General features: G+C 64.7%; 50 protein-coding genes (1 of these 50 running past the window's edge). 35 read left to right on the top strand and 15 right to left on the bottom strand.

Annotated elements, in window-relative coordinates:
• The 3 genes in view from KF886_07005 to KF886_06995 are tightly spaced (each overlapping or abutting the next) and all read right to left on the bottom strand, a layout consistent with a single transcriptional unit that may run on beyond the window.
• On the bottom strand, positions 1-389 hold the start of the coding sequence (locus KF886_07005) for a hypothetical protein (GenBank protein ID MBX3177088.1). 2914 nt of this gene lie to the left of the window's left edge; the window shows 389 of its 3303 coding nt (coding positions 1-389); the start codon lies at positions 387-389; its stop codon lies off the left edge, out of view.
• Positions 386-1312, bottom strand: a complete 927-nt coding sequence (locus KF886_07000) for an ABC transporter ATP-binding protein (protein MBX3177087.1) — start codon at positions 1310-1312, stop codon at positions 386-388. The genes KF886_07005 and KF886_07000 overlap by 4 nt, the downstream gene beginning before the upstream one ends.
• On the bottom strand, positions 1309-1707 hold the full coding sequence (locus KF886_06995; GenBank protein ID MBX3177086.1) for a GntR family transcriptional regulator: 399 nt from the start codon (positions 1705-1707) through the stop codon (positions 1309-1311). The genes KF886_07000 and KF886_06995 overlap by 4 nt, the downstream gene beginning before the upstream one ends.
• Before the next feature lie 1417 nt (positions 1708-3124).
• Between KF886_06995 and KF886_06990 the strand changes: the two genes are divergently transcribed.
• The 6 genes from KF886_06990 to KF886_06965 all read left to right on the top strand — a co-directional run bounded on the left by KF886_06990 (position 3125) and on the right by KF886_06965 (position 8100).
• Positions 3125-3946, top strand: a complete 822-nt coding sequence (locus tag KF886_06990) for an RHS repeat-associated core domain-containing protein (GenBank protein MBX3177085.1) — start codon at positions 3125-3127, stop codon at positions 3944-3946.
• A gap of 533 nt (positions 3947-4479) precedes the next feature.
• Entirely contained in the window at positions 4480-5178 is a 699-nt protein-coding gene (locus tag KF886_06985; protein ID MBX3177084.1) for a pirin family protein, read from the top strand.
• 163 nt (positions 5179-5341) lie between these two features.
• Entirely contained in the window at positions 5342-6904 is a 1563-nt protein-coding gene (locus KF886_06980) for a sodium/solute symporter (protein ID MBX3177083.1), read from the top strand.
• Entirely contained in the window at positions 6904-7245 is a 342-nt protein-coding gene (locus KF886_06975) for a hypothetical protein (protein MBX3177082.1), read from the top strand. The genes KF886_06980 and KF886_06975 overlap by 1 nt, the downstream gene beginning before the upstream one ends.
• A gap of 10 nt (positions 7246-7255) precedes the next feature.
• Entirely contained in the window at positions 7256-7519 is a 264-nt protein-coding gene (locus KF886_06970; protein MBX3177081.1) for a hypothetical protein, read from the top strand.
• On the top strand, positions 7516-8100 hold the full coding sequence (locus tag KF886_06965; GenBank protein ID MBX3177080.1) for a hypothetical protein: 585 nt from the start codon (positions 7516-7518) through the stop codon (positions 8098-8100). Before KF886_06970 ends, KF886_06965 begins: the two co-directional genes overlap by 4 nt.
• Before the next feature lie 14 nt (positions 8101-8114).
• Here KF886_06965 and KF886_06960 read toward each other — a convergent pair whose 3' ends face one another.
• Positions 8115-8618 (bottom strand): DinB family protein, encoded by a 504-nt coding sequence (locus KF886_06960; GenBank protein MBX3177079.1) that lies wholly within the window; start codon positions 8616-8618, stop codon positions 8115-8117.
• Positions 8619-9015: 397 nt separating this feature from the next.
• Between KF886_06960 and KF886_06955 the strand changes: the two genes are divergently transcribed.
• The gene (locus tag KF886_06955; protein MBX3177078.1) at positions 9016-10434 is read left to right on the top strand and encodes a hypothetical protein; all 1419 of its coding nucleotides are present in this window, start codon (positions 9016-9018) and stop codon (positions 10432-10434) included.
• A 579-nt stretch (positions 10435-11013) separates the two neighbouring features.
• Here the strand turns inward: KF886_06955 and KF886_06950 are convergent.
• Together KF886_06950 and KF886_06945 are read right to left on the bottom strand one after the other, a co-directional pair.
• Positions 11014-12306 (bottom strand): PQQ-binding-like beta-propeller repeat protein, encoded by a 1293-nt coding sequence (locus KF886_06950; protein ID MBX3177077.1) that lies wholly within the window; start codon positions 12304-12306, stop codon positions 11014-11016.
• 102 nt (positions 12307-12408) lie between these two features.
• Positions 12409-12738: a hypothetical protein gene (locus KF886_06945; GenBank protein MBX3177076.1), complete on the bottom strand. Its 330-nt coding sequence runs from the start codon at positions 12736-12738 to the stop codon at positions 12409-12411.
• Positions 12739-13203: 465 nt separating this feature from the next.
• Here KF886_06945 and KF886_06940 point away from each other — a divergent pair, with 465 nt between their 5' ends.
• Positions 13204-15048, top strand: a complete 1845-nt coding sequence (locus KF886_06940) for an ABC transporter ATP-binding protein (GenBank protein ID MBX3177075.1) — start codon at positions 13204-13206, stop codon at positions 15046-15048.
• Here KF886_06940 and KF886_06935 read toward each other — a convergent pair.
• Positions 15045-15452, bottom strand: a complete 408-nt coding sequence (locus KF886_06935) for a hypothetical protein (protein ID MBX3177074.1) — start codon at positions 15450-15452, stop codon at positions 15045-15047. The genes KF886_06940 and KF886_06935 overlap by 4 nt on opposite strands.
• Before the next feature lie 271 nt (positions 15453-15723).
• On the opposite strand from KF886_06935, the gene KF886_06930 reads away from it, so the two are divergent.
• Positions 15724-16521, top strand: coding sequence for an enoyl-ACP reductase (locus KF886_06930; protein ID MBX3177073.1), 798 nt, complete (start codon positions 15724-15726; stop codon positions 16519-16521).
• Here KF886_06930 and KF886_06925 read toward each other — a convergent pair.
• Entirely contained in the window at positions 16473-16769 is a 297-nt protein-coding gene (locus tag KF886_06925) for a hypothetical protein (protein MBX3177072.1), read from the bottom strand. The two genes, KF886_06930 and KF886_06925, sit on opposite strands and share 49 nt — an antisense overlap.
• 62 nt (positions 16770-16831) lie before the next feature.
• Here KF886_06925 and KF886_06920 point away from each other — a divergent pair, with 62 nt between their 5' ends.
• The 3 genes from KF886_06920 (at position 16832) to KF886_06910 (ending at position 19792) form a co-directional block, all read left to right on the top strand.
• Complete coding sequence (locus KF886_06920; protein ID MBX3177071.1) at positions 16832-17947, top strand: exo-alpha-sialidase; 1116 nt, start codon at positions 16832-16834, stop codon at positions 17945-17947.
• Positions 17948-18031: 84 nt separating this feature from the next.
• On the top strand, positions 18032-19336 hold the full coding sequence (locus tag KF886_06915; protein MBX3177070.1) for an AAA family ATPase: 1305 nt from the start codon (positions 18032-18034) through the stop codon (positions 19334-19336).
• Entirely contained in the window at positions 19337-19792 is a 456-nt protein-coding gene (locus KF886_06910) for a hypothetical protein (GenBank protein ID MBX3177069.1), read from the top strand. It begins immediately after the preceding gene.
• Here the strand turns inward: KF886_06910 and KF886_06905 are convergent.
• Positions 19751-20068 carry a DUF2442 domain-containing protein gene (locus KF886_06905; protein MBX3177068.1) on the bottom strand — a complete coding sequence of 106 codons (318 nt, stop codon included), beginning with the start codon at positions 20066-20068 and terminating at the stop codon, positions 19751-19753. The two genes, KF886_06910 and KF886_06905, sit on opposite strands and share 42 nt — an antisense overlap.
• A 227-nt stretch (positions 20069-20295) precedes the next feature.
• Between KF886_06905 and KF886_06900 the strand changes: the two genes are divergently transcribed.
• The 12 genes from KF886_06900 to KF886_06845 all read left to right on the top strand — a co-directional run bounded on the left by KF886_06900 (position 20296) and on the right by KF886_06845 (position 31940).
• Positions 20296-20772, top strand: a complete 477-nt coding sequence (locus KF886_06900; GenBank protein MBX3177067.1) for a helix-turn-helix transcriptional regulator — start codon at positions 20296-20298, stop codon at positions 20770-20772.
• Positions 20769-22601 carry a hypothetical protein gene (locus tag KF886_06895; protein MBX3177066.1) on the top strand — a complete coding sequence of 611 codons (1833 nt, stop codon included), beginning with the start codon at positions 20769-20771 and terminating at the stop codon, positions 22599-22601. The genes KF886_06900 and KF886_06895 overlap by 4 nt, the downstream gene beginning before the upstream one ends.
• A 653-nt stretch (positions 22602-23254) precedes the next feature.
• Entirely contained in the window at positions 23255-23665 is a 411-nt protein-coding gene (locus tag KF886_06890; GenBank protein ID MBX3177065.1) for a type II toxin-antitoxin system VapC family toxin, read from the top strand.
• A gap of 81 nt (positions 23666-23746) precedes the next feature.
• Positions 23747-24235 (top strand): GNAT family N-acetyltransferase, encoded by a 489-nt coding sequence (locus KF886_06885; protein MBX3177064.1) that lies wholly within the window; start codon positions 23747-23749, stop codon positions 24233-24235.
• Positions 24236-24415: 180 nt separating this feature from the next.
• A complete protein-coding gene (locus KF886_06880) occupies positions 24416-24907 on the top strand; it encodes a hypothetical protein (GenBank protein MBX3177063.1) in 492 nt (163 codons plus the stop codon).
• Position 24908: 1 nt separating this feature from the next.
• Complete coding sequence (locus KF886_06875; protein MBX3177062.1) at positions 24909-25304, top strand: response regulator; 396 nt, start codon at positions 24909-24911, stop codon at positions 25302-25304.
• 80 nt (positions 25305-25384) lie between these two features.
• Positions 25385-25945: a CDP-alcohol phosphatidyltransferase family protein gene (locus KF886_06870; protein MBX3177061.1), complete on the top strand. Its 561-nt coding sequence runs from the start codon at positions 25385-25387 to the stop codon at positions 25943-25945.
• Positions 25938-27341, top strand: a complete 1404-nt coding sequence (gene der, locus KF886_06865) for a ribosome biogenesis GTPase Der (GenBank protein ID MBX3177060.1) — start codon at positions 25938-25940, stop codon at positions 27339-27341. Before KF886_06870 ends, der begins: the two co-directional genes overlap by 8 nt.
• On the top strand, positions 27338-27931 hold the full coding sequence (gene plsY / locus KF886_06860) for a glycerol-3-phosphate 1-O-acyltransferase PlsY (protein MBX3177059.1): 594 nt from the start codon (positions 27338-27340) through the stop codon (positions 27929-27931). The genes der and plsY overlap by 4 nt, the downstream gene beginning before the upstream one ends.
• A 9-nt stretch (positions 27932-27940) precedes the next feature.
• Positions 27941-29851: a DUF2723 domain-containing protein gene (locus KF886_06855; protein ID MBX3177058.1), complete on the top strand. Its 1911-nt coding sequence runs from the start codon at positions 27941-27943 to the stop codon at positions 29849-29851.
• A gap of 127 nt (positions 29852-29978) precedes the next feature.
• Positions 29979-30521, top strand: coding sequence for a hypothetical protein (locus tag KF886_06850; protein ID MBX3177057.1), 543 nt, complete (start codon positions 29979-29981; stop codon positions 30519-30521).
• Between the two features lie 12 nt (positions 30522-30533).
• Positions 30534-31940 carry a hypothetical protein gene (locus tag KF886_06845; protein MBX3177056.1) on the top strand — a complete coding sequence of 469 codons (1407 nt, stop codon included), beginning with the start codon at positions 30534-30536 and terminating at the stop codon, positions 31938-31940.
• Between the two features lie 309 nt (positions 31941-32249).
• Here the strand turns inward: KF886_06845 and KF886_06840 are convergent, their stop codons facing one another.
• Positions 32250-33056, bottom strand: coding sequence for a DUF1080 domain-containing protein (locus tag KF886_06840; protein MBX3177055.1), 807 nt, complete (start codon positions 33054-33056; stop codon positions 32250-32252).
• 279 nt (positions 33057-33335) lie between these two features.
• Between KF886_06840 and KF886_06835 the strand changes: the two genes are divergently transcribed.
• The 4 genes from KF886_06835 to KF886_06820 are packed head-to-tail and all read left to right on the top strand — an operon-like array spanning position 33336 to position 39316.
• Positions 33336-34382 (top strand): Gfo/Idh/MocA family oxidoreductase, encoded by a 1047-nt coding sequence (locus KF886_06835; protein MBX3177054.1) that lies wholly within the window; start codon positions 33336-33338, stop codon positions 34380-34382.
• Positions 34383-34436: 54 nt separating this feature from the next.
• The gene (locus tag KF886_06830; protein MBX3177053.1) at positions 34437-35447 is read left to right on the top strand and encodes a SurA N-terminal domain-containing protein; all 1011 of its coding nucleotides are present in this window, start codon (positions 34437-34439) and stop codon (positions 35445-35447) included.
• A 36-nt stretch (positions 35448-35483) separates the two neighbouring features.
• Positions 35484-36749: a Gfo/Idh/MocA family oxidoreductase gene (locus KF886_06825; GenBank protein ID MBX3177052.1), complete on the top strand. Its 1266-nt coding sequence runs from the start codon at positions 35484-35486 to the stop codon at positions 36747-36749.
• Positions 36746-39316: a hypothetical protein gene (locus KF886_06820; GenBank protein ID MBX3177051.1), complete on the top strand. Its 2571-nt coding sequence runs from the start codon at positions 36746-36748 to the stop codon at positions 39314-39316. Before KF886_06825 ends, KF886_06820 begins: the two co-directional genes overlap by 4 nt.
• Before the next feature lie 777 nt (positions 39317-40093).
• On the opposite strand, the gene KF886_06815 is transcribed toward KF886_06820, so the two are convergent.
• A complete protein-coding gene (locus KF886_06815) occupies positions 40094-42298 on the bottom strand; it encodes a hypothetical protein (GenBank protein ID MBX3177050.1) in 2205 nt (734 codons plus the stop codon).
• A 164-nt stretch (positions 42299-42462) separates the two neighbouring features.
• On the opposite strand from KF886_06815, the gene KF886_06810 reads away from it, so the two are divergent.
• From KF886_06810 to KF886_06785, 6 genes are all read left to right on the top strand, one after another.
• Complete coding sequence (locus KF886_06810; protein ID MBX3177049.1) at positions 42463-43413, top strand: alcohol dehydrogenase catalytic domain-containing protein; 951 nt, start codon at positions 42463-42465, stop codon at positions 43411-43413.
• Between the two features lie 312 nt (positions 43414-43725).
• Positions 43726-44532: a flagellin FliC gene (locus KF886_06805; protein ID MBX3177048.1), complete on the top strand. Its 807-nt coding sequence runs from the start codon at positions 43726-43728 to the stop codon at positions 44530-44532.
• A 198-nt stretch (positions 44533-44730) separates the two neighbouring features.
• The gene (locus KF886_06800) at positions 44731-47274 is read left to right on the top strand and encodes a penicillin acylase family protein (GenBank protein MBX3177047.1); all 2544 of its coding nucleotides are present in this window, start codon (positions 44731-44733) and stop codon (positions 47272-47274) included.
• 206 nt (positions 47275-47480) lie between these two features.
• A complete protein-coding gene (locus KF886_06795; protein ID MBX3177046.1) occupies positions 47481-48263 on the top strand; it encodes an SDR family oxidoreductase in 783 nt (260 codons plus the stop codon).
• Between the two features lie 216 nt (positions 48264-48479).
• The gene (locus KF886_06790) at positions 48480-51104 is read left to right on the top strand and encodes a DUF1592 domain-containing protein (protein ID MBX3177045.1); all 2625 of its coding nucleotides are present in this window, start codon (positions 48480-48482) and stop codon (positions 51102-51104) included.
• Positions 51101-52519 carry a DUF1552 domain-containing protein gene (locus KF886_06785; protein MBX3177044.1) on the top strand — a complete coding sequence of 473 codons (1419 nt, stop codon included), beginning with the start codon at positions 51101-51103 and terminating at the stop codon, positions 52517-52519. Before KF886_06790 ends, KF886_06785 begins: the two co-directional genes overlap by 4 nt.
• A gap of 1212 nt (positions 52520-53731) precedes the next feature.
• Here KF886_06785 and KF886_06780 read toward each other — a convergent pair.
• Genes KF886_06780 through KF886_06770 form a run of 3 tightly spaced genes read right to left on the bottom strand, consistent with a single transcriptional unit; the run spans position 53732 to position 55923 of the window.
• Positions 53732-54721 carry an iron-containing alcohol dehydrogenase gene (locus KF886_06780; protein MBX3177043.1) on the bottom strand — a complete coding sequence of 330 codons (990 nt, stop codon included), beginning with the start codon at positions 54719-54721 and terminating at the stop codon, positions 53732-53734.
• Between the two features lie 60 nt (positions 54722-54781).
• Positions 54782-55417: a GGDEF domain-containing protein gene (locus KF886_06775; protein ID MBX3177042.1), complete on the bottom strand. Its 636-nt coding sequence runs from the start codon at positions 55415-55417 to the stop codon at positions 54782-54784.
• Positions 55411-55923 carry a carbohydrate porin gene (locus KF886_06770; protein ID MBX3177041.1) on the bottom strand — a complete coding sequence of 171 codons (513 nt, stop codon included), beginning with the start codon at positions 55921-55923 and terminating at the stop codon, positions 55411-55413. Before KF886_06770 ends, KF886_06775 begins: the two co-directional genes overlap by 7 nt.
• A gap of 190 nt (positions 55924-56113) precedes the next feature.
• On the opposite strand from KF886_06770, the gene KF886_06765 reads away from it, so the two are divergent.
• On the top strand, positions 56114-57436 hold the full coding sequence (locus KF886_06765) for a hypothetical protein (GenBank protein MBX3177040.1): 1323 nt from the start codon (positions 56114-56116) through the stop codon (positions 57434-57436).
• A gap of 7 nt (positions 57437-57443) precedes the next feature.
• Here KF886_06765 and KF886_06760 read toward each other — a convergent pair.
• Positions 57444-57671: hypothetical protein (locus KF886_06760; GenBank protein MBX3177039.1), on the bottom strand; the 228-nt coding region annotated here is incomplete at its 5' end.

Genomic DNA, 57671 nt, shown 5'->3' with positions numbered 1-57671 from the left:
ACCCACGCGGGACCGTTGCCCTCGTACAGTGCCCGGCACGCGACCGTCATGGCGAAGGTCGCCGCCAGCAGCAACAGCGCGCGCAGGCTCAGCGTCACCGCCACAATCTCCCGCACCTCCAGCGGCAGCAGCAACACGCGCCCCGACATCCCCCCGGAGAGCGCCCCGCTGTTGCCCGTTCGGAACAGCAGCAGAAGCCCCAGCAACGCCAGCGGCAGCACGCTCAGCGCCAGCGCCACCGGCGCGCTGTAGCGCCAGTCCAGTACCGTCGGCGCGTCCATAATCCGCGCCGCAACCAGGCAAAGCACGCCCACCAGCACGCTCCACCCCGCAATTGCGCCGCCCGTCCGCATTTCTTCCCAGATTAATGCCCGATACTTCGTGTTCATGGCTCGTCCCCGGTCGCGCCCGCCGCCGGACGCCCCGTAACGCGACCCACAAAGATCGCGTCCAGCGTCGGCACGCTCCATTCCAGCACCTGCGCGCCCGCCGCCCGCAGCGCGCCTTCAAGCGGCTCGCGCGCGCCTTCCAGCAGCAAACTCCAGTCCCGCTCGGCCCCTTCCGCGTGCAGCAAACCGCCGACAGGCGGAAAATCCGACCGCCCCTCGGCAAGCCGCACCACCGCCCGGTGATGTGTCTCCTTCAACGTATCCATCGGCAGGTCCAGCGCCACCACGCCCTCGTGAATCATCGCCACGTGGTCGGAAACCCGCTCCACCTCGTCCAGCAGGTGCGACGAGAAAATCACCGTGCGCCCTTCTTCGGCCACCGAACGGATCACCTCGCCCAGGATGTCCCGCCGCGCCACCGCGTCCAGCCCGGAGGAGGGCTCGTCGAGCAGCAGCAGGTCGGGCCGGTGCGCCAGCGCCGCCAGCAGCCCCGCCTTCGCCTTTTCGCCGCGCGATAGCTGCTTCAGCTTCGCCTCCGGCGGCAAATCAAAGCGCCGGCGGAGTTCCTCCGCGTAGCCCGCGTCCCAATCGGGATAAAAAGCCGCCGTATACGCCATATACTCCCGCACCCGCATCCAAAGCGGCAAATCCCGATCCTCGGAGAGGTACCCGATCCGCCCCAGCACCGCCACCGGATGACGCACCGGATCCAGGCCAAACACCCGCACCGCGCCGGATTCCGCCTCGAAGGCCCCCAGCAGGTGCCGGATTAACGTCGTCTTCCCGGCCCCGTTTTCGCCCACCAGGCCAAAAACCTGCCCCGGTCGCACGCGCAGGGACACGTTCTGCAGGGCCACCTTCGCGCCAAAGGCCCGGGTGAGCCCGCTGACGTCGACAATCGCTTCGTGGTTCATGCTGCTCATTGGGCGCCCTCCTTCAGGCGATCCAGCGCCGCGCTGCACGCGCGTACCAGATCAAGCGTTGTTTCCAGATCAAACCCCAGACTCCGCGCCTCCACCAGCAATGACCGCGCGCGATCCGAAAGAATCCGGCGGCATTCCTCATCGGTATACGGCGTTCCACGTGCGGATACGTACGTTCCCGCGCCCCGCCGCTTGTAGATCAAGCCCTGCGTCTCCAGCTCACGATACGCACGCACCACCGTCTGCGGATTCACCAGCAGTTGCTGCGCCAGCACCCGAACCGGCGGAAGCTCATCCTCCGCCGTCAGGCGACCCGTCGCGATGAAGTGCTTGATCTGTTGCACCAACTGGAGATAGAGGGGCACCCCCTCGCCCTGGCTGAGATTAAAGTGCAGCACCGTCCAGCCTCCCAGGTTGTATCGATGTTCCATATACGCAATACAATTCGCGCGGACCAACCCGGCCCTTTAAATTGTATTGTTGTATCCATACAATACCACGAGCCCCAACGCCTGTCAAGACCAAACTTCCACCCACGCTCGGCGAAACCACCTCACAACAGCGGTTCCAAACGCTCCACACCCCAATCCCCCTCCGGCGTGCCACGGACAAGCCCACAAGGGCTTGCCCGTGCCAATCCCACCGCCACCCGTCAACCTACGTGCCACGCGATCGCGCCCCAGCGCGTTCGTGTGCCAGGAGCAACACCAGCCCACCACCACCAACACCACCCCACACGAGCGGCTCCACACACCCACACACCCCACGCTCCAGCCCACGTCTCCCTCCCGGCGCGCCACGGACAAGCCCGCAAGGGCTTGCCCGTGCCAGTCCCGTCGCCACCCACCCCAGCCCCGCCCGTCAACCCGTGCCACGCGATCGCGCCCCAGCGCGTTCGTGTGCCAGGAGCAACGCACACCCACCACCGCCAACACCACCCCACACGAGCGGCTCCACACACCCACACACCCCACGCTCCAGCCCACGTCTCCCTCCCGGCGCGCCACGGACAAGCCCGCCCGTCAACCCGTGCCACGCGATCGCGCCCCAGCGCGTTCGTGTGCCAGGAGCAACACCAGCCCACCACCACCAACACCACCCCACACGAGCGGCTCCATACACCCCACACCCCACACTCCAGCCTTCCACCCTCCCGGCGTGCCACGGACAAGCCCGCAAGGGCTTGCCCGTGCCAGTCCCGTCGCCACCCATCCCAGCCCCGCCCGTCAACCCGTGCCACGCGATCGCGCCCCAGCGCGTTCGTGTGCCAGGAGCAACACCAGCCCAACACCACCAACACCACCCCACACGAGCGGCGAAACCACCCCACACGAGCGGCTCCACACACCCCACACACCCCACACACCCCACACACCAGCCCTCCACCCTCCCGGCGTGCCACGGTCAAGCCCGCAAGGGCTTGCCCGTGCCACGCGATCGCGCCCCAACGCGTTCGTGTGCCAGGAGCAACACCAGCCCACCACCACCAACACCACCCCACACGAGCGGCTCCACACACCCACACACCCCACACACCAAGCGCCCCTCCCGGCGCGCCACGGACAAGCCCGCAAGGGCTTGCCCGTGCCAGTCCCGTCGCCACCCATCCCGGCCCCGGGCGTCAACCCGTGCCACGCGATCGCGCCCCAGCGCGTTCGTGTGCCAGGAGCAACACCAGCCCAACACCACCAACACCACCCCACACGAGCGGCAAAACCACCCCCTTGCCAAAACACCCATACCGGGCTATACTGACCCCGCAGTCGGGGTCGGCCCCGGCGCATCCCTCTGGGCAGGAGGACATCGGAAACAATGGCGGCGGCAGCACACCAAATCAGGCACACCCGCGCCACCGGGGACACCCGCGCGCCGCGCGCCGCCAACCTCGAAGCGCGGCCGGGGGGACTGCCGCGCACCCGCAACCCCAATCCCCGCACGCGCGCCCGCCTCCAACCACATACCGCGCCCCGGCCCCATCCAGGCAACGTGCGAGGCTGTACCCCAAAAAAGCCGACCTACACCTACGGCCAGTTCGGGCGCATGACCCGCAAGACCGGCGGCGACACGACGAAATACCCCGGCAAGCAAATCGGCGCCGTCCTGGCCACCTCCGAAGGGACCAGCGCGGCCACGGGGACTTGGAACTATCCGCCTACGGCGGACCTGCGGCACATCCCGTCGAAGATCCGCCGCAGGCGGACCTGTGGGACCAGGATGGCGACCGCATCGGTAAATACGAATACACCCCTTTCGGCGGCAAATACGCCGACCACGGCGAAGACATCACCGGTCGAAGATCCGCCGCAGGAGGAAAAATCCACCGGCCACGCCTGGGACAGCGAGGCCCGGCTGTACTATACTGCCTACCGGTACTACAGCCCCGACGCCAACCGCTGGCTCACCCGAGACCCCCTCGGCATGGTCGACGGCCCGAATATGTATGCGTATGTGGTGAATAATCCGGTGAGTTTGATTGACGTAGATGGCCGGGCAGTCTGGGCTGTGCCACTGATTCTACTTATTGGAGGCACAGCCCTAAGCCTTGTGCTAGACCTCCTCTGGCTACTTTTCTGCTCTCGATCATCGGTATCTCTATCGCTCTATATCTATCTTCTTGAGGTTGGCGACAAATAGATTTTGACCGCAGAACGCAAAGTTTGCAAAGGAAGCCCTTTTGCGTTCTTTGCGCTCTTTGCGGTTGATAATCCTCTCCCCAATTCTCCGCCGTGCGCGTCTTCTCCCCGACCGGCCTCCCCGAACGCGGTGACGCACGATTTTTCACTTGCCAGATGCGCCCCTTCGGGCTATACTACGTCAGGCAAGCCAAACACAGGCGGGAGCAGCAACCCCTGGTCATGGCGGCAGACAAACCCCCGGCACGCGATGATGACGGAGTCGGTGCTTCCTGACAGAGTGGTTTACTTGCCAACGGACAGCGCATGCGCGCGGGGTACGTCCCCTGGCGGCGCGCGCACGGGTAGCCGGCGACGCGCTGCCCGGACGAGCGTTGTCGGCCAGTGCAGGACGGGCAGTTACTTGACATATCAAGTATTCTGTGGTACACTTGGGGAGTTCGGGCAGCCCGTTAGTACACACAGCAGACGGTTGCGCGCCCAATTGCGCGACATATCAACTATATACACAAAAACAATGACAGGAGGTTCGCCATGATCACCATCCGCCGCGCCCATGAACGTGGCCACGCCAACCACGGCTGGCTTGACTCGCACCATACCTTCTCCTTTGCCGACTACCACGATCCGGCGCACATGGGCTTTCGCTCGTTGCGCGTGCTGAACGACGACGTTATCCAGGGCGGGGGCGGGTTTCCGTTCCATCCCCACGAAAACATGGAGATCTTCTCCTACGTCACCGAGGGCGCGCTGGAGCACCGCGACAGCATGGGGAACGGCTCGGTGCTGCGCCGGGGCGACGTCCAGTTGATGTCCGCCGGGACCGGGGTGTTGCATTCGGAGTTCAACCCGCAGGCCGACGCGCCGACGCACCTCTTCCAGATCTGGATTCGCCCGTCGGAACGGGGGCAGACGCCGAACTATCAGGAACGCCGCTTCGAGGACGCCGATCTGGCCGATCGACTGCGGGTGGTGGTATCGGCGGACGGCCGCGACGGCTCGCTCGTCATCCGGCAGGACGCCACGATTTACGCGGGCCGCCTGGCGGCGGGCGTGGGGGAGACGCACGAGCTCGCGCCCGGGCGGCATGCCTGGCTGCAGGTGCTCTCGGGCGCCGTGGCGCTGAATGGAGCGCGCCTTTCCACTGGAGACGGGGCCTCTACAAACGATCCCGGCCCGCTGTCGCTTTCGGCAACGGAAGACGCCGAGGTGCTGTTGTTCGACCTCGCGTAATGCATAGCACACTCCGCCGCCGGTCTCCCGAGGCCGGCGGTTCTCTTTCCGCGCGTCCCCCGGGTTGAAGCCTCCGTCCCGGTATGCCATAATCCCCACGGCCATCGGGTCACGAGTATTTTTTTGTCCCGGGACGGCCCGTCCTTATCGCGGAAAGGGAATCATGGAAAGTGTAATCGGACTCCACCCTATAGACCTCGTGATTATCGCGGTCTATATGGCTGGCACGCTGTTGCTCGGCTTCTTCACGACCAAGTACATCGGAAACGCCGAGGATTTCTTTGTTTCGGGCAAATCGCTGCCCTTCTGGGCGATCGGTTTCTCGATTGTTGTGAGCGATATCGGCGCGACGGATTTCGTGGCGGTGGCGGGGGCGACCTTCCAGCACGGCGTTTCGGCGGCGAATTTCGACTGGATGGGGTCGATGCCCGCCATGGTCATCGCGGCCTTTGTGTTTGTGCCGTATTTCTGGCGCACAGGCGTCTTCACGATTCCGGAGTTCCTCGGCCGGCGCTACAACACGGCCGTGCAGTTCATCAACGCCCTGATTTGGGCCGTCGTGCTGTTCCTGGGCCTGGCCATCATGCTCTGGGTCACGGCGGACAAGCTGATGTACACCATCCTGGGCTGGGATCCGTGGTTCTGCGTCATCCTGATGGCCACGGTCACCGGCATGTACGTGTTTTCCGGCGGCATGACCGCGGTGGTATTCACCGACGTGGTCCAGCTTATCGTGATGTACGTCGGCGGCCTGGGCCTGCTCGCCCTGGCGCTCTGGGAAGTGGGCGGCTGGGGCTCCCTGCAAGAGCAGATCCTGGCGAAGGGCCCCGAATTCCAGAACCACTTCACCATCCTCTTGCCGCACGACACCACCGGGCCCTTCCCGTGGACGGGTATCATATTCGGGCTGGGCATCGTGCTCGCCGTGGCCTATATGAGCGGCAACCAGGTCATCGTGCAGCGCACGCTCGGCGCCCGCACCGAGTGGGACGCGAAGGCGGGCATGCTCACGGGCGGCTTTCTCAAGGCCTTCATCCCGCTCATGGTCGCCGTGCCCGGGCTTTGCGCGCTGATTCTCGTGCCCAGCCTCGAAATGAAGGACGCGGACCGCGCCGTTCCCGAAATGATCCGGCTGCTGCTGCCGGCGGGCCTGCGCGGGCTGATGTTCGCCGCGCTCTTCGCCGCGCTGATGTCCAGCATATCCGGCACGCTGAACTCGGCCACGACCATCTTCATCACCGATATCTGGGGCCAGATCCGCAAGTGGCTCGGCCAGCCCAACTACACCGAACGCCAGGCCCTGAACATGGGCCGCGCCTTCACCGCCGTCCTGATCATCATCTCCGCAACCTTCTGTAAGGCCATCGCGGACCGCGAAAGTATATACGTCTTCACGCAGACCATCCTGAGCATGTTCCAGGGGCCGACCCTGGCCATTCTGCTGCTCGGCATCGTGTGGCCGCGCGCCACGCAGTGGGGCGGGCTGGCGGGCCTCGGCCTGGGCGTACCCTTCTGCTTCGTGCTCAACTACACCCCCGGCCTATTCACCTCGGAGAACCCGTTCCTGTTCGTCGCCTGGTGGTCCTTCGTGTTCTCGATGGTGGTGACGGTCGTGGTCAGCCTGCTGACCCCGCCCGAATCCGAGGAGAAGCTGCGTGGCGTCACCTGGAGCTACGTGGTCAAGAGTGACGCGGCGCAGGCGGCGCTGGAAGAAAGGAATTCCTGATGCAAGCACTCAGCAATTTTTTCACGGCCATTAACGACGGGTTCGTCGCGATGTTCGCCAGCCTGGGCGGCGCCTTCATCAGCCTCTGCGAAACCGTCTTCCGGCCGGTGCTAGTCCTTTTCTTCGGCCCGATTAACAGGATTCTGGCGCCCATTTACCAGCCCTGGGCCACGATCATGGCCATCGCCTTCTTCATCGGCGCCATGATCTGGGTGGGCGCGATCCTGAAGGAGTCCTACGTCAATCTGGGCCGGCCGAACCAGGCCTGGTATTCCGACCTGCGCATCTGGACCGTGGGCTCGATGCTGCCCCACCTGTTCGTGTACCTGTACTTCTATTGAGGATTTCATCATGAGCAAGACGATTGATAAAGTAGAAGAGCGGCACACGAAAAACGAGCTGCTCAAGCGCGACGGTGAAACGAGCATGGCCGTCGGCCTGTTCGTGTTCGCGCTGGGCGTCCCGGTCCTGATCGGCACCCTGTGGAGCCTCGACAACCCCCGGGCGGCCTTCGTGAACGTCGTGTGCGGCGCGGTGCTCATTCTGATTGGCGGAGCCGCCACGTATTACGGCTGGACCATGTTCTCCCGCGCGCGGAAGAACGACGAGGCGTGACCGGCCAGGTACTTCCCGTACGCATAGACGCGGCGCACGCCCTCCGGCGCTTCCGGCGGCGGCGCTTCGTCAACCTGTTCGGCTTCTGGCCGCATCCGCCCGCGAAGGTGGACGCCGCGGGCAATCCGGCGTCGCTTGAAATCGTCTGGATGCCGGCCTACGCCTACCGCTTCGCCATGTTCCACAAGGGGAAGCAGGTGTACTCCCTGGTCTCGGTGGACGCGAGTTTTGGCGGTTTTTCGCTCTTCGGGCGAAGGGGTGAACTCGAGGACGCCCCGGCGGACGCCGAAGGGCTCCCGCCGACCATCGGCGAGGCGCGCGCGGAGGAACTTGCGCGCGAGGGGATCGTCCGTTACATCCTGCGGACGCGCGGAGCCAAGCCAAATCCCGAGGACATCGTCGAGCGTTTCACCTACCACGCGCCGGTGTGGGTCTACTACTTCCGGCGCCTGGGCGGCAAACTGGATCTCGCCGTCCTCGACGCCTACAGCGGCGACGCCATGGGCGGGCTGGTGCGGCGGTCCATCGTGGAGGCCTTCATCGCCCAGCGCGCGGCCCGCACCCCGGCAACGCCGTCCTGAACGCGCCCCCGGAGTTAATGCAGCTTGGAGAGCAGCCCAATCTGGCCGCGGTGGTACGCATCGTGGCTGATCATGATCCCGAGCGTAACCCCGACGCTGCTGAAAAAAGACCGCAGCTCGTCGCGCATCTTCCCCGGGAGCGGCTGATCCAGCATGCTGTCGTCCAGCGACCGCAAACCCGCAATCGCGGCGTCAAAGGCTTTGTTGTACAGGCCGATCACCTCGTCCCACGCGGGGTACTCCTCGGGGTTCGAGGTCGGCGGCGCGCCACCCACAAAATCGGGCGCAAAGAGCCTCGCCTGCTCGCGCTTGAGCAGGGAATCCTGCTGGAGCGTGTACACCAGCAGAACGGTGTTTACCGTATTCGCCAGATGGCCCGCCAGCCAGAGCGGCGTGGCTTTACCCTCCTGCAGTTGCTTGAAGCGGTGCGTTTCGGGAACGCCGGACAGGGTCTGAAGCGTCTGCTTGCGCGCACTCTCGAGCAAGTCCAGGTAGACGCTCATGCGGGTGTTATTCATCGGAAAAACTCCTCGGGGGTTGGCGCCGCGCCTCCGGCGCTCCCATACATTCGCGCAACCCTCCCGGGGAAGTCAAACCGGATCGAGATGCATGCGCGTGACGTCCGCGCGCCGGTAGGTCCCCACGCCCGAGAAGGGACGGGTGCGCGCTGAAGAAGGTGATTTCGCGGAGTGACCCGCCGTCCAACAAGTGAGGCGCGAGCCCTCCCGGGTGGCGGCAATGCGCGCGCCTGTCCCGGTCGAGGTCGAACACGAAAGCCGGATGGCGCGGCGCAATGAAACCAGGTCGGTCGGGATGCCCCCCCGCTTCATGCCTGGAGGAATATGCCTGACGCGGGGAGCGGCATGCAATCCTCAACCTTTTTCCACCACCCCGCTATGGGATATGCTGCGCGGCATGAAACCCATCGCCAGACATCGACCCCTGATTCCTTGTTTCCTGCTTCTTTCCGCCGTACTGGCGCTGGCGTCGTGGAGCTTCGCCGAATCCCCGGAATGGCGCGCCGGCGCCGCCACCATCGACATCACACCCGACATTCCGGTGCCCCTGGTTGGCTACGGCGGGCGCGACAAACCCTTCGAAGCGGTCGATACCCCGATCCACCTGAAGGCGCTGGCCCTGGAAGATCACGCCGGCAAGCGCGCCGTGTTGATCACGGGCGACCTGGTGGGCTTTCAGGCGGTGTTCTTCGAGGAATCGTGCCGGCGCATCATGCAGCAAACCGGCCTGACGCGCGGGCAGATCATGCTCAACGCCTCGCACAACCACACCGGCCCGCTGATGAGCCTGAACCCCGATCCGGACGGCAACCTGGCGTACGCCGCGTTTCCTGACGATATGCCCGCCGAGAACGTGGTGCGCTATACGAAGCGCCTGCAGGATGAGGTCGTTTCCGTGGCGCTGGACGCGCTGTCAAAGCTCGCCCCGGCTACGTTGGCGTGGGGGAGCGACGCGGTGGATTTCCCGATGAACCGCCGCGTTATCTCGCCCGAGGGCCACGTCTGGATGCAGCCCAACCCCGATGGCCCGGCCGACCGGCGTGTCCCGGTGCTGCGCGTGCTGGATGCCGGCGGCAAGCTCCTCGCGATTGCGCTGGGCTGCGCTTGCCACAACACCGGCCTCACGGCGGATCACAACGTCATCAGCGGCGATTACGCGGGCTATGCGCGCGAGTTCCTGGAAGCCGAGACGGGCGCGACCGTGCTTTTCCTGAGCGGGTGCGGCGCGGATGCGAACCCCGAGCCGCGCGCGGATATCCCGGGCGTGCGTAAACACGGGAGGGCCCTGGCCGATGCGGCCCTGCGCGTGCTGGGCGGAGAAATGCGGCCGATCCAGGGCCCCCTGCGGCTGGCGTATGAAACGACCGATCTCCCCCTGATGCCGCTGGACGCTGAAACCCTGGCGGTCTATGCGAACCGCAAGACTACGGAGCGCCTCATGGCCGAGCACATGATCGGGCTTTTGGCGGCGGGAAAGTCGCTCCCGGCGCACTACAGCGCGCCAATCGCCGCCTGGGGATTCGGGGACGACCTCATCCTGGTCGGCCTGCCGAGCGAAGTCGTCGCGGACTACGCGCTGATGCTGTACCGCGACCTGCCCGACTTGCCGTTGTGGGTCTCGGCCTACGCCAATGACTTCTTCGGCTACGTCCCCACCGCGCAAATTGTCCGGGAGGGCGGGCACGAGACCATCGGCGTGACCACCTACCTCTGGGGCCGCGATCTCGACACGCGGGCGGGCTTCTTCTCCGAAGACGTCGAGCGCGTCATGCTGGAGACCACCAAACGCCTGATTTCCGAAGTCCGCGCCCGCTAATGCGCCGTAACTCAATCGCTCAACCTGCCGGATTCCCGTTCCGGCTGTCCAACGCGCCGAAAGGCGCAAATGTAGGATAGCCGTCCCGGCTGTCCAGGCGCCGAAGGCGCAAATGTAGGATAGCCGTCCCGGCTGTCCAACGCGCCGAAAGGCGCAAATGTAGGATAGCCGTCCCGGCTGTCCAGGCGCCGAAGGCGCAAATGTAGGATAGCCGTCCCGGCTGTCCGGGCGCCAAAGGCGCAAATGTAGGATAGCCGTCCCGGCTGTCCGGGCGCCGAAGGCGCAAATGTAGGATAGCCGTCCCGGCTGTCCAGGCGCCGAAAGGCGCAAATGTAGGATAGCCGTCCCGGCTGTCCAACGCGCCGAAAGGCGCGACAGGATCCCGGCCAATTCCGCCACGGCGGACCTTCAGCAAGTCCGCGGCAAATCGAGCCCACCCCTACGAGATCCCCCGACCCCACCAAAATCACCTCGAAAAGAAAGTGGCACAGCCGTCCCGGCTGTGTTCAGCGCCGAAAGGCGCGATCCTTCGATTCACGCCCGACTTGACCGAAACACGCTTTCACACCGGTGCGTGAATCATTCCGCTAAAGTGTTTCCTATCCGGTAGAGATAGCCCGGCGTCCGCAGATACAGCGCCCCGCTGGCCATGGCGGGAGACGCCATCGGGCCCTCGTCGAGCGTGTTGGTCCCCACGACTTCCGGCGTACGCCCGGGGCGCATCAGGGTAGTGACGCCCTGTGTGCTGGTGAAGCAAAGCAGGCCGCCCGCATACACGGGCGACGCGATATGATTGCCGCCAATACGCTCCGTCCAGAGGAGTTCACCCGTTTCCGGCTCGCGGCAGGACACTTCGCCCCGGTTGCTGACGGTATACAGCAGGCCATCCACGAGAATCGGCGAGGGCGTCTCCGGCACGTCGCGCCCCGCGTGCGTCCAGGCGACATGCGTGGCGGTGGCGTCGCCCGCGCCATCGGTGCGGATCGCCCACAGCTCCGAAGCGCCGTAGCCCGTCGCCGTGAAAAGCCGCGCCCCATCCCACACCGGGCGCGTGGAGGGGGTAAAGCCCGCCATTTCGACTTTCCACAATTCCTCACCCGAACGCGGGTCGTACCCATACGCCGCCGACGATCCGACGCTGAGCAGGAGCGGCTTCCCATCCTGCTCGACGACCACCGGCGTGCTGTAGGCCTTGCGCATGTCGCCGCCGCGCTTCGGAAGGCCATTCTCGTCGTAATCGTCCCAGGTACGCGTGCGATCCGTGCGCCAGCGGGTCTCGCCGGTGCGCTTGTCCAGCGCCGTCACATACTGCTGGTCGATGCCGTCGAACGTGAGGATAAGCAGGTCTTCATAGAGGATCGGCGAGGAGCCCGGACCCCGGTAATGGCGGCAGGGCAGGTCCGTCCGCTGCCAGATCACTTCCGCCGTCTCCGTATCGAGACAGGCCGTCCCATACACGCCAAAGTGCACATACACCCGGCCCGGCTCGATAACCGGCGACGGCGAAGCGTAGCAATTCACATTGTTCCCGAGCGGCTCCGGATCGTCGGCGTGAAACAGGTGCTTGTTATGAAGAATTTTACCAGTCGCCGCGTCGAGGCTGATCGCGTAGTAGTCCGTGCCGTCTTCCGTCGCCGTCGTCAGCCACACCTGGCCGCTCATGATCACCGGCGTGGACCAGCCCTTCAGCGGGATCGGCGTCTTCCAGGCGACGTTTTCCGTCTCGCTCCAGCGCGTGGGGATCGCGGCGGCGTGGGGGGCGTGGCCGTTGGCTTCCGGGCCGCGAAACTCCGGCCAGGAATCGGCGGCTCCAACCGGGCTGAGACAGAAAACAAGCAGGCCCAGCAGAAAAAGTATCAAACACAACCTCATAACCGACGACTCCCGGAATTATGCGCGTGCGCAATACCAACGCGCGGCTACCCAATCATTCCCGATTGTACGGGATCGGCGGGGTGCGGGACCATCCCCGACTTACGCGTCGCCGCCGGGCTTTGCGCGATTCCGGGGGGAGCGTGGCGAAAGGTAGATGGCGTACAGCCCGAAGCCGGCGAATATCGCGCTGGTGGCCAGCATGACCGCGACGCCCCAGTAGGCCGCGCGTTTGTTGGTCATGCGCGGAAGCTCCTCCACGGGTTGCGAGGCGCTTTCGGCGGCGCCCTCTTCCGCCGGGGCGGTGTCGGCCTGGGCGAGCTGAAAGCTGCCGGTGGGCGGCGCGGCATGCGCATACCGGGGAGGGCACATGGCGGCGGCGAGCGCCAGAAACACAAGGCACGCCGCCAGGAGGTGGGGGATGTTTTTCATCGGAGAACTCCTTCAAGGGGGGGATTCCGGGACGTTCCAGGGCAATCGCATGTAAACCCGACCACGGAATATGGGTATAAAATTGAGTCGATTCGTAACCTTGAATCAATGAAAGTGAGCGTGTGGGAGCGCCGGCATCTCTGCCGGCAAGGTCAGGGATTCGCCGTGGGCGAAATGCCAGCGCTCCAACACGCGCCCTTCTTAACATTGCAGGTGGTTCGAATGGCGCTCGGCCCGTAAAGGAAGTCTAAATGCGATTGCCCTGCGGGCCGTTCCGGACCGCCTTATTGTACCGCCGTGGCGGGGTCGAAAGGAATTGCATGCCTCGCGCGCCGCAAGCTTCCGCTTCGGCGTTTTCCGAATTGGCGCGTCCATCCCGTATACTAGGGCCCGTGCAGCGGCGCGGGCATTGCCGGGCGACTTCCCGCGCGATCCCCAACATCATCCCATTGAAAGGACGTTCCCATGGCCAGGCGCGGCATCCTAACCACCAGTTCCTGGGCGGAGGCCCGGGGCATTATCTGGTCGCACCGCAGGCGGATCGCGATCGGCCTGGCGCTGGTCGTAGTCAATCGCCTGAGCGGTCTGGTGGCGCCGGGCAGCACCAAGTTCCTGGTCGATAACATCCTGGCCCCGGGCGCCCATACGGAGCCGCTGTTCGGCATTTCGGAGCCGGGTTCCCTCCTGCTCCTGCTGGGCGCCGCCGTGGCCGCCGCCTGCCTGATTCAGGCCGCCACGACGTTCGCCCTGTCCCAGGTGCTCGGGGTGGCGGCGCAGAAGGCGATCACCGACATGCGCAAGCGGGTCCAGCAGCACGTGATCCGGCTGCCCGTCCATTACTTTGACTCCACCAAAACCGGCGTGCTCATTTCGCGCATCATGACCGACGCCGAAGGCATCCGGAACCTGATCGGGACCGGGCTGGTGCAGGTGAGCGGCGGCGTTTTTGGCGCCGCTATTGCCCTCGCGGTCCTGCTCTGGCTGAACTGGATCCTGACGCTGGTAATCGTGGTGGTGCTGGGGGCGTTCGCGTTCAGCATGGCCTACGCTTTCGCCCGCCTGCGGCCTTTGTTCCGGGAGCGCGGCGAACTCAACGCGCAGGTGACCGGACGCCTGACCGAATCGCTGGGCGGTGTGCGCGTCGTAAAGGGCTACACGGCGGAACGGCGGGAAGACCTGATCTTCGCCCGCGGCGTCCACCGCCTGTTCCGGAATGTCGCCGGCGCGGTGACCGGCGTTTCCGCCATCTCCTCGGTATCCACCGCGCTCATCGGCATTATCGCCACGGTCATGATCATGCTCGGCGGACGTTTTGTCCTTTCCGGCGCCATGACCCCCGGCGACCTGTTCATGTTCCTGGCCTTCGTCGCCATGGTGGTCATGCCGCTGGTGCAAATCGCGAATATCTCCACGCAGTTCAGCGAAGCCTTCGCCGGCCTCGATCGTATCCGCGAGATCCGGAGCATGGCCACCGAAGACGATGAGGATGCCTCCCGCGAGCCCGCCGGCGACCTCCGGGGCGATATCGGCTTCGACAACGTGGCCTTCGAATATACAGCGGACGTCCCCGTACTCAAGGGCGTCTCCTTCGAGGCGTCCGCCGGCAGCACCACCGCGCTCGTCGGATCCAGCGGATCGGGCAAAAGCACGCTCATCGGCCTGGTGATGGCCTTTCACCGGCCCAAGGCGGGCCGCGTCACCGTAGACGGCCGCGATCTGGCCTCCATCAAACTGCGGGATTACCGGGAGCACCTGGGGTTGGTTCTTCAGGAAAACTTCCTTTTTGACGGGACCATCGCCGAGAACATCGCCTTCTCCAGGCCCAACGCGCCTCTGGAAGAGATCAAGCGGGTGAGCAAACTGGCCCACTGCGACGAATTCATCATGGGGTTTGAGAAGGGCTACGACACGATCGTGGGCGAGCGTGGCGTCAAGCTGTCCGGCGGCCAGCGCCAGCGCATCGCAATCGCGCGGGCTATCCTGGCGGACCCGCGCATTCTGATTCTGGACGAGGCCACCTCCAGCCTGGACAGCGAGAGTGAAGCCTACATCCAGGACGGCCTCCGATCCCTGCGCGCTGGCCGGACGAGCTTCGTGATCGCGCACCGGCTCTCCACCATCCGCAGCGCGGACCAGATCCTGGTGCTGGAGCATGGCGAGATTGTGGAGCGGGGGAGCCACGCGGAACTCATGGCGCTCAACGGGCGCTACCGCGATCTACACGACCGGCAGTACCAGTTCGAGAGCAACCAGTTCATTAATCCGGGCGAGGATTTCACCCCGGACGCGCTGGCGGAAGGCGCCCGTTAGTAGTTCAATTCCTGCGACACGCCAAGCCCCGTGAACGCGTCCGTGGAGGCGGGCACGCCCGAACCGCCGCCGCGCGCCCGCACGTTCTGCCCGGAGCCGCCGTCCGCCTCCGACGGCGCGGGGTTGCTTACCTGCCCGGTCCGCGGGTTGTAGTTGAAGGGCTTCCGCGCGGTCGTGTTTGGCACCTGCGCCATGAACTCCGGTGAAAGATCCGCCAGGCTGGCGGGGTAATGCCCCTTCAGTGTTGCATAATTCCGGACGGCGTCCTGAATCCGTTGCAGGTTCTGGGCGTCGGTCGCGGCGTGCTTCGCCGTGTTGTCCACCAGCATGGGGTAGACCACCGGAAATGCCGCCACCACGATCACAATCAGGATGATCGCGAGAATAAGCTTGTCGTTTTCCATAGTGCGCTGCCTCCAGAGGAAATCAAACCGGTCACGCGCCGATCCTGAATTCAGTATCGCACGTTTTTCGTGGCGGCACAAGCGCCGCGCGTTCCGTAGTGGATCATCCTCCCGCGCATGGCGCCGGGCCGGTTGGGATCCGAATTCGCCGGAATGCTATGATTCCGGCATTCCCGCGCGCCCCGGCCCTCCGGTGGTCGCGCCTTTGCCCGAAAAATCGCGGCCCCGCGTCCAATCCCGGGGGCGCATGACCGAAATACAAGGAGGAATCATGGCGGAAGGACTGCTGGCCGGCAAGCGCGGCCTGGTGTTTGGCGTGGCCAACGACAAATCAATCGCCTGGGCCTGCGCCCAGGAGTGCGCCGCGCACGGCGCGGAACTGGTCTTCAATTACCTCGGCCCGCTGGAGAAGCGCGTGCGCGCCCTGGCGGAGACCATCCCCGGCGCCGATGTGCTCGAATGCGATGTCACAAAAGACGAGGAAATCGCGTCGTTTTTCGCGCAAATCAAGGAAAAGTGGGGCGCGATCGACTTCCTAATCCACTCCGTCGCTTTCGCCGAGCGCGACGACCTGAAGAACCCCTTTGTCCAGACGCCGCGAAAGAACTTCGCGCTGGCGCTGGACGTTTCGGCCTATTCCCTGGTCGCCCTCGCCCGCGAAGCCGCCCCGCTCATGCCCAACGGCGGCAGCATCGTCGGCATGACCTACTACGGCGCGGAAAAAGTGCTCCCGAACTACAACGTCATGGGCGTCGCCAAGGCCGCCCTGGAAGCAAGCTGCCGCTACCTCGCCCACGACCTGGGACCCCAGGGCATCCGGGTCAACGTGGTCAGCGCCGGCCCTATCCGCACGCTTTCCGCCAGCGCCATCGCCGGCATGCGCAAGATGCTCAAGGCCAATGCCGACACCGCACCGCTTCGCCGCAACACGACCCAGGAAGACGTCGCCAAGAGCACGGTGTACCTGCTCTCGGACATGGCCTCCGGCGTCACCGGCGAGACCCACCACGTCGACTGCGGCTACAACATCATGGGCTTGACGCTCAGCGGAGAAGAAGACGCCGAGTAGGCGGCAGAGGCCCTGGAACAAACTACCCCCACGCCCGGCAGCAAGCCGGGCGTGTGCCTTTTGTGGACGAAGTGGACAGGTTGCACGAGGTGGAAACCGTCCACTATGTACACTATGTACACTATGTACACTATGTACACTATGTCTACTATGTCTACTATGTCCACTTTGTCCACTCTGTCCACTTTGTCCACTCTGTCCACTCTGTCCACTCTGTCCACTCTGTCCACTGCGTCCACCACGTCCACTACAGCCTACAGCCTAAAGCCTAAAGCCTAAAGCCAACTGTCAACTGCCACGGAGCCTCGCCATGCCGTCCATCACCCTGCAAGACACCAGCCTAATCTACCGCAACCCCCGGCCCCACGTCCGCAGTGCCCACGCTTATTTCCCGTCCCTCGCCGCCCTGGACAACGGCGATCTCCTCTGCACGGGGGTGCTCGGCGAGGCCTTCGAGGCGCACAACTGCCGCACGCACGTCTTCCGCTCCACGGATCGCGGCGCAACGTGGACCCACGAAGGCCCCATCTACCCCGGGCCGCCGCACCCGCTGATGTCGGACTTCTCGCGTATCACCGCCCTGGGCGGCGGCAAGGTCGTGGCCATGATGGTGCGCCAGGATCGGCGCCACCTGCCCAATGATGGCTTGGCCAATCCGGAGACCATGGGTTTCGCGCCGGGCGAGGTGCTGCTGCTGCGCTCGGCGGACTACGGCAAGACCTGGAGCGCGCCCGTGCGCCAGACGCCGCCGCTGGAGGGGCCGGAATTTGAGCTGTGCGCGCCCATCAACGTCCTGCCAGATGGCCGCTGGGTGTGGAGCACCTCGACGTGGTTTGATTGGGCCGGGAATTGCCCCAACGGCCTGCGCCTCGTGGGCTGGGTCTCGGAAGACGAGGGCCAGACCTGGTCCAGCTACATGGACGTGATGCGCGAGGACGGCAACCGTACCTTCTTCTGGGAATCCAAGATCATCGCGCTGCCCGACGGTCGCCTCCTCGCCAATGCCTGGGTATACGACGACATCGCGAAGGCGGACCGACCCAACCAGTACGCCCTCAGCAGCGACGGCGGCGCCACCTGGACCCCGCCCCTATCCACCGGCCTCCAGGGCCAGACCATGACCCCCATCGCCCTCGACGACGGCCGCGTCCTCAGCGTCTACCGCCGCACCGACGAACCCGGCCTCTGGGCCAACCTCAGCCGCTTCGACGGCGACGAATGGGTCAACGAGACGGCAACGCCTATCTGGGGACAGCGCGCCGCCGGACTCACCGCAAACACGGGCAACATGGCCGACAACTTCGCCGTACTCCGCTTCGGCGCCCCCTGCCTGGTGAAGCTGGACGATCGCGTGGTCTACGGCGCGTTCTGGTGCTACGAAGACTGCGTGTCCGTGCTGCGGTGGTTTACGCTGAAGGTGGGGTAGGCATTAGAATGAACGCATGCAATCCCAATGGTGCTATAATTTGGAGTAAATCAGAGTTCATTTCGGCAACTTCGGGAGTTGATTGTGATCAGCGAAATCAGACTGGAGGACTTCAAGAGCTACGGCAGTGCCACCCTGTCCTTTTCGCCGTTGACGCTATTTATCGGCGCGAACGCTTCGGGTAAGAGCAATGCTCTCGAAGCGATTCGCCTTCTCTCGTCCCTCGCCAAGGGAAGCCGATTGGATGATATTGAGCGTGATATCAATGGGGCGGGTTCCGTGTTTCGCGGCAAAGCCGAAGGCATTTTTCGTCATGGAACCGCGAAAATGGCTTTGGAATGCATAATCTATGATCGGAACAACAATTGGACCCTTCTGTCACTGGGAATAGGCATTGTCAGCCAGCATTTGACGCTTGTATCGGAGCGATTGTACAACGTCGATGCGAATCTGCCGTTGTATGAGTTGAAGCAAACGGCAAATGACTACACGGATGAAGTGTCTGTTGCCTACAATAATTTCAAGACCGGCGGCAACAAACCACGCATTCCGTGCACGGACAAGCAGGCTATATTTTATCAGCTTCAAACGCCGGCCCGCTTTGGGTATTCGGACAAGAAATCGCGGGAATTGATCCCCGAAGTGACCAACGATTTGCGTGAGGCGCTTCAAAAGATTGTCTTTCTCGATCCAAACCCTGCCCGTATGCGGGGTTATGCCGAAATCTCGGCGAACGTGATGGAGGAGGATGCCAGGAATCTTTCCGCAGTTCTTTTCCAGATCTGCAACATCGACACGGCTCAGGAAAAAGAAGATCTACTGGGATTCGTCCGCTCCCTGCCCGAGCAGGACATTGCCCGCATCGACTTCATCAAGACTGAACGAAACGACGTTATGGTGAAGCTCGTGGAGACTTTCGGGGGTAAGGAACTCGCGCACGATGCGGCATCGCTCTCCGACGGGACACTCCGCGTGTTGGCGGTGGCGGCGACGTTGCTGACCGCGGAACGGGGCTCCTTGGTGGTCATCGAGGAACTCGATAACGGCGTGCATCCCAGCCGCGCGTCAATGTTGATCGATCAGATTCGAGGCGTGTCCCAGAAGAGGGGGCTGAAGGTGCTGTTGACGACGCACAATCCTGCTCTGCTCGATGCCCTTCCGGACGATGCGCTGGGAGACGTGCTTTTCTGTTATCGCGACCCGGAGACGGGATTCAGCAGCATCAAGAAGCTCCACGATCTCCAGCGATTTCCCGAGCTCGTGGCAAGGGGGCCGATCGGCCGGCTCATGACAGACCGGATCCTGGAGAGTTTTGTTAAAGATCCTACGACGGCGAAGGAGCGCAAGGAAAAAGCACTCGAATGGGTGGAGGCCCTGGGAGGGGGTTGATTGAGCATATGCCTGATAGACACCTCGATATTTGTGGAAATCCTGAAAGTTCCAGGAAAATGCTCGCGCCACGGGGAGATTGTCGCCGCACTCAAGGGGAAGATCGAGGCCAGCGAAAAACTATTCTTGCCCGTCGCGACGATAGTTGAAACGGGCAATCATATCGCACAGAGCAGCGACGGGCGACAGCGGAGAACGTGCGCGGAGCGTTTTGTGAAGCAGGTCGGCCTCGCAATTTCCGGCGAATCGCCCTTCAACCCCATCAGTTACGATTCGTATGCGGCCATGGGCGACTGGTTGGCGAATTTTCCCGACTTTGCGATGCAGGGCGTTGCTTTCGCCGATCTCTCGATCATCCAGGACTTTGAACGAATGTGCCGCCGTCATCCTCGCAGGCCTGTTTACATTTGGTCTTTAGACCAGCATCTGACGGGCTACCGGCATCCCAATACGTAGGTCCGCATGAAATTGGGCTGCGGGAAAGACATCTTCCGGACGCTTCCCAGTGGCTTCCAGATAGAGCGCATCGGGACATAAGTCGATCTCATCGGCCCACGCGAGTTCGCCCAAGGGGCCGATCTGGACCGCGCGGAATACCTCGGGATCGTTCCAGGCGGCGAAAACGCCCTTTCCCGCCAGGGGTGCGAGATCGACGGTGCCGCTATCGCCATTATCAAAGGCCAACAAGAGTTTGTATCCATCCTGCGGCATGACTTCTATCACTTTGTACATGTTGATTCTCGCCTCGTGTTGATAACGTTGCGTATAAAGCCCAATAAATAATAGCAGATGCGCGGCGTGACGGAAATGCCCAACTTCCTTTGAACGCCGGTCAAGCCTCGACGGCATGCGGAGTCCCTTGGAATGTTTCCGGTTGACAAGCCGCGCGCGATCCTGTAGCCTGTACTAAGAACTGCAAGGTATCGTGCTTTTTCCGAACCCATCGAGGTGCGCGCCCCATGAAAAATACGTTTGAAAGCGACATGACGGAGATGTTGATTCTCCACGCCATCAGCCCGGGCGATGCCACGGGCTACGACGTCTCACAGCAGGTGATCGAGCGGTCTCGCGGTCAATTCGAACTGCTGGAAGGCGCGCTGTACCCCGTGCTCCACCGCATGGAGCGGGAGGGACTGCTCGCGTCGTATTGGGTGCTGCACCGGCCGGGTTGCCGCCGGAAGTTCTACCGCATCACGCCCGAGGGCCAGATGCTGCTGGAGTCGCGGCGCGAACAATGGCGTGAATTCTCCGTGGGCGTCAACGGTGTCCTGGGCGCGCCGCTGGCCGGCGGACTCATGAGCGCCCACGGCGCTCTTTTGTCCACCCTGTCCACCCTGTCCACCCTGTCCACCCTGTCCACCCTGTCCACCCTGTCCACCCCGTCCACCCCGTCCACCCCGTCCACCCCGTCCACAGCGACAGGTACGCGGCTATGAACTGGAACAAGGACCCCGACAAAGCCTTCCCCGCGCGCCATCCGCGCGAGCCGGGCGGGCTGCGGCAGGACATTCTGGACGAGATCGCGGACCACCTCGCGTGCGCGGCGGAACGGGAGTTGGAGCGGGGCAACGACGATGAGGAATCGGTGCGACGCCGCGTCCTGGAACAATTCGGCGATCCCGATGCCATAGCGCGGAAGCTGTGGTGGGATCATATGAGGGAGATTATCATGCGCGAGTGGATACAAACGGGGGTCATGGTTGTGCTGGCGGTGGCGGGGATCGCGGGGGTGGCGTTCATGGGGCTCATGCTCCGGCAATTCGGCGCGACGAACGAGGCGGTGCTGGTGGCATTGTCGCAGCAGAACGCGGGCGAAGCGCGCTTGGCCACGCTGGAACTGGAGTTCCGGCGCGGCAGCGAGGACGGGCCGTTGGCGAGCGGGGTCGAGGTGACGTGTTACGGTCAGATGTTTGGCGACGAACGAGGCGGCCGGGTTGACCGCCGGGCAGACGATTCCGGGATCCTACGCTTTGGCCCCATGCAGCCCGGGGTGTACAAGGTCGAATGTAAAGACCCTCAGTCTGGCTTGACCCTGTATAGAGAAGCCACGATATTCGCGGGTGTGGCGCCAGTAAAAACGTTGATTGTCACCCCCGATGTTGTCCCCGAAGAAGTACAGATCGAATTCGAGTCGCCTGTGAGCCGCGACGCCGAGAAGCAAGTGCTCGGTGTGCGGCTTGAGTCCGAATGGCAACATGGCGACGATGTTTGGCAAGGCGCCCAGGAGTCCTTTTGGGGTCCAGATTCCGGTAAAGCTCTCCAGGAATACCTGGTGTCGCCCCGAAGCCATTCGGCATTGCCCCCGCGGAGAGAGGTGCCGTTGGTGGTCAGCGACTACGTGTCCCTGGCGAAGTATCCGGTGCGCATCTCCGGCGCGCCCGCCAATAGCCACACGGCCGTGCTCATTCGCAATACCGGCGGCCGCTGGAGCGCGGACGAACGCTACAAGATCTCGTTCGAGCTGCTCGGCAACGGCGCGGGGCGGCGTTACCGCGCTATGTTGGCCGCCGAGCTTAAGGACGAGTTGCAGGACTGGGCACTCCTCGACCAGATGACCGCGCAGGGGTTGAGTGTCACGAAGGAACTCGCTTCGGCGATCCGGCGAGCGTTTCCGGAGCGCCGAGTTACCTCGACCACGCCCGTGCCCGAATCGACGACGGGCCATATCGACCCGCGCGGATATTTTACATCGGACGTGGACCGGTCACAGGTTTTTGAGGAACTCTCTGCCAGTAACGATCAACTCCGCTACATTGAAATTCAAGGTGAACAGACAGCGATCAATTTCGTCTGGAGTCCCCTGTTTGCTCTTCCCGCGCCCGTACCTACCGTTGCGGACGGGGCCAAGCGTGTTGTGTTGGCATTTTACGTGAGCGGTGGGCGTCTGAGTGAGTTCAACAATCCACTGGAAGCGTGGCCTGTTCAGAACGATGTATTCGACATGATATGGCCGCGATTCGACGAACTGTCGAAAGTCTACGGCGAGGGGGGCGAGAACCTCTTACTCCAGGATGAGCCCATCGATGTACTTGGGCGTGAAATCTTACAGGAAGGAGGGAGGTGGCAGTTCATTGACATTACGGAATCACTGCGGAATACAAACGCCCTTCCAAAGGCGATACTGCTGAAGTGGAAGTACGCTGGCAAGGACTACAAAAACACTATTGGTGTCGTGTCCGCCGAAGCGAAGACGATCGAAAATGAACATCGGCGTCCCCTCTGGCTCGTGTTGGGGCCGAAGGAGGAGGCGGGCGCGGCGAACTGACTGCCCGGTCGGATGAAGGAGGACGTGAACCTCCGTGAATTCCGCGGTCAGTATTTTTTACCCACGGATTACACCGATGACACGGATTCTCCTTATTCGTGTCAATTCGTGTGCATTCGTGGTTCGAAACTCTTGGTTTCACGTATGCAGCAATAAGCGCACGTGGCCACGGGCACTCGAATTCCCCTGCTGGAGTCGCGGCGCGAACAATGGCGTGAATTCTCCGTGGGCGTCAACGGCGTCCTGGGCGCGCCGCAGGCCGGCGGGCCATCGGCCGACTCAACCTGGCTATTCGCTTTAGCGCCGGCGTCTTGACCGATTGCGCATGAAAGCGGATAATGGAAAGCAGTCAACTGGACTGGGCGAATGCTTGCCCTTCAACAGTGAAGGTCAATTGCGATGGAAGAGACGAATACCGTGCACATGTCGGAATCGGGACAAGTGCTCATACCTGCCGACGTGCGGGAAACGTTGCACTGGCAGGGGGCCATGGACCTGAGTATACGGCTAACGGGATCGGGCCTCCTTATCCAACCGCGGCAACACCCGGTGGGAGGACGCAGGCTTGAGGAGCTTCGCGGCTTACTCAAGCACCATGGCGAAGCGTTGTCGGATGAGCGGTTGTGCGCGCCCGTGGACTGCGTGGAAGAAGCATGATTGCTTTTGACACGTGCGTGCTGGTGCGCTTTCTTGCCGACGACGATCCGGCGCAGGCCGATATGGCCGAGTCCTTGATGCGGGACAATGTCGTCTTTCTTCCACGCACGGTTCTTCTTGAGACTGAATGGGTCTTGCGTTCGCGCTACGGCAAGCGCCGGGATGAACTACTGCCCTTCTTCCAATTGTTATCTCAACTCGACAATGTTGTGCTGGAGGATTCGGAGGGTTTCGAGCGGGCTATCGCGTGGTACGAGATGGGCGCGGATTTCGCAGACGCCATGCACCTGGCCGCCAGTGGAAATGCCGTGATGCACACCTTCGATCAGAACTTCTGCAAGGGGGCCATGCAATCTGGGGAAACGCCACGGGTGGCGTATTTGCGTTCTCAAGCGCATGCGGATTGAGATCGGATCCGGCCGGCCCAGCGGTAGTGGACGATTGCCCGGCACTTGAGCATTCAGACTGCAACATAGACGAGATTGTCCATGCCGATACGCGAAGCCCACCGCGACGAATTCGACGCCATCTGGCCCTTTTTCCACGAAATCGTCGCTGCGGGGGAGTCGTATCCCTACCCGCAAGACATGACCCGCGAAGAGGGATGCCAGAAGTGGTTTGGCGAGTCGCAGAAAGTCTTCGTCTTCGAGGAAAACAGCGAAATCCTTGGTACGTACGCGATTAAGCCGAACGCGCCGGGCCTGGGAGGCCACGTCTGCAACTGCGGCTACATGGTCGCGCCCGCGGCGCGCGGCAGGGGCGTCGCCTCCGCACTCTGCATGCACTCCCAGGAAACCGCCGTCCAGCTGGGGTTCAAGGCCATGCAGTACAACCTCGTCGTCTCCACCAACGATCAAGCGGTCCGCCTCTGGCAGAAACTAGGCCTGGAAATCGTCGGGCGCCTGCCGAAGGGATTTCACCACCCGCGCCACGGCTATGTCGACGCGCTGATCATGTACAAGTGGCTGGGTGACTGAGGCGGCCCCACGCAACCCGCGACAACCGATCCCCGATCTGGACAACCGCGCACAATTGCGGTATTCTTACTTTGCGAACTGTTGGCAAGTCTCATGCCGGCGGCGCGCGGTTTTCAGCGTTTACATTGCACACCGATCGCGCTCCCTTGAAACGGCGAGCCATAAACACCATGGAGTCGTATGCAGTCCAATCGGCCCAAACTCCCCTGGAATGACCGCGATGACGATGGCGGGATGGTGATCTCCTCCGACAACCGCTCCCTCCAGCGCGGACGCCGCCGCGCCAGGCGCACCGAAGTCTGCCGCCCCTGCATCGTCTGGCGTCCAGAGTCCCCGGAGGAACCGATCGAAGGGGTCGTCCTCGATCTGAATCCGCGCGGCATGCGCATTCGAATGCTCCAATCCTTCCCGGAAGGCGCGCTCCTCAAGGCGCAGCTGATGCGGGACGAAAACTTCCAGGTGCCGCTTTCGCAGCCATTGAACATCCGTGTGGTCCGCGTATCGAAAACGAAGGACGGCTTCGTCGATCACGGCGCCCGGCTGGAAGTGGCGCGCATCAAACGGGCGGAAACCGTGCGCCCCGTGCGCGTGGCGCGCCCGAATGTTGAGTTGTCCAAGGCAAATCGTATGTTTACCGCGCTCCTGCGGAACCAGAGAGGGACGGGGAAATAACGTGGCGGATCACAAAGTTTTGGTCGTCGATGATGAACCGGATGTCGTGGCGCTCATTGAACGCACACTCGCCGGCAATGGCTTTGACGTGGTCAAGGCCTACGATGGGGTCAGTGCGCTGGACCTGGTCGGCACGGAAAAACCCGACCTCGTCCTGTTGGACCTGATGATGCCGATCATGAGCGGCTATGAAGTGTGCCAGCAAATCAAGTCCAACCCCCAGACCGCCGAAATCCCGGTGGTGTGCCTCTCCTCGGCGCACACGCCGGACGCCCGGGCGCACAGCCTCAAGGCGGGCGCGGTGGAACTCATCACCAAGCCGTTCTTTCCCAACGAGCTGGTGGCCCAGATCCGGCGTCATCTGCCCGGCCAGCCCGCGGAAAGTGCGGGCGCGTAGTTGACCGGTTCGGTCCCGAACGCGTACCATACCGGGTTTGGCGCGCAAACGGGCCTCGCCATGTCGATAAGGGTGCGGTCGTGACCTGTGCAAACCGGATCACCGTCTTCCGCCTGTTGCTCGTCCCCGTGTTCTGTGGCCTCGTTTTCGTGTACGCCCCGGCTATGCCCTGGGCGCGCCACGCGGCGCTGGCGGTCTACGCCCTCGCCGCGCTGTCGGACGCACTGGATGGCTACGTCGCGCGGCGCTGGGAACGGCCGACCCCGCTGGGGAAGCGGCTGGACCCCCTGGCGGACAAACTACTGATTAATCTCGGCTTTGTCTTCCTGGCGGCGAACCCCCACCTGGATCCGGGCGTTCCAATGTGGTTTCCCGTGCCCCTGCTGCTGCGCGACAGCATCATCGTGCTTGGAGCCCTGCTCCTGAATGCCTTTGTGGCCCCCGTTATCATCAACGTAAGAGTAACAGGCAAATTGACGACCCTATTTCAGAATATCACCCTGGTGGCCGCCCTGCTCGGGCTTTCCCAGCTGCCGTGGCTCATCGGCGCGACCACACTCCTGGTCGTGGCCTCCTGCGCCGCCTATATTTACGACGGCATTCAACAAGTAAAGACCGCCGGAGGGCAAAACCTTGCCTAAAGCAAAAAAACTCCCCCTGGTGGCCATCTGCGGGCGTCCGAACGTCGGTAAATCCACCCTCTTCAACCGCCTGATCGGAAAATCCCGCGCCATCGTCCACGACGAGGAGGGCATCACGCGCGATCGCTTCTTTGGAAACGCGCGATGGGGCGACCACCAGTTCCGCATCGTGGACACCGGCGGGATCGTCGAGAATCCCGAGGACAACGTCACACTGCAAATGCAGGCGCAGGTGGACGCCGCCCTGAACGAGGCCCGCGTCATCATTTTCGTCGTGGACGGCCAGCAGCCCCTGACCCGTGTCGACCGCGAAGTCCGCGATCGGCTCTACAAGTACAGCAAGCCCGTCCTGCTGGCCGTGAACAAGCTCGACAACGACAACCTCGTGGAGCAGCACCAGTACGACTTCTTCGAGCTCGGCCTCGGCGATCCCTTTCCCATTTCGTCCGGGCACGGGCTGGGTATCGACGCGCTGCGCGAGGCGATTGTCTCGCACCTGCCCCCGCCCGCGGCCGAAGCGCGCGAGGACGGCGACGAGACCGCCGATAGCGACGGCGACGAGGACAGCGAGGCCGGTGAAACGCCGGAGACCGACCCGCGCATCAAAGTGGCCATTGTCGGCAAGCCGAACGTCGGCAAGTCCTCATTCGTCAACGCCATCCTCAACGAGCAGCGCAACATCGTCGATTCCGTCCCGGGTACCACGCGGGACGCCATCGACGTGGACTTCACCTGGAACGACCAGGAATACGTCCTGATCGACACCGCCGGCCTCCGCAAGAAGGCGGGCATCACCCGGAAAGTCGAACAGTTCAGCGTAAGCCGCTCCCTGCGCGCCGTCCGCCGCGCCGATGTGTGTCTCATCATGATCGACGCCACCGAAGGCATGTCGGAACAGGACAAGCGCATCATCGGCTACTGCCGTGAAAACGGCACGGCGATGATCCTCGTATGGACCAAGTGGGACCTCATAGAGGACAAGGCCCGCCGGTTCAAGGCCATCGGCGAGGAGCTGAACCTGAAGATGGCGCAGATCCACTACGTGCCCTACATCACCATCTCCAACGTCACGCGCCAGCGCCTTTTCTCGGTGTTCGAGCACATCGACCGGATCTACGCCGAATCGCGCAAGCGCATCCCGACCGCCGAGATGAACCGCTTCATCGATGAGCTCAAGGTCCTGCACAAGCCCCCGAGCCAGAAAGGCAAGCACGCCAAAATCCTCTACGGCACCCAGGCCAGCGTGAAACCGACCACCGTCGTGCTCTTTGTCAACCAGGCCCGCCTCTTCCACTTCAGCTACCTGCGCTTCGTCGAAAACCAGCTGCGCCAGCGCTTCGGCTTCGAAGGCGTGCCCATCCACCTCGAGCTGCGCGAAGGAAAGCCGCGCGCATGACCTTCTCCTACCTGGCGCTCCTCGCGCTCGCCGCGGGTTACCTGCTCGGCTCCGTTCCCACCGGCCTCTGGCTCGGCCTGCGCCTGCGCGGCGTGGACATCCGCGAAGCCGGCAGCCGAAACATCGGCGCAACGAACACCATGCGCGTGCTCGGCAAAAAGCTTGGCGCGGCCGCACTGGCGGCGGATATCGCCAAGGGCCTGACAGCGGTCCTCCTGATCGCGCGCCTCGACCCCGCACAGCCCCACCTGCCCCTCTTCTGCGGCGTGGCCGCCATCCTGGGCCATTCCTTCTCCATATTCCTCCGGTTTCGCGGCGGAAAGGGCGTCGCCACGAGCGCCGGCGTCTTCCTGGGCCTGGCGCCCGGGCCCATGGCCATCGCGATCGCCGTCTTCGCCGCCGTCGTCGCCGCCACGCGCATGGTCAGCGCCGCGTCGGTTTGCGCCGCCGCCGCGCTCGCGGTCTCCGTTTGGTTTTTTCCCCTCTCAACCGTTATACGGGTAGTGGTGGCCGTGGTGGCCATCCTGGTCATCCTCAAGCACCGCGCCAACATCCGGCGCATCCTGCGAGGCGAAGAAAACAAGATCTGAAGGGTTGAAATGACGGGTACAGTCGACGAACCGCGAAAGAGACACGCGCGCGCGCCGCACCCGCCGCTCTCCCGGCTGGATCGCCGCGCCGCCTTTGCCACAGGACTCGCCGCGCTCGCCGTATACGTCTTCACCCTCGCCCCCACCGTGACCGGCGAAGACAGCGGCGAGTTTATTGGCGCGGCGTACACCCTCGGCGTTCCCCACCCGCCCGGCTACCCCGTCTGGACGATGCTCGCCCACCTCTTCACGTGGATACCGCTGGAGAATCCGGCGTGGCGGGTCAACTTGTTCTCAGCCGTCTGCGGCGCAGCGACCGTCGCCCTCCTCGTCCTCATCGGCATCACCCTCACCGGGCGGCGAACGCCCGCCGTGTTGGCCGCGCTCCTCTTTGCCTTTTCACGCGTCTTCTGGGAGCAGGCGCTGATCGCGGAAGTCTACACGCTCAATACCCTGTTTCTCGCCACGATGCTCCTCATCGCCTTGCGCGGTGTCCGGGCGGGAAACTCCGGCGCCTGTTCTGCCCTCGCCCTCCTCGCCGGCGTCAGCACCGGCGTCCACAACACCATGTTCCTGCTGCTGCCATTCTGGGCGATCTTCGCCTGGCTCCAACTTCCCGCTCCGCTCCGCCGCGATGCCGCGTTCCACGCGAAAAACGGCGGCCTGTTCCTTCTCGGCCTCGTCGTCTGGGTCTACCTGCCCCTCGCCTCGCGCCTCGACCCCGCCGTCGATTGGGGCGACCCCGAGACCCTCGCGCGCTGGTGGGACGTCGTCCGCCGCGAGCAGTTCGCCTTCATGGTGGACCAGTACCCCCGCGGTATCGGACGCTTCTCCGCCCAGCTCTCGACCATGGGGAGCTTCTGGATCAAGGACTACCTCACCATCGGCGCGTTTCTGGGGGCAGCGGGCGCCGTGGCGCTCTGGCGGCGCGATCGTTTCCTGGCCGGGTTCCTCTCCCTCATGGCCGTGAGCACGGTCGTCGCCATCACGTGGATGCAGAATTTCGAGCAGAACCGCGAATGGCTCTGGGTCATGCGCGTCTTCATGTTGCCCGCCGAGTTCATCACCGCCATCGGCATCGCCTGCGCGCTGGCCTGGGGCGGCGGGCGGCGCATCCGCTCATTTCTGACCGGGCTCGCCATGGCCGGTATTCTCGGCGCCCTTCTCATCCACAGCGCCCAGAGCAAGCGCGCCTACTTCTACGCCGAAGACTACGGGCGCGCCGTCCTCGCGGGCCTCCCGGAAAACGCCATCTTCGTCGCGGGGCCCGACCACCAGGCCTTTCCAACGCTCTACCTGCAGGCCGTCGAGGGCGAGCGGCCCGACGTCACGCTCCTGCGAAAATACGGCTACCTCGACCTCCACGCCATCCCGGAACTCGCCGGCGCGATCCAGGACGCGTGGCTGCCCTACCCAAAAATGCGCTACGAGCCCGAGATTCTCGGGTGGCTCCTCAACCACACCAGCCGCCCCCTCGTGCTCGCGCGGGAAACCGCCATTGCCGGCGCCAGCGTTCGCTTCCATCCCCTCGGGCTCTTCGTGCAGGCGCTCCGCCCCGGAGAAGAGCCCGCGCAAGCCCCGGGACCGGACGATATCGCGTGGCGCACGCCGCTCCCCAATGCACCGGTCGACGAATACAGCCTGTCCCTCTTCCAATACGACGTGGCCGTCGCGCGCGCGCGCCACGCCTTCACGGAGGGGCAAAATGCCGAGGCCCTCGATCATGTGGCGAACGCCGCGAATTTCGGACACCGGGAGCCCGCCATCCTGAATAACATAGGTACACTCTGCGCCAGGTACGACGACTGGGACGCCGCCGCCGGATATTTCGAGGAAATTCTTGCGACGGACCCCGATCATGCCGCCGCCCGGCGCAACTTGGAACGGGTCACGCGACGCCGATCCGCGACACCGCCCTGAACGGCCCCGAGCGGCGAAACATGGCCGCACCGCGGGCGCGAAGGGTTGCAGGCGCGCGTCAAGCGCGGTTATGCTACGTTTACGGTAGATTTGCCTCCCCAACAACCGAAAGAACAGGAATTCATCCATGCTAAGTTCCCCCGCACGACGCATTCTCCCCGCCCTCGTTGCCTATCTTGTGCTTGCCTTCGGCGCGGCCGCCCAGGAAATGGCGACCGGTGAACCCGCGACCGGCATGCTCCCCCTCGTGAGCCGGTGGCTGCACGTTTTCGGCGCGATCTTCCTGCTCGGCGGCGCATTCTACCTGCGCGCCGCCGTCATGCCCGCCGCCGCGGAAGTGCTGGATGCCGATACACACGCCAAACTGCGCGCCGGCATCACCGCGCGCTGGCGCAAGTACGTCCACATCCTCATCGCCGCCCTGCTGATCACCGGCCTCTACAACTTCATGGCCGTAACCCGCTTCCAGCACGATGGCCAGTCGGCGTACCACATGCTCTTCGGCATCAAATTCCTGCTGGCGATCGCCATCTTCGGGCTCGCCTCCATGCTGGCCGGAAAGAAAGCCATTTCCCAGAAATTGCAGGAAAAGGCCGCCCTCTGGGTGGGCGTCACCATTGTCCTCGGCGCCGCCACCGTGATGATCGCCGGCTACATGAAAATGATGTAGGAAATTCTTGCTGTGACACGCCATCAACCTGCCCGGGCCGCCAACCCCCGGAGAATACGCACCGCGTTCGTACTGGCCGTCGCCGCCGTGGCCGTTCTTGCCACACAGGGCGCCCAGGCCGAGTTCACCATCGCCACCTTCGAGGCCGACGCCACCCCGCCCATCGGCGCCCCGCTCTGCGGCGGCGGCGTGGAGCCGGCGAAGGAGATCACCGACCCGCTGACCGCCCGTGGCATCGTGTTCATTCCGGACGGCGAAGCGCCCATCGTGCTCTGCGCGGTGGACTGGGTGGGTATTGGCAACGGCGGACACCGCGCCTGGCGGGAAGCCCTCGCCGAAGCCGCCGGAACGCCCGTCACGCGGGTTTCGGTCCACGTCTTGCACCAACACGATGCCCCCATGTGTGATTTCACCGTCGAAGAGATGATCGCGCCGCACGGGCTCGGCGGCGTCACCATGGACGTCGATTCGGCGCGCGAAACGATCGCCCGCACGGCCGCCGCCCTCAAGGAATCCCTGCCCAACCGACAGCCCGTGACCCATATCGGCGCCGGCGAGGCGGTTGTACAGCATGTCGCCTCCAATCGTCGCATTCTTGATGAAAATGGCAAGGTGCGGGTCATGCGCTTCACGGCCACCGGCGACCCGGAAGTGCGCGCGGAACCCGTGGGCACGGTTGACCCCTTCCTCAAATCCGTGACCTTCTGGAACGAAGACACCGCGCTCGCCGTGTTGACCTACTACGCGACCCACCCCCAGAGCCACTACGGCAAGGGCTACGTCACGGCGGATTTCCCCGGCATGGCGCGTGCCGCGCGCGAAAACGCTCTCCCGGGCGTGCCCCACATCCACTTCAACGGCGCCGGCGGCAACCTCGGCGCGGGCAAGTGGAACGACGGATCGCCGGAGAACCGCCCCGTGCTCGCCGCGCGGCTGGAGGAAGGCATGCGAAAGGCCTTCGAAACCTCCCGCAAGGAGCCCGCCGGTGATCACGCCCTGGAATGGGCCGTCGAGCGCGTCGTGATGCCCGCCCGCGACGAAGTCTCGCCCGAACACGAAGCGGCGCGCCTGGATTCCCCCGACACGCCCGCCGGCCAGCGCGTGCGCGCCGCGCGAGAGCTCGCCTGGATCAACCGCAACAATGCCGATACCCCCATCGAGCTCAGCCGCCTGCGCATCGGTGACCTCCAGCTGATTCACCTGCCCGGCGAACTCTTCGTGGAGTACCAGATCGCCGCACAGGACATGGCCCCGGAAAGCCTCGTGTGCGTGGCGGCCTACGGCGACTACGGCCCCGGCTACATCGGTACCTGCGTCGCCTACGAAGAAGGCGGCTACGAAACGCAGGTAAACACCGCGCGCTGCGGCCCCGCCGTCGAAGCCGTGCTCACCGACGCCATGCGCGCCCTGCTGCAATAAACTCCATCAACGCATTGCGCCCGCAACCGACGCCATCCATGGTCCGGTTGCGGGCGTTCTTTTCGATTACTTGTCCTTGCGGCTGAATGCGCCCGTCAGCAGCGCGAAAAACGTCGTCAGCCAAAGCTGCAAAAAGATGTATCCGAATGCGTCCTGAGCCTTGCCGAGGGAAATGGGGCGGATGTGCTTCATGGGAAAATCCTCCTTGATCGTTCCAGTTAAGCCTTCGTACACCCATTAGACGCGCCATCGTGCGCGCTATTCATTTCCCGGCGCCCGCGGGCGGGCCCTCGCCGCGTTCGGAACCGCCTATTTCTTCAACTCCAGGATCTCGATGTTCCGGAACTCGATGGGGTGGCTCTCGCTCTGGAGGGAGATCGTCCCGCCGGAAAGCATGAGGTCGCCGTCCTTAATCAGTTTTTGGGCGTATTCGTCCGTCGGATCGAGCTGCGGCGTCTCGTATTCAAAGACCACCTCGCCGTTGATCTTGTGCTGGATGAAGTCGTTCCCGTGCACCTCGACCTCGACCTGAACCCACTGGTCGCCATGGTAGGTCTCGGAGCGCGAGTTCACGCAGTGGGGGGTGAAAAGCTCGCCGTTGAGGACCACGTTCGTCCCCGGGGTGCAGAGATTCGCGGTGGTGCGTTCTTTCTCGCCGTCGCCGCCGAGCAACTGCACCTCGATAGACACCGGGAAGTCCTGGTCGATGTCCATCGTGGCGGGATCCTGGCCGTGCACCATAATGCCGCTGTTGCGAAAAGCCCAGCCCGGACCGCCGGGAACCTGTTCACCGGTAAAGCGGTACTCCATGCGGAAACGGTAGTGCGAGTAGGGGTGTTTGTAGAAAATGTGGCCGAACGTTTCATTAAACCCGTCGTAGCCGTCGTAGGCCACCTTCATGACGCCATCCTCGACGCGGAAGGTGTCCTTCCAGTTCTCGCCGAGCTCGTGGTAGCGGATTTTCGGCGTCCAGCCGTCGAGATCCTTGCCGTTGAAAAGGCTGACCCACCCCTCCTCCGTCGTGGATTCACCGGGCGCGGCCGAGCAGGGGAGCGCGGCGGCAAGGGCCAGTGTCGCGGCCAGGGAAGTCAGCGTGCGGGCGAATAGACGGTTCATTTCAAGCCTCTCCGGATGGTGTTGAGATCGCGCCTTGGTTGTACGCCAAGCGTGCGCCCGGAATCAACCCGGCGCGCCATCCACCCCAGGCCACCGGCGAATGCCAATGGGGACTGGGCTTCCTGCCTGAGGCGGAGCGCGCGGCGAGCATGAACGAGTCCAGCCGCCCTTCCAAACGCCCGGCGGCCCCGTTACGCCACAGCCATCCGAGCGCCCTTTATTCACCCTTTCCCGCGTATGTTATACTGCGCCCTCAACCCACCCGAATAAGGAGAAATCATGGCTACGGTAGGTTACGGCATCATCGGATGCGGAAATATCGGCCCGGTGCACGCGGCGGCCATCGCCGAGGTGCGCGGAGCCAAACTCGCCGGCGTGGCGGACGTGCGCCTGGAAACCGCGCAAAAACTGGCGGGCCAGTACGGCGCCGACGCCTTTGACGATTACAAAGAAATGCTCAAGCGCGATGACATCCACGCGATTTCGCTTTGCGTCCCCAGCGGTTTGCGCGCCGAGATCGCCGTGGACTGCGCGAAGGCCGGCAAGCACATTCTTTCGGAGAAGCCGCTCGACGTCACCACGAAGCGCATCGACAGGATTATCAAAGCCGCGGACGACGCCGGCGTTAACCTCGGCTGCATCTTTCAGAGCCGCTTCTCCGAAGGGGCCGAAGCCATTCGCGCCGCCCTGGATCAGGGTCGCTTCGGAAAGGTCGTCCTGGGCGACGCCTACATCAAGTGGTACCGCTCGCAGGAATACTATGACAGCGGCGCGTGGCGAGGCACCTGGAAGCTCGACGGCGGCGGCGCCCTCATGAACCAGGGCATCCACTATGTCGACCTGTTGCAGTGGCTGATGGGGCCCGTGAAATCGGTCTACGCGCGCACCGCTCTCGTCGCCCACGAACGCCTCGAAGTCGAGGACCTGGCCACCGCCATCATCGAATTTGAAAGCGGCGCCCAGGGCGTCATCGAAGCCAGCACCGCCATTTGGCCCGGCCACCCCGCCCGCATCGAAATTCACGGGACCGAAGGAAGCGCCGCCATGGAGGACGGCAAGGTCGTATCCTGGGATTTCAACAAGTCCAAGCCCGCCGACAAAAAGATCGAGGCCGCCATGGCCGGCGATTCCGCACTCGGCTCCGGCGCTTCCGATCCGCTCAGCAGCCTGAAGATAGAAGGCCACCGCCGCCAGATCGCCGACTTCACGAAGGCGATCCAGAAAGGCGTCAAGCCCGCCATCGAAGGCCGCGAAGGGCGCCTCGCCGTCGCCTTGATCGAAGCGATCTACAAGTCCGCGAAGACCGGCAAGGCCGTCAAACTCTAACCATTATCCAGCGGGCGGGCCGCGCGCCCGCCCGCGCCTGCAAGGGATCCTCACATGAAACGCACTATGGCCTGTGTCGCGCTGCTGCTGCTGGCCGCCGGCGGCGCGCGCGCGCAGGAAGACACCCCGCAAGTCCAGCCCGGCGACGTGATCGCCCGGGTTGGCGACGAAGTGATTACCGCCGGCGATTTCGCGCGCGAACTGCAATTCCGGCTCCGGCAGTTCCAGGCCACGACCGGCCAGACACCCCAGCCGGACCCGCGCCTGCGCAATATCGTCATGCAGGAGCTCATCAGCGAGCGTATCGTGCGTATCGCCGCGCGCAACGCCGGCGTCAAGATCACCGACGAAGAACTCGAAGCCGAGTTTCAGGAGCGCCGCAAGGCTTTCAGAAGCGACGCGGCCTACGAAAGCTATCTCCGGCAGCTCAATATGTCCGAGGCCGACCTCCGCGATCACATGCGCAACGGCCTCGCGGCAACGCGCTACCTCGATGGGAAGGCGGGAGAACTCGTCGCCACCGAAGAGGAAATCGAGGAGGCCTATGCGCGCCTGCTCGACCAGGGCTCCATGTTGCGCATCGAGAAGACCCGCGACATCGGCGCAATCCTTGTCCGCCCCGAAGGCGACGCCGACGAGGACTGGCGCGAGGCGGAAGATCGGGCAAAAGCCGCCCTGGAGCGTATTCGCGGCGGTGAATCCTTCGAGGTGGTCGCCCGCGAAGTCTCCGACGAGTCCGCCAGCGCCGAGCGCGGCGGCATGCTGCGCGAAATGAAGTTCGGGAGCTTCTACCCCGAACTCGAAGAGGCCCTCGACGCCCTCGAGCCCGGGGCCGTATCGGAACCCGTGCGCAACCTCATGGGATGGTACCTCGTAACCCTCGTCAGGGTAAACGAACCCGGCACAATCCCGCTGGAGTCCGTCCGCGAAGGGCTCGAGCGCGAGATCGTCCAGCGCAAGCGCAAGGAAGTGCGCGATGAGATTGTCAAGGACCATCAGAACCTCATCCGCATCGAACTGGTGGAGGCGCCCGGAGCGCAAGGCGGCGCGCCCGAGGCCGAGTGAAAAGGCCGGGCAAACACAACATCCCGAAAGGATCGCATGACTAGAACACTCAAAATCGGACTTGTCGGAGCCGGTATGTTCGGGGGGGACGTCCACCTCCGCACCTACTGCCAGCTCGAACAGAACGGCCTCCTGCCCTGGCTCGGACGCCTCGGACTCGACAACATGGCGCGCCCGCTCGGCGACATCCATATCGATTTCGTCGCCCTCGCCACACACACCCCCGGCTCCGGCGCCCGAAAGCTCGAAGAATACGGCAAGCTCGGCATGGACTTCGCCACCTACCACGGCGAAACACCCTGGATCGACCTCCTGGACGCGCACCCCGATCTCGATATTCTCGCCGTCGCAACCCCGGACCACCTCCATGCCGCCCCGATTCTCGCCGCCCTCGAACGCGGCGTACACGTCATCACCGAAAAACCCATGACCCTCGATGCCGGCGAGGCCGACGCCATTATCGCCGCCTCAAGAAAAGCCGGTCGCCTCGTCGGCGTGGACATGCACAAGCGATACGACCCCGATCACCTTAGCATCCGCGACAAGATCGCCCAGCGCATCGGCGAGCCCCTCTATGGCCGCGCCGTCCTGGAGGAGCCGCTCGAAGTCTCCACCGAGGTCTTCAAGGCCTGGACGGAGAAAAGCGACCCCTTCAGCTACGTCGGCTGCCACTGGACCGATCTCTTCATCGCCTATTTCGGCGTCAAGCCCGTGTCCCTCCACGCCGTCGGACAAAAGAAGAAACTGCGCCGTGAACACAACCTCGACGCCTTCGACGCCGTCCAGGTCAAGGTCCAGTTCGACAACGGCATGAGTATCGATTTCATCAACAACTGGATTACCCCCGATCGCTTCGAGGCCCCCGTCAATCAGGAAAGTCAGCTCTTCGGCACCCACGGCATGGTCGAGTCCGACAGCCAGTATCGAGGTTTGCGATTCTGCACCACCGAAAACGGCACGCAGACCATGAACAACCACATGACCCGGGACGTCCGCCGCGACGATGGCTCCCTGGCCTATGTCGGATACGGCGTCGACAGCCTCGTCGTCTGCATCGAAAAAACCGCCGAAATGAAATTCCTCGGCAAATCGCTCGATGACGTCCAGGATGGATACCCCAACGCGGACGAGGCGCGCCTCTCCGTGCTCATCGTGCACGCCGCCCGCGCCGTCGCCCTGCGCAACCAGCAATACATCGAAGCCGGCAAGGGCGCGCCCGTGACCGCCGTGTTCAATCAGGAGGGTATTACCATGTTTGATCCCTACGCCGGTCCAGAACAGCTCTACGGCCGCCCCGTGTGAATCCCGTGGGGCGCCGCGCCTTCGCAATCGTCCTCGGGCTGGCGCTGCTGGCCTGTGGGCTCTCGGCTCTCGGCGTCTTCGCCTGGCTCCGGGGCGGTTCGGCGCTGCCCTGGCGCCAATCATTGTCCGCTGGCCAGATGGAAGCGCTGCTCGAATCACAGACGATAACGAGCGTCGCCGTCCAGGCCGCGATCCAGCCCGCCGCCGGCCGGATCGACGGGGACGCCGCCTTGACCGTGGCCCGGGCCGGGAGTGGGGGCCAGGTCGTGCTGCTCCTCAACCCCGGGCTTGAAGTTTCCCGCATCTCCTGGAATGAAAGCCCGGTTTCGTGGCGGCGCCAGGGCGCACGGATCCTGGTGGAGGCGCCCGAGGAATCCGGAGAGGGACTGCTCGCGATACGGTACGGCGGTGTCATGGAGCCCGCCAATGATTCCGTGCTTCAGATGGATCAGGACACCGTCCTCATCGACCGCCTCCAGTGGTGGTACCCGCTCGACCTCAAAAACTTTTCCGAGTTTGAGGCCAGCGTGCAAATCCCCGCCGCCCTCGACGTCGCCTGGACCGGCGCCCTCGCCGAAAACCAGGCGGAGGGCGGCATTCGCACCGTGACCTGGAAAGAATCACGCCCCGTCCTGGCGGTGGGGCTGGCCGCGGGGCGCTTCGAAAAGACCGCGCGGCTCCAGGGCGGCGTGCGGTGCAGCGTCTTCCAGCGTCCCGGCGCCAATGTCGACGCGGGCCCGCTACTCGCCGCGCTCGGGGATGCCTACAACTACTTCCAGACGGTCTGGGGGCCGAATGGCTTCGAGCAACTCAACCTGGTGCTCGCCGAACAGGAGCGAGCCGCCGTTCACGTCGGCGGGCCCACCATCGTGGCCCGCCCCGGATCCCTGGACGATCCAGACGAGATCTTCGCCCTGCTTGCCGATCAGGTCGCCCGGACATGGTGGGGGGACACCATTTCGGGCCGCTGGTTCACCGCGCGCCCGGAAGCGGGGGAGTGGCTCCTCTCCGGGCTCTCCGAGTATGGCGCCTGGCAGGCCCTGCGCAATGTGAAGGGGCGCCGCGCCTACCTGCGCCACATGGAACAGCGTGAGCCCCCGTCCGCCCCCCGCGACGCGCCCAAGACCGTGAACCTGGATCGGCGTCTCCAGGCCGATCCGCGCGAGCCCTCCACCCGGCGGGATACCCGGGGCGCCTACGCCGCCGCCGCCATCGCCAGCTACATCGGCCAAAACGCGTTCGACCAGGCCTGCCGGAATTTCATGGCGGTGCACCGCTACTCCACCGTGTCCTACGCCGCGCTCCTGCACGAAATGACCCTCGCCTCCGAGCGCCCCCTGGACGAGCTGGTCCGTGTCTGGTTCGATCGCCCCGGCACCTTTGACTACGGTATCGCCGCGGTCGCCACCGAAACCAACCGCGTACACATTACCATCGAAAACACGGGCGATATCCCCGCATTTGTACCCATCGCGCTCGGCGTGCTCGGCGAAACCGAATACCAGGTGCACGCTATCGAGCCTGGCGCCCACGGAGGCACATTCAGTTTTACCTTCGAAGGACGCCTGAACCGGGTCGTGCTGGACCCGGAATTCGCCCTGGGCGACGCCCGCCGCGCCAATAACATCTGGCCCCAAACCCAGTGGCCCGTCGCCGTCGATGTCTCCCGAAACGGGCGTATCGCCATGCTGGCCGACATCGGGTGGGGGAACAGCGGCGAACAATACCTGTACATCTTCTCGCTGGTCGACAAATCGCCGGCCCTCGCGCTCGCTACGCCCCGGGGGGACACCGCCGGCTTCCAATGGCACCGCGACGGCCAGCAACTCCTCGTCCACAACGGCCACGGCGGTATCTTGCGCGGCGACCAGTGGGACCCTGTGCCCGCCGGGGTCGTCCCGCTCGGCTGGTCCGGCGATTCTCCGGTCTACTGGCAGAGCGGCCACATCGAAACCCAAGACGCCCCGGAATCCGATTCCACCGGCGAAGCCCCCGCGCCACGGGCCGGAGCCGCCGCCGTCCACCCCGGCAGCGGCGATATCGCCTACGTTACGGACGCGGGCGCCATAGTGCGCTGGAACGCCGCCGCCGGCCAGATCGAAACCGTTCGGGTTTCGGCCAATCTCGCCGGCAGCCTCCGCTGGATAGAGGAAAGCCGCAGCCTCATCTATTTCGAGGCCGACGGAGCCCTCGTTGCCCTCGAAGCCGACAACGGATCACGCTCCGTGCTCGTCCAGCGAAGCTACCCAATCCGCCAGTCCCGGCTCAGCGCCCGCGGTACATGCGCCGCCTGGGTCGACCCCGCCGGACTCCTCCGCGCCTACCGGCAAGGCCTCGATCCCGTCTACATCTCCCTGCCCGGCGAGGTGGTCGATTTCGCCTGGGAAGGAGAAGACGCCCTCATCGCCATCGTGGCCACCGTGCCCCGGCGCATCCCCATGCGCTTCCACGCCGAGTACACCCTCTGGCGAATCCCCGCCTCCACCTGGACCGCCATCCAGCTCCCCTACAACGCCGCCCAATTCGCCCAGGCTGCCAGGGAAATCCCCACCATCACGCCCGAATAAACACAACCCCGTCCCTCCATGCCCTGGCCCCCCGAAAGACCACCGCTCAAGCCCCCGCCCCTACCACCCCTACCGTCTCCGCCACCCCTACAGTCCCTGTAGTCCCTGTAGTCCCTGCCGCCCCTGCCGCCCCTGCCGCCCCTGCCGCCCCTGCTGTCAACTGTCAACTGTCAACTGTCAACTGTCAACTGTCAACTGCCCTCCGGCCTCCCCAAAAACTGCAACGCCCCATCCCAATTAATAGGTGATTGACGGGGAACTTCGATCGCGTTTGCCACCTCGTCCCCTTTCAACGTTCAGACGCGGGCTCTGTACTGGCGGATTACCACTGGGCGTATGCCGGCTATTCCGCACCACGATACTGCCAGACACCCCCGCGCGTCGATTGTCTGACCCAAGGTTAAAACCGCCAATCACCCGCAAAAGTCCGGCGCCGGACAACCTTCATTAACCACAACTGCAACCATGGGGACTGGCTCCCGCGACGCCAACCACCCCAGCCGCGAAAGCGTCCCAAACCACCCCAGAATCGCGGGTGCCTGTACCCGCAGAAAAACGCCCCCCGTCCCACGCGCACCCTCCCCAGGGACTGCGGCGCCCCGCCACCTCGGGTACCAACAGCCCACACGCGACCCAAAGCGAGCCCAACCAACCCACAACACCGCCAACCGGCGCGGCTGTCCCGTCGCTGGCCACACACCCGACACCCCCGCCGCAAAAGCGTCCCAAAACCGCCCCCAAATCGCGAGCGTCGGTACCTGCCCCCACAACACACCCCTACCCCTCCGGCCCCACATACCGCAACACCACCGACGCCATCGCCTCGCGCGGTTCCGACGCCGGGGCCGACGCCTCCATCCAATCCAATGCATAGCGCGCCTGCGTCCCGAGTGCGGTGATGTCAATCTCCAACGGTCCCGCCGCCAGTGCCGACAAATCCAAGTCATACGACAACGCATCCGCAGGCAATTCCACAGGCTTCCCATTCACCCGCAACCGGAATCCCTCCGGCGCGCGCCCCACCCAGCTCCAGCGCAGCGGCAGCACCGCTCCCGAAACAGGCTTCCCATACCCCGGCGTATCCAGCGCCAGCACCGTCGTCTCCGGGTCCTCCTGCCCATAGCAATCCACCAGCGCGCGAAGCAGATTCAGGTAATAAAAGCCCCAGCCGCCGTCTCCCCGATAGGCCCGCGCCGTCAGGCTCACGGGCTCGATGTCATCGCTTAATTCGACACTATACGAATCGACATACAGGTCCTTGTTCTCGCCATACCCGAAGCCTTCCCATTGGCCGGCGTATTCCTGGAACTGGTGAATCTCCAGGAAGCGCGGGCGGTGCAACATCGCCTGCTTGAACCCCTCCACAAAGGTCCAGCCCCCGCGGCGACCGTGCGCGCCCTCCTTCTTCCATCCGCCCCGGGAAAAGAACGCCGACGACACCGTCAGCGCTTCGGGCTCGCCTTCAAACAGCGTAACCACCGGCTCCAGCGTCGCGTCCATCCACGACCAGAAGCCATGCGCCGCGTGATCGTTATACTCGTGCTGGAACGACTGGTAGCGGATCGTGAAATAAGTCTCGTCCACGCGCGAGGCGCCGTTCTCGTCGGCCCACGTGGGCCCGCCGCCGTTGTGCACCAGAAACAGCGGCTTGCCCAGGTACTCCTCAAACAGCCCCGCAAAGCGCGGATTGCGGACATAGGTGTGGTAAACCCACGCCAGTTCCTCGTCAACCGCGCCCACCGTCGTGATCGGGCCGTTGTTCAGCCCCGCATAGAGCACCGCTGTGGGGGGGCGGTGGCCCTCATCCCGCAATTGCGCCAGCGTTTCCAGCAATTGCGTCGTCGCGTGGATGATTTCGTTCGCGTTTTCACCACGCTCATCCCAGCGGGTCTTGCCCCACAGGTGATTCGTCCAATCCACCACCAGAAAATCTATCCCCGACTCCATCAGCCAGATCATCTGCTGCCTCGCGACATCCGCGTTCCACGACCAGTACAGGCCCGTCAGGGGAATCGCGTGCGCGGAGGCCCAGCTTGCGTTGCGCGGGGTAAACCACGGCTCAAACTGGATGCCCACCCGCTGGCCCGCAATCGAACGGGGCCGCTCCAGCGCGCGGTGGCGCACCGTCACCTGCACCGGCGCGCTCAGCACCCGATCCGCCGGCGCCAGCGTCCCGGCCAGATCCAGATCCCGCGAGGGCAACCCCGGCCAGTCCTGCATCGCCCGGCGCCACGGGCTCCAGTCCGCCTCCGCCAACACCTGGACCGCGTCGCCCGCTTCCTCGGTCAGGAAGGGCCACCGGTACGGCGGCTGCTCGAATACCCGCCACGCGCCGTCGCTCACCACCGCCGCCGGCGCCGCGCCGCCGTCCTCCGCCAGCCGAACGATCAGCCCCGCGAGCCCGCCGTCGGATCGCGCCTCGATCGATAACACGTTTGCCCCCGGCGCGAGTAAATCGCCGAGTCCCGAAAAGGCCGTCGCACTGCGCCAGCCCGCCGCCGCGCCGAGTTCCTCGCCGTTCAGGTAGACCGTCGCCGCGTCGTCCACCGCGACCAGCAGCACCGCCTCGGACGCGTCGCCCGCGAACGTAAACGCGTGCTGGAAATACCGCGCGGCCGTCTCCGGAACGGTCTTGCCCCAGATCCACGCCGCGCGTGCGCCGCGCACCGCGGGCTCCTCGAGCAGCACCTGGATGTCCGCGCAACCGGGATTCGGAAGCGGCAGATGGTGCACCGCGACCCCCGCCGGATCGGTTTCCTCAATGGCGCCCCAGCGTTTCCCGTTCACAAATGGGATAACCCGTATCCCCGCGCGCTCCGCCGCCGCAACGCCGGTAACGGTCGTCGTGACCGTAACGCTTTCGCCCATGCCGATCACGGACTTGTCGGCGGCCAGGCGCGCCGCAGGCTGCGCGGTCGCGGCGTGGTGCAGGGCCATCAGAATCAATGCGGCGAACGAGGCCGTACGGCATTTCAAAATCACGGTGGTTCTCCCGATTCGCGCACAAATCCGCGCGAGTTTTACGCCGCGATCATACGCCACAGGAGACGGCTCGGGCCAGTGCAACTTGAATCTCGACCGCCTGTGGTGTTGAATAGCACGGGCAACCGTTGGGAAGTAATAAGCGTCACCCACAAGGAGAATCTATGCGCGCACTCGTGTTGGCAAACGGATCCGTACGCGTCAAGGAAGTCCCCGACCCGCAGCCCGGGCCGGGTGAAGCCCTCGTGAAGGTGCTTACGGCGGGAATATGCAACACGGATCTCGAGCTGGCGCGCGGGTACATGAATTTCTCCGGCGTACTGGGCCACGAGTTCGTCGGCGTCGTGCAGCAGGCGGAGAACCCCCACCTCCTCGGGAAGCGCGTGGTGGGGGAGATCAACTGCGTCTGCCACCAGTGCCACTACTGCCAGATGGAAATGCCCCATCACTGCCTGAACCGGACGGTCCTCGGCATCCAGGGGCGCGACGGCGCCTTCGCGGAATACCTCACCCTCCCCGAAGAAAATCTCCACCTCGCGCCCGCTTCCGTGCGCGACGATGTCGCCGTGTTCGCCGAGCCCGTGGCGGCCGCATTCCGCATTACCGAGCAGGTCCTGCTGAATGACGGCGACCGCATCATCGTGCTGGGCGACGGTAAACTCGGCCAGCTGATCGCCCAGGTGCTGTGGCTGCACAGCAAGAACCTCGTATGTGTCGGCAAGCACGCCTGGAAACTGGCCCTGCTGAACAACCTCGGCATACGCACCGCCCTGGTCGACGAACCCCTCGTGCGCGGAGCCGATGTCGTCGTCGAGGCGACCGGCTCGCACCTCGGCTTCGCCCGAGCGTTGGAGCTGGTCCGCCCGGAGGGCACGGTCGTCCTGAAAACCACCGTGGCCCACCCGACCGCCCTGGAGCTGAGCAGCCCGGTGGTCAACGAGGTGACCATCCTCGGGTCCCGTTGCGGCCCCTTCCGCCCCGCGCTCGAAGCCCTCAGCCTCGGAAATGTCGGGGTGCAGCCCCTCATCTCGGAATCCTTCGCCCTCAGCGACGCCGACAAGGCCCTCCAGCGCGCCGCCGATCCCGATGTGATGAAGGTCCTGCTCCATATGTAGGCGGAACCGGTCAACGCGCCGCTCCCTGAGCCCGCCCCGCCGAACAGGGGAATCGCACGTAAACCCGAGCGCGGTATATGGGCGTGAACCTGAGTCGATTTGGAGCCTCGAACAAATGAAAGTGAGCGTGTTGGAGCGCCGGCATCTCTGCCGTCAAGGTCAGGGTTTCGCTGCGGGCGAATGGCCAGCGCTCCAACAGGCGCCCTTCTCAATATGGCCGCGCTTGGCCCCGTTTCGATCTTGTGGTATCATTTCCCTGTGAAGCCGCGCGCCCCAGGGATAGGGCGCGCGAAACCCAGGAGGTAAGGCCACATGGGATTGAACATCAATACCAACCTCCCGGCCATTCAGGGCGCGGGGCAGGCGCGCCGCGCTGATCGCGCCCTTTCCAACATTCTCGCGCAACTGGCCACGCAGCGCCGCATCAACCGGGCCGCCGATGACGCGGCCGGCTTGGCCATAGCCGAGCGCTTTAATACCCAGATCCGCCAGGGCCAGGCCGAAATCAACAATCTCCAGACCGGCATCAATGTGACCCAGACCGCCGAGGGCGGGCTTTCCGTGCAGCAGGACGCCGTCCAGCGGATCCGCGAGCTCGCCGTCCAGGCCCAGAATGGCACGCTCAGCGACGAGAACCGCGCCGCCCTGAACCAGGAAGCCCAGCAGCTGCTGGAACAGATCAACAGCGTCGCCTCCGACACCGAATTCAACGGCCAGAACCTGCTCGACCAGGACACCAACATCAACCTGGGGACTGAAGGCGGCAACGAGATCAACATCCAGCAGTCCAACACGCAGGCCCTGGGCCTCGACGGGCTGGACATCAGCACAGCCGCCGGCGCGCAGGCCGCCCTGGGGGCCGCCGACACCGCCCTGACCTCCATAACGAACAACCGCGCCACGATCGGCGCCCAGCAGAACCGCTTCGAAAGCGCCATCAACCAGCGCGAAATTGCGGTCGTGAACCAGCGGGAGGCCGAGTCCAGTATTCGCGACCTCGACCTGGCCCGCGCCTCCATTGAGCAGACCCGCAATCAGCTGCTCCTGCGGGGCGCCATCGGGACCCTCGCCCAGGCCAACGTCACCCCTCAATCGGCGCTGCGACTCCTCGGGAACTGATCGCGCCGCACCTTGCCTTCAATCGGCCCGCCGGATTCCAGTCCGGCGGGCCGTTATTGTTTCCCGCGATTGACTTCCGCGATTCCCCTCACTAAACTGGCGGGTATACCGGTCGGTATACCCAGTATTGAACGCCGCGCCCCGGGGCTGGTCACCTCCGGCGCGCCGGGCGACGCAGTGACCCCTGGAGAGCGCATCGTGATCAGGTTTCTGTTGGGCGCAACCTTTCGGATAGTCCTCGCAAGTTGCTTCATCGCGCTGGCCACCACCGTGGCCCCCGCCCAGAATTTGCCGGGCGCCGGGGACGATGAGGGCAAGACCGTCGTCTACCGCGACACGTGGGGGATACCGCACATCTACGCGCCCACAGTCGAGGCCGGCATGTTCGCGATGGGCTGGGCCCAGGCCGAGGATCGCCCCGAAGAGCTTCTCAAGAACCTGGCCCGCGGCATGGGCGAAAGCGCGCGGTTCAGCGGCGAAGGCGGCGTCCAGGGCGACGTGCTCGCACGCATGTGGGACCACTACGGCGTCGCTCAGCGCGAGTTGGACACGCTTCTTCCCGAAGTGCGCAGCCACATGCAGGCCTACGTGGATGGGGTAAACGCCTTTTACGCCGCGCACCCGCAGGACCGGCCCGCGTGGTGGGGGGATCGCGCGGTGGATGTCCCGATGGTCATCGCGTTCGGTCGCCTCTTTCTCTATTCGTGGTCGATTGACGACGGCTTTGGCGACCTCAAGCGCGCCGGCATCGAACCCGGCTTCGATCGTGCGCGCCGCGGCTCCAACCAGTTCGCCGTCGCGCCCAGCCGCAGCGCCAGCGGCAACGCCCTTCTCTACATCGACCCGCACCTCGCCTGGTTTGGCCCGTCGCGCTTCTGGGAATTCCGCATTCACGCGGGCGACCTCCACGGTAGCGGCTTCAACCTGGCCGGCACGCCCTACATCGGCCTCGGCCACAACGCGAACCTCGCGTGGGCCATGACCACCGGCGCGCCCGATACGGCGGATATCTACGAACTCAAGCTGAATCCCGACAACCCCATGCAGTATCAGTACGACGGCGCGTGGAAAGATATTACGACCCGCGAAGTCACTATCGACGTCAAGGACGCCGGCCCGGTCACCCAGACGCTTTACGGCTCCCACTATGGCCCGGTGGTCGCGATGACCGAGGACAAGGCCTACGCGCTGAAAACGTCCTACGCCGATATTGTCAAGGGCAATGAGGCCTGGTATCATCTGAATTTCGCCACGGACTACACCGGCGCCGTTGCGGCCATGAAAACCGGGACCATGTTCCCGCAGAACGTCATGGTGGCCGATACCGCCGGCAACATCTACTACCAGCGCAGCGGCCGGGTGCCGGTCCGCCCCGATGGCTACGACTGGTCCCGCCCGGTGGACGGCTCCACCTCGGCCACGGAATGGCAGGGCATCCACGATGCGGACGACCACCTGCAAGTCCTCAATCCGCCCCAGGGCTACATGCAGAATTGCAACATCCCGCCGGACGCCATGATGATGGACAGCCCGTTCCAGCCGGAGAAGTACAAGCCCTACCTCTTCAGCGACCGGGGCTATGGCCCCCTCGGCGGCTGGACGAATCAGCGCGGCGCGCGCGCCGTGGAATTGCTGCACAACGACGGCTCCGTTACGGTCGAGGAAGCCCTCGCCTACGCGGTGGATGTGCAGCCCTACGGCGCGGACCGCTGGGTGAACCTCCTGCGCGTGGCCCATGCCGAATTCGGCGAACGCTTTTCCTCCAACGCGGACTACAAGCGCGGCATGGAAGACCTGCTCGCGTGGGACCTCCAGGAAGCGCGTTATTCCACGGGCGCGCTGAAGTACTACTACTGGCGCAAGCAGCTGGAGGCGGACTACGGCGAGGATACGATTCGCCAGGCCCGGATCATCATCGATCAGTACTATAAGGTCGTCTCCGGCGAAGCCTATGAGACCCCAGCCCTTTCGCGCGACCAACGGTATGCCGCCGTGGACGCATTCGCGCGCGCCATGGCCCAGATGCGCCGCGACTTCCACACCATCGACGTGCCCTGGGGCGAGGTCTTCCGCGTCGGGCGCGACGGCCAGTCCTGGCCGTCCGGCGGCGGCGGGGGAGAGGAACTCGGCATCACCACGCTCCGTAACGTGAGTTACGGCGGGCCGGACGAGAACCACATGCGCATGGGCCGCGGCGGCCAGACCTCCACGCAGATCATCCACCTGTCCAAGCCGATCCAGAGCTGGACCCAGCCGCCCATTGGCCAGAGCGACCGGCCCGAGTCCCCGCACTACGCCGATCAGGCCGAGAAGCTCTTCAGCAAGCGCATTCTCAAGCCCACCTGGTGGTTGCCGGAGGATCTCGCGAAGCACATCGAATCCCGCGTGGAACTTGCGTATCCCGGAGGCGGCGGGGGTGACGCCGCGGCCCGCGTGGCGGAATGGAAGGAGGCGCTCCAGGGCGCCCAGATCGAGGCGCTGATGAATTGCTACGCCGACGACTTCTCGGGCAACGACGGCATTGATAAGCGCCGCCTCGAACAGTTCCTGCGCAACGCCAAGGACAACGGCGCGCTGGCCAGCCTTACCATTGAGTGGGACGGCACGATCACCGAGAAGGACGGTACGGCCCGCACCAGCGACATCACCCTGCGCGGCAGCTTCGGCACGGCCTGGCTCAACCTCGAACTCCAGCCCCGCGACGGCGCCTGGAAAATCACCCGGAGCATCACCTGGAACTAATTCAGCCTGACCCCGACCACACGATTCAACAGGCCACCAATCAACTACCAACTGCCAACTGCCAACTATCAACTATCAACTATCAACTATCAACTATCAACTATCAACTGTCAACTGTCAACTGTCAACTGTCAACTGTCAACTGTCAACTGCCAACTGCCAACTGTCAACTGCCAACTGCCAACTGCCAACTGCCAACTGAGATCATGAACGTACTCGAATCCTTCTCCCTCGCCGGAAAGACCGCCCTCGTCACCGGAGGCGCGGGCCTCTATGGCCGCCAGATCGTCCAGGCCCTCGCCGAGGCGGGCGCCCACACCTACGTCGCCGCGCGCAACATCGCCGCGCTCGAAGAACTCGCCGGGGAATACGCGGCCCAGGGCCTCACCATTCACCCCCGCCAGTTCGACCAGGGCGACGAAGCCAGCATCCTCGCCCTGCGCGACGCGGTCGCCGCCGAGCGCCCCAATATCGACATCCTCGTCAACAACGCGGTGCTCCGGCCCGTCGCCAACTACGAGGACACCGGCGCCAACTTCGACCTGAGCATGCGCGTCAACGCCACCGGCCTCTTTCTCCTCACGCGCGCCGTTGGCGAAGTCATGATCCGGAACCAGCGCGGATCCATCATCAACATCGGCTCCATGAAAGGCATGGTTGGCCCGGAACCCGCCAACTACGCCGGCACCGACATGCACGGCTGGCACCCCGACTACTTTTTCCACAAGGGCGGCATGATCACCTACACGATGTTCCTCGCCAGCTACTACGGCCGCTACAACATCCGCTGCAATTGCCTCTCTCCGGGCGGATTCCAGACCCCCGATCACCCCGAGTCCTTCGTCCGCCGCTACAGCGAAAAAACCTGTCTCGGACGCATGGCCAACAGCACGGACCTCAAGGGCAGCATCGTCTACCTCGCCAGCGACGCCTCCGCCTACCTCACCGGCGCCAACATCCCCATCGACGGCGGCTACACCGCGAAATAGGGCAGCGGCAGAACACGCAGCGCGGTTCCAGGGTTTCTTGATTTTCGCGGCTTCGCCTTCTATCATCGGGGTTAGAGTTACTGCGGGGTCGGCCCGGCATATGGCCGCCTCCGGGGGCATTTAATTCGACCACCGTCCATACGGGCGCAGGCCGAGTCACATGGGCTATGCAGGTGTTGCGAGGCGTTTCGGCGCCGCGCCGAGGTACTCCTATTGATGGCCAGGCTTCTGTACCGATTTGCGGGCCACGGGGGTTGCGCGCTCGTGTTGTGCGTGTGGCTGGCCGCCGCCGGCGCCGCGGCCGAATCCATGCGCGCGCAGCGCGGCCTGCTCGTACTCTATGACTTTCAGGAGGGGGGAGGCGAACAAATCCATGATCGCGCGGGGGTCGGACGCCCGGCGGACCTGCGCATTCAGGATCCGGAGGCGGTCCGCTGGGCGGGAGGCGCGCTGGAGGTCCATGGCGCAACGCTCATCCGCACCGAGAAGCTGCCGGTCAAGGTGGTCGAGCTGGCGCGGCGCGGCGGTGAGATTTCCATCGAGGCCTGGGTCGAGCCCGCGGCGATTGACCAGCAAGGCCCCGCGCGCATCGTAACGGTCTCCGGCGGCTCTTCGGCGCGGAATGTTACGCTGGGCCAGGACGGCGCGCGCTATGATGTGCGCCTGCGGACCTCCGAAACCAACGGCAACGGGATTCCGTCGCACCGTTCCGAGGATGGCGCGGCGGAAGCGGCCCTGTCCCACGTGGTGTACACGCGGGACCGCGACGGGCGGGCGCGCATCTACGTCAATGGCGAAGAACGGGGGAGCGGCTCTATCGGAGGGGACATCCACGGCTGGGATCCCGGCTACCACCTGGCGCTCGGCAACGAGATGTCGAAAGATCGCGGCTGGCGTGGCGTTTACCACCTGGTCGCCATCTACAGCCGCGCGCTGGCGCCGGATGAAATCGCGGCGAATTTCGAGGCCGGACCGGATTACGCCGCGCCCCCGCCGCCCGAAGGCGCCGCCGGGCCGGAATCCTCGTTCTTTGCGACCCGGGTGGCCCCCGTCCTGGCGAAGCATTGCCTGGAATGCCACGATACCAGCGCGCGCAAAGGCGGGCTCGATCTGTCGCGCCGCGGCACCGCGTTCGCGGACCCGGGCACGATTGTGCCTGGCAACGCCGCCGAAAGCCTGCTGTGGAAGGAGGTGGAAGGGGATTTCATGCCCGACGGGCGCCCGCCCCTTTCGCCGGAGGAAAAAGCCGTGCTCCAGCGCTGGATCGGCGAGGGCGCGGCCTGGAGCCTCGACCTGATCGATCCGGTGGTCTATTCCCGGGGCGGCGGCGCGGAGCAGAACTGGATCCGGCGGCTGACCGCCGGCGAGTATATTGCCTCGGTCGCGAGCGCAACCGGCGCCGATATTGCCGCGGAAGCGGGGGAGTTGCTCCCGCCGGATTCGCGCGCGGACGGGTTCAGCAACACGGCCTACAACCTGGGGGTCGATCTGGCCCACGTGAGCGCGTTCAGCGAACTGGCCACCGCCGCCGTATCGAAAATGGACTTTTCGCAGTTTTTACGGCGGATACTCGGAGAGTCCGATCTCGGCGCACCCACCATCGACGCCTTCATCACGGGGGCGGGCGAAATCCTCCTCCGCGGGCCGCTTACCGGCGACGAGGTCCGCGGCTACCGGGGCATCGCGGACACGGTGCTGGACGCCGGCGGCGATCACCCTGAGGCCGCGCGATACATCGTCGAGGCCATGCTCCAGGCCCCCCGTTTTCTCTACCGCATGGAGCACCAGCGCGGGGACGGCTACCCGTGGCCCGCGGATAGCTTCGAGCTGGCGGCGCGCCTGAGCTATACCGTTTGGGGAGCGCCTCCGGACGCCGAACTTCTGGCAGCCGCCGATGCGGGCACGCTGCACGATCGCGGCGCGCGCAATGCCCAGGTGGAGCGCATGCTGGCGGACCCGCGGGCGCGCGCGCGCGCGTCCGAATTCGCCGCCGAATGGCTGAACCTGGGGCACCTGGACCACCTGCGTCCCAGCCCGGAGCGCTTTCCGAACTGGGATCCGGCGCTCGCCGCGGACATGCGGGCGGAGACCCTGGCTTTCTTCGATGAGGTGGCCTGGGTTCAGGGGAGACCGCTCGCCGACCTGTTCAACGCAAAAGTCACTTTCGCCACGCCCCGGCTGGCGGCCCATTACGGGCTGGAGCCCCGGGGCGACGGCCTGACGCGTTACGACCTCGCCGCCCGACCGGAGCGCGGCGGACTGCTTACGCAGGGCAGCCTCCTGGCGCTGGGCGGCGATGGCGCTTCGACCGTGACCCGCGGCCTCTTCGTGATGCACCACATCCTGCGCGGCGCGGTCAACGATCCGCCGCCCGGCCTCGACACCGCGCCCGTGCCGCCGGCGCCCGGCCAGCCCCGGCGGGCCATCGCGGAAGAACGCGTGGCCAGCAGCTCCTGCGGCGGGTGCCACGCCCGTTTCGAGCCGCTATCCTATGCGCTGGAGCGCTACGACGGCGTCGGGGCCTACAGCGAGATTGACGAGCACGGCAACGCCCTGCGGCAGGATGGCGAGGTTCTTTTTCCCGGCGAGGCGGCGCCCGCCCCCTACGCGTCAACCGCCGCGATGATGGACCTGCTGGCGGAGAGCGATCGCGTGAAGAAAACGATCACTTGGAAACTGGCCCAGTTCGCGATGGGCCGCCCCCTGGCCGCCCTGGACGCGCCGGCGGTGGAAGCTATTCACGAGGAAGCCTGGCGCGAGGGAGGGACCTACGCCAGCCTTGTTCGCGCCATTGTATCGAGCGATCTGGTTCTCATGACCCGTACGGAGGAAGTACCGTGAAACGCAAGCCCATCAGCCGCCGCACAATGTTACGGGGCCTAGGCGGCATCGCCGTCGGCCTGCCGTTTCTGGAGGAAATGGCGGTCTCCCGCGCCTCCGCGACAACCGCGCCGGAAATTCCGGTGCGCGCCTTTAACGTCTTTTTCGGCCTCGGCATCCCCGCGCCCCTGCAAACCGAGGGCTTTGAGGGCGTGCTCGAGCCGCTCGCGCCGTTGAAGGAAAAGCTCCTCATCATGCGGAACATCGACCAGATCCGCTGCGATGAAGCCGGCATCAACGCCCACTATGACGGGGCGACCGGCGCCTTCACGGCGGAGCCGCCCGACGGCACCGCCAAGGCGGGCGGCCCCTCGATCGACCAGATGGTCCGCAAGGCGCACTACCCGGACGGGCTGCCTCCGGGGATGGTTCCGACGCTGGTTGCGGGCACCTTCTTCCGCCGCGATCGGCTCGGGCGCTTCGTACACAGCTTCAACCACGACGGCACCGCCGCGGCCGCGATGCAGGAGCGCCCGCGCGATGTCTTCGAGCGGGTATTCGGGACCCTCGGTGGCGGCGGCGACGCCCGCGAGGATCGCATCAAGCGCAGCGTGCTCGATGCCGTCGTGGGCCAGTACCAGTACTACACGGGCGCGAACTCGCCCCTCGGCGCCGCCTCGAAATCCCGCGTGGCCGATCACCTCGATCGCATCCGGGAGTTCGAGCAGCGCGCCTACGCCGCGGAGGCCCCCGAAGGCGGGGGGCCGGCGCTTCCGCCGCGCTCCATCCTCGCCCACGGCGGGGAGGCGGACCCCGGCGGCGAAGGCATCGACATGGCGCTGGATGAGCTCGTGGCGGAATGGCGTCTGCTGGCGGATCTGTACGCGATGGCCATCCAGATGGACCGGACGCGGTTTGGATCGATCACCTTCCTGGCCGCGGGCGAGCGCCTGCGGGTAAAAGGGGACTACGAATACGGCGGGCGCCGGATCTACCAGTTCGACGACGCGGCGGAGCTGAACGCGTCCGGCGCGAACGGGTGCAGCCACGAATGGTGGCACAAGTTCAATCCGGAGAAGAGGAACGAAGCCCTGCGCGCCCACGCCCACATGAAAATGCGGGAGGTGGCCTATTTCCTCCAGCGCCTCGACGGCCCCGAGGCGCAAGAAGCCAATGGCAAGAGCATCCTGGAGAATTCGCTCTTCACCATTTCCACCGAATCCGGCGACGGGCGGCATTCCGACGCCAAACGCGAGCTCTCTGGCGTCTTCCACGCGATCACGGGCGCCGGCGGGCGATTCAAGACCAATGAAATCCTGGACGTGGGCAGGGAAGGCCTCGATGCGTACAACACCATGCTGGCGGCCCTGGGCGTGGATGAGCGGATGGGGCCCGGGAAGCGGGAACACATCGCCGCCGACAGCATCCGCGCGTAGCGGCGGCGCGCCGGAGACGAGCGTGTTCAGGCCGCGCGGGACTCGGGGCGAGAATCCCGACGTTGATCCGGTGGCGTGAGGCGCCGCTTCGGCGGTAAGGGCGGCTGGACTTCGGGGGTGGCAAACGCGCGGCTGGGCGTTGCCGCTGGTCCGCTGGCGTCCGCGGTTCCGCGCCGTTGATGGCGGGCGCCGTTGGCTCCGAGCGCGCGGGCGGAAGGGGTCGCGAGGGGTCGGCGGGGGGCTACCACATGAGAACTCGGAGGGCCGGGCGTAGTTCCAGGGGGAGGCCGGGGGAAAGCGGATCGAGGGCGGGCGGACCCTGGGGCTGAGGGCGTATCGTGGGGAGCCAAAGCACCATCGGCAGGCTTGTGTTCTGTTTTTAATCACCTCAATCAAACTACTGAAAATCCAAGCTTGCGGCACATTCTCACGAAGCATATGAGTTGCATTAGACATTGCATATAAAAAGCTTATGGCATTCACTCTTATGTTACATATAAGGTCAATATATGACAGCGATTCCTCCTGACTTTGCGCATCCGGCTGGATGAGGGATCGAATGGCATAGACGCTCTATTTTAGAGCCCAATTCGCACCATGCCCGATACAAACATAATATATATTATCAGACGTTATTGGGAGCGCTTGATGGGGGCGCCGCGCCGGGGTCCCGTGGGTGCTTCCTGGGTCGTGAGGGCCTCCCGTTGTCTACCTTCCCCTTGTCGGCCTTCCCCTTGTCGGCCTTCCCCTTGTCGGCCTTCCCCTTGTCGGCCTTCCCCTTGTCGGCCTTCCCCTTGTCGGCCTTCCCGGCGCCTCGTACCCGTGTGGGTCGTCGTGAAAGCGCTCCGGGTGCTTCTGGGGCTGGCGGTGTGCCGGTGGATTGGCGGGATGGCCGCGGGTTCCGGGGTGCCCCCTGGCGGTGTGCCGGTGGATTGGCGGGATGGCCGCGGGTTCCGGGGTGCTCCCTGGCGGTGCTGAGGTTGGGATACTGACGCCGCTCCGGCCAGGGCCCAACCTGGCGATGGAGCCGGGCCGTCTCGGAGGCGCGCCATTGCCGGCGGTGCGACCCGGGTTGGGGTCGCGCATCGCGCTACGGGGTGGAGTCCGCCCCGGCGGGCCGTGGGTCGCTGCCGGCCGCGCGGCCCGGTCCCCCGCGCTCTCCCGGCGGCGGTCGGCTCTCCCTTCCCGGCGCCCCGGGCCCCAGGGGGCCCCTCAGGCCAGGATGCCGGGGTCGAAGGCCGCGATCTGGTCGGGCGTGAGGGTATGCGCGATGCCGTAGGGCATGTTGTGTCGCGCGCTGTAGGCGGGCAGCATGTGGAGGATTTCCCGGATGGCGTCCGGCGGGATGTTGGTCAGGGGGACGTTCGCGGCGCGCATGGCGTCCTTGAGCGGGGCGATGTCCTGGCCCTGGAAGTGCGCCATGACGAGGATGCCCGGGCCGACGAGATCGCCGTGCGGCAGGCCCTTCCCGAGGATGCTCTCGGCGGCGTAGGCGAAGTAGTGCTCGCTCCCCTCCTCCGGGCGGGAATGTCCGATAAGGTTGCAGAGCTGGACCTCCATCGCCAGGCATTCCACCAGGCGGCGGAGCCCCTCCGGCTCCCCGCGCCCCGCCGAGGCGGCGCAGGCGAGGCAGGCGTCCTCGATGGTCGCGGCCATGGCGTCCACGGCGGGGTCGTAGGGCATATGGTCCGGATTACGTCCCGCCTCGTGCGCGAACTTCCAGTCCCACCGCCCCGTGGCGATGGACAGGACATCCGTGACGCCCGCGGACCGGATGCCCAGGGGGCCGGCGGCGATCAGCTCGAAATCGACAATCACCTCATCCGGCGGGCGGGTCTCAATATAGCGGACGCATCCGTCCTCGCGGTAGCCGGAGGCCCACGTCAGGAAGGCGTCCACCGAGATGGCCGCCGGAATGCAGATGAGCGGCTTTCCCGCCTTGAGCGACGCAAATTTTGCGGCGTCGGCGGCCAGCCCGCCGCCGATCGCGTAGATCACCTCGCCCTTCAGCGCGGTAACCAGCGCCTCCCAGTGCGCGATGGTGGCCTCGGAGATCGTGTGCACGGCGGCGGCTTTCAGCGGCAGGCGATCGCCGATGGCCTCCAGGATTCCGGCGCTGACCACGAGATCCGCCGTGCGCTCCTCGGAAAGGCCACTCACGGCGGCATAGCGAATGGCGGGCAATCCCCAGCAGTGTTTCATCGGGCGGCAGAACTCCTTCCGTTGGCGTCATTCGGTCCGGTCGATCCACCGCCACTCTATTCAAAGCGCCGGCGGCGGCGCAAGCAGCAGGTGGCTGCCCGGCGTGCGGCGCGACAGGTCCTTCGCGCGGTACATCGCGGTGTCCGCCGCCGTGATCAGGTCGTCCATATTCAGCCGGAAACCCGGCGCGCTCTCGGCGATGCCAATGCTCAAGGAAACCCCGTCCAGGCTGTGCGACTGGATCTCCGCCATAACCTTCTCACACACCTGCCGGGCCTGCGCCGTGGTGCATTGCGGCAGAATCACCGCGAATTCGTCCCCGCCATAGCGGCAGGCGATGTCCGACGCGCGCGTGTTCTCCACCAGCAGGCGCGCCACCGCCCGGAGGATCCGGTCCCCCGCCTGGTGGCCCCGCGCGTCGTTGACCTCCTTGAAGCCGTTCAGATCGATATAGGCCAGGCTCAGCGCGCGGCCCTCGCGCTCGGCGCGCGCAATCTCGCGCTTTAGCTCCTCGATAAAGGCCCGGTGGTTGAGCAGGCTCGTCAGCGGGTCGCGCCGGGAAAGCTCGCTCAACTCCGCCACGCTCCGCTCCAGCTCCGCCGCATACTGCTGGATCTCACTGCGCGCCGATTCCACCGCCCCCATCAGGCTTTCGACGTACGTGTGGAACACGATCTCCATATCGAACATCAGCACGCGCCGGAGCGCATCCCGGCGCAGCGACCATTCCCCGCTCCAGCCCCCCTCCCCCGCCCTCCCCCCCCGCCCCCCCCCGCCCAAGCCGTGAAGGGGGCCCCCGCGTAATACCCACCCTCGGAGTAGACCTCCCGCATGACCCACACGTTACCCCCGCGCAGTCCCCCGCCCGTCGGCACCGAGGGCGCCTCCCAGTCCGTGCGGTTGTCGTACACCACCGCGAAGTTCGCGAAGAAGCGGAAGAAGGGATCGCCGTCCTGCGCGGGCTTCAGCACCCACGCGCCGAAACCGAATTCCCCGTAGGTCGCGCACTCGTTCCCCAGCCGGAACTCATTCCCCCACGCACCGGGATTGTTGATGCACTCCTGCGCGCCCCCGACGCCGTTCGCGCCCGACGACGACCGCAGATACATCTGCAGCTCCGGGGTCAGCGCCGCCCGCGCCCCGCCGCCCGCGAAAACCGAAACCATCACCACGCAACCCAACAAAACACGCTTCAATTTCATGGCGCGTTTCTCTTAGAACCCCGCCGCCATTTCAAGATTTATCGCGAGGGGTGTCTACCAACGCATCGACACCTGTTCAGGTAAAGGTGGAGAGAGTGTGCACTTGTCTCATTCTGAGAACTCTCCTCTAAAACACGCGCCCCTCGCCGAAACGCCGCAAGCCCCACCCTTGCAATCTTGAATGCTCGTCATGAAAGCAAAAACGCCGTTCACCACATTTTCGAAAGGGAGTTTTGCCCTGATTCTGGGCGCGCTCACGTTATCAAGTTTCGCAACAGTCACCGCGACGGCGGCAGCGCAGTGCAGCCCCGACCGGATCGCCGGTCAATGCGACAGCGCGGCCCTCCGTCGCCTGGACAACGGCAACCCCGTGAACTCGAAAATCATCGTCACCGAGATCAAAGAACGCGCCCGCGCCCTCATCCTCGCGCGCGGCTCGAAAGACGACCCCGGCACCCAAGCGATCCTCGCCCGACTCGACTCGCTGAATTTCCGTGAGGCGCCCGAGGACGATCCCTCTTGCCAAGGCCCGAGCAACCGCAAAATCGCCCCCGGCGTCCGCGCCTACGCCCGTAATCCCATGACGACCTCACTGAAACCGCCGCGCCCCCATCCCGAGGAAACGCCGAACGCCTTCTACGACGACTCGTCCCACTCGGTCGTCGCCTGCGCCACCTCGCTGCGACTCACGCCCGGCGCCTGGGCCAGCATCTTCGCGCACGAGCTCGGTCACGTCGTCAGCCCCTGCACGCTCGCGAAAGACACCTACCAAAAAGGCGGCGCCGCCCTCGCGCAAGAACCGCAGCAGACCGGCGAAGCGATGGAGAAATGCCTGGGCCGCAGCGCCACCCGCGAGCAAAAAGAGATCGCCTTTTATCTGCTGGCCGAAACCGGAACGACGACGATGATTTTCCCCACGGCGGTGCTGGACCGAAAAACCGCGCCCGTCGTCAAAAAACTCGAAGCCTGCGGACTCTTGAAGAAGACCGCCGACGCGCGCCCCGAGATCGCCCCCGTCTTCGCGGACGTCCAGCGCTGCCTGCAGCATAAGAACACCGAGATCTTCGACAAAATGGTCGCGAAGGAATCCTCGAAGAAAGCCAAAAACACCCGCGACAAAAACGCCGCTCCCCACATCCGCGGCTTCGCGGACCCGAAGAAGTATCCCGCGCAGTGCTTCGGCGCGACCGAAGAGGAGTTCGCCGACGCCTTCGGTTCCGAAGTGTTCGGCTCATGGCTCGAGGCCCAGCGCAATCCCGAGACGCGCTCAAGCGAAGCCCTCATCCAGATGCGCAAACTGCAGTGCATGAGCGAAGGTCAACCCCAGCACCCCGAACAAGGCTGGCAGTACCCGAACTTCAATACGCGACTCCTCGCGATCATGAACTCGAAGGGTTTCCGTCAGGCGCAGAACTGCCAGCTCGACGAGAACACCCGCTGCTACTGGCAGCCCTCAACGAACGAAGCCGCCCCGGAGACCGGCGCGGCTTCATCAGAAAACGGTCGTAACTAACTAGAAACTACTCGTACTTGTCGAGCGAACGAACGTCGTCGAGGTTCACGAAAGTGTAACCCGCGTTCAGGAGCATCGGGATCAGCTTCGCGCTGAGCTCGACGGTCTTGATGTTCTTGTCGTGGAGCAGAACCACGCCGCCACCTTTAGAGGTGATCTCTTTGAAGTAACCCGCGGTGCAAACGTCCACGGGAACGGGACGGATGTTTTTCTTCGGGTTATTCGTCCAGCAGTC

It is taken from the genome of Candidatus Hydrogenedentota bacterium (genome assembly GCA_019637335.1).
Taxonomy (GTDB): domain Bacteria; phylum Hydrogenedentota; class Hydrogenedentia; order Hydrogenedentales; family JAEUWI01; genus JAEUWI01.
This window is presented reverse-complemented; position numbering and strand designations above follow the sequence as displayed.

Bases quoted from the DNA above. Each gene is read 5' to 3' on its own strand.
- KF886_07000 (MBX3177087.1), bottom strand. From the start codon at position 1,312: ATGAGCAGCATGAACCACGAAGCGATTGTCGACGTCAGCGGGCTCACC.
- KF886_06990 (MBX3177085.1), top strand. From the start codon at position 3,125: ATGGCGGCGGCAGCACACCAAATCAGGCACACCCGCGCCACCGGGGAC.
- KF886_06985 (MBX3177084.1), top strand. From the start codon at position 4,480: ATGATCACCATCCGCCGCGCCCATGAACGTGGCCACGCCAACCACGGC.
- KF886_06980 (MBX3177083.1), top strand. From the start codon at position 5,342: ATGGAAAGTGTAATCGGACTCCACCCTATAGACCTCGTGATTATCGCG.
- KF886_06975 (MBX3177082.1), top strand. From the start codon at position 6,904: ATGCAAGCACTCAGCAATTTTTTCACGGCCATTAACGACGGGTTCGTC.
- KF886_06970 (MBX3177081.1), top strand. From the start codon at position 7,256: ATGAGCAAGACGATTGATAAAGTAGAAGAGCGGCACACGAAAAACGAG.
- KF886_06960 (MBX3177079.1), bottom strand. From the start codon at position 8,618: ATGAATAACACCCGCATGAGCGTCTACCTGGACTTGCTCGAGAGTGCG.
- KF886_06955 (MBX3177078.1), top strand. From the start codon at position 9,016: ATGAAACCCATCGCCAGACATCGACCCCTGATTCCTTGTTTCCTGCTT.
- KF886_06950 (MBX3177077.1), bottom strand. From the start codon at position 12,306: ATGAGGTTGTGTTTGATACTTTTTCTGCTGGGCCTGCTTGTTTTCTGT.
- KF886_06945 (MBX3177076.1), bottom strand. From the start codon at position 12,738: ATGAAAAACATCCCCCACCTCCTGGCGGCGTGCCTTGTGTTTCTGGCG.
- KF886_06940 (MBX3177075.1), top strand. From the start codon at position 13,204: ATGGCCAGGCGCGGCATCCTAACCACCAGTTCCTGGGCGGAGGCCCGG.
- KF886_06935 (MBX3177074.1), bottom strand. From the start codon at position 15,452: ATGGAAAACGACAAGCTTATTCTCGCGATCATCCTGATTGTGATCGTG.
- KF886_06930 (MBX3177073.1), top strand. From the start codon at position 15,724: ATGGCGGAAGGACTGCTGGCCGGCAAGCGCGGCCTGGTGTTTGGCGTG.
- KF886_06920 (MBX3177071.1), top strand. From the start codon at position 16,832: ATGCCGTCCATCACCCTGCAAGACACCAGCCTAATCTACCGCAACCCC.
- KF886_06905 (MBX3177068.1), bottom strand. From the start codon at position 20,068: ATGTACAAAGTGATAGAAGTCATGCCGCAGGATGGATACAAACTCTTG.
- KF886_06900 (MBX3177067.1), top strand. From the start codon at position 20,296: ATGAAAAATACGTTTGAAAGCGACATGACGGAGATGTTGATTCTCCAC.
- KF886_06895 (MBX3177066.1), top strand. From the start codon at position 20,769: ATGAACTGGAACAAGGACCCCGACAAAGCCTTCCCCGCGCGCCATCCG.
- KF886_06890 (MBX3177065.1), top strand. From the start codon at position 23,255: ATGATTGCTTTTGACACGTGCGTGCTGGTGCGCTTTCTTGCCGACGAC.
- KF886_06885 (MBX3177064.1), top strand. From the start codon at position 23,747: ATGCCGATACGCGAAGCCCACCGCGACGAATTCGACGCCATCTGGCCC.
- KF886_06880 (MBX3177063.1), top strand. From the start codon at position 24,416: ATGCAGTCCAATCGGCCCAAACTCCCCTGGAATGACCGCGATGACGAT.
- plsY (MBX3177059.1), top strand. From the start codon at position 27,338: ATGACCTTCTCCTACCTGGCGCTCCTCGCGCTCGCCGCGGGTTACCTG.
- KF886_06855 (MBX3177058.1), top strand. From the start codon at position 27,941: ATGACGGGTACAGTCGACGAACCGCGAAAGAGACACGCGCGCGCGCCG.
- KF886_06850 (MBX3177057.1), top strand. From the start codon at position 29,979: ATGCTAAGTTCCCCCGCACGACGCATTCTCCCCGCCCTCGTTGCCTAT.
- KF886_06840 (MBX3177055.1), bottom strand. From the start codon at position 33,056: ATGAACCGTCTATTCGCCCGCACGCTGACTTCCCTGGCCGCGACACTG.
- KF886_06835 (MBX3177054.1), top strand. From the start codon at position 33,336: ATGGCTACGGTAGGTTACGGCATCATCGGATGCGGAAATATCGGCCCG.
- KF886_06830 (MBX3177053.1), top strand. From the start codon at position 34,437: ATGAAACGCACTATGGCCTGTGTCGCGCTGCTGCTGCTGGCCGCCGGC.
- KF886_06825 (MBX3177052.1), top strand. From the start codon at position 35,484: ATGACTAGAACACTCAAAATCGGACTTGTCGGAGCCGGTATGTTCGGG.
- KF886_06810 (MBX3177049.1), top strand. From the start codon at position 42,463: ATGCGCGCACTCGTGTTGGCAAACGGATCCGTACGCGTCAAGGAAGTC.
- KF886_06805 (MBX3177048.1), top strand. From the start codon at position 43,726: ATGGGATTGAACATCAATACCAACCTCCCGGCCATTCAGGGCGCGGGG.
- KF886_06795 (MBX3177046.1), top strand. From the start codon at position 47,481: ATGAACGTACTCGAATCCTTCTCCCTCGCCGGAAAGACCGCCCTCGTC.
- KF886_06790 (MBX3177045.1), top strand. From the start codon at position 48,480: ATGGCCAGGCTTCTGTACCGATTTGCGGGCCACGGGGGTTGCGCGCTC.
- KF886_06780 (MBX3177043.1), bottom strand. From the start codon at position 54,721: ATGAAACACTGCTGGGGATTGCCCGCCATTCGCTATGCCGCCGTGAGT.
- KF886_06770 (MBX3177041.1), bottom strand. From the start codon at position 55,923: ATGAAATTGAAGCGTGTTTTGTTGGGTTGCGTGGTGATGGTTTCGGTT.
- KF886_06765 (MBX3177040.1), top strand. From the start codon at position 56,114: ATGAAAGCAAAAACGCCGTTCACCACATTTTCGAAAGGGAGTTTTGCC.